Raw genomic sequence first — 44302 nt, 5'->3', positions numbered from 1 at the left:
AAAGGAGCGTTTTTTCGCCGAGACAAACTTGCTTACAGTGAAATAGGCAAGTTGGACAAGGCTGCTGAGGTGCTAAAAAATGCCGGATTCATCATCATTGGCCATTAAATGACATCATCCCGTTATTCACCAAAGCGGAGCTATTGAGACTTTTTCCCGTATTGACCGGGAACAAGTCGGCTCGAAAGCCTGAACTGACTGAAATACTCATCAACCATAACCCCAGCTTTAGTGACTTCGGCCAAGATATTTTGCAGATTTGCCACCAGCAGCATCTCGACACATTTCTGCTACTGTTTTTTGGCAACCGGCATCAAGATCTCAGCCAATTTGTCCTTTCCGATCTTGGGCTGCATCAATTTGAGTCCTACGCGATTGATAGGCAAACCCGCCTTTTTAGCAAGCGCTATCAAATCCAGCAATGGCTGGAGCTAGCAGATCTCAGTGATCGCTACTGGCAAGCGAAAGAAATGAAAGATCACACTACGATCACGGAGCTTGCTACAGCAATACCTCCGGCTTTCAGTTGGTCCCCGCTAGAGCGAAAGCGCCAGCAATTGATCAATCACATTGCCCGAGACCTTGAGCGATTCTCCAGCCAGGACAAACATCAGCTCAATACAGCGCTCACCCTATTCCGCCATAGCCTGATCCCCCCATCGCGCGAACGACAGGTTCGTATTCTCGACAAACAAGAGAAATACGATGATGCCTACCAACTCGCCCTTGAAATGAAAGCCTCCCCTTACACGGAAGAAGAAGCGGATGTGGCCAGCACACTGGAAAGAAAACTGTGTAGCAAATTATCTCTCAAGATTGAAAAGCCAATCAAACCGGTATTCAATGAACAGCACCTGGTTTTACCCCACCAGGACATAAATGTTGAAGAGTCTGTCGTTAACTATTACCGTGAGCAGGGCTGGCAGAGTTATTTCCTTGAGAATAGCCTGATATGCAGCTTATTTGGCCTCGCGTTCTGGGACATCATCTACTCGCCAGTAACAGGTGCTTTTTTAAACCCTTATCAGCGTTCGCCGAGAGATATGTTCCAGCCCGAATTTTACGAACAAAGAAAACAACTCATCGACGACAGGCTAACCGATATTGAGTCCGGTAACTGGCGCAACTGGCTAGCGGTATTCAACGAAAAAATACCGTTGAGCAATGATTGGGTTAACTGGAATCTGATCAACCCAGAAATTATCACGCTGAGCATAAAATGTATTCCACCAACAGTACTTTGTCGGCTGTTTAGGCGAATTCTATTTGACCCTCGCAATAACCGCTCGGGTTTTCCCGATGTGATTGTTTTCAAAGATAATCAATACAAGTGGGTAGAAGTTAAAGGCCCGGGAGACAAGCTGCAAAGCAACCAAATTCGCTGGCTGAAGGTATTTCAAGAACTGAAAGTCCCTGCCGTCGTTACTTATGTAACATGGGAAAAATAATATCCCCAAGTAATTTCAATATACTTGGGGATATAGGTCAACAAGGGCGGAGATGCAGCCACCCTTGTCATCACATCAATTACAACAAAAGATCACTGACGTCTTTACAACGGGAGTCATTCATTGTGTCATCCCAGCTATCAATACTATTAAAACCACCGCTATTGATCATTACCGCATTATCACGACTTGTCACCATTTCAGTACCGGTAAATGTGTCGGCCTTAAACCACTGCCGTGACATAGAGTCCATCAATGCTCGGTCGGCTTTCGTGGTATAAACCTTTTGCGAGGCAATATCCACAGCCTTATTGAAGACAAACGGCAATTCAGCCGCATGGCAAGCTTTGCCCGAGCCATCCTTGTTAAGACAACTTAACGACGTCAACGGTGATACACTCAGCGGCCAGAAGTTGAAGCTCGGCGCATAATCGAAGTGATACATTGTCGTTAAATTCGAGCCATTATTATTATCGGCCTGGTTTTGTACTACTTTACGAGACGCACAGGTAAAGAGCATGTCATTGGCAAGCATCCTGAACTTCGCAACATTATTGCTGGAGCCTTCCAAAGTACTATCGTCTTCCGGCTGATAATTTTCCATGCCGAGTAGTTTCTGAGCCTTGAGTACTCCGTTGAAGCCATAAAAGGCACGAACAGACAGGTCATACATATTGTTGTTTCTGACTAGGTCAGGAATTGCCGGGTGATCAATAACGTATTTACCATCATTGTCTTCAATGTTGACAAACAGCAAGGCTTCCAGCATCGAAGTAAAGATATTCGATTCGTCAGTATTAAAGCCGATGACGGTAGGAACCGAAAATTGGGTATCAACCGGCTGCTCCGTCAAATGGTAACCTTCAACGACAACATTCCCCCAAATATTTTTCTTTTGCTCAATATATGGCGCAAATGGCAGCATGCCTGATGTGGCCGGTGCGAACTTCAGCAAGGAATCAAGCAATACAGCCCCTGACTTGGCGTATGCCTGAACATCTTTTATCTGCTCTAAAGAAAGCTGCTCTAACGTCTTCCCCTCAAATTTAGGCTCATCAGCAACATATTGTCTCAGAGTCTGTTGCAGTTTTTCTGCTGAATCATAGTTCTTATACGCCAGGCCATACGGGTTGCTCTGCATGATTGCGCGCTGATAATATTTCCCAGCCACACTTGCCTCTGGCTTAGGCGTTTCTTGCTGCAAAATACCAATCGACATTGCACCGGCACTTTCACCGAATACGGTGACATCGGCAGGGTTACCGCCAAAATCGGCGATATTCTCGTTAACCCACTCCAGCGCTTTTTTCTGATCGCCGATACCGTAGTTTCCGCCTTTGTCATCATTTGTCCATAAACTACCTAGCAGACCCACCCGGTAGTTAATCGAAACTGAAATAAAGCGGTTATTATCTTCTGCGCCCTGGGAAACGATCGTATCACCGTGGTTTACCAACGTTGATCCCGCGCCCGTTTCAAACGAACCGCCGTGGATAAACACATAAACCGGCAAATTTTCACCAGCCTCGATACCTTGAGGGCGCCAGATATTCAGGAACAAACAATCCTCGGATTGCTGCCCCGCCTTTTCCCCTAACTGTGGACAAATTGCGCCGAACTCAGTCGCATCAATACTGCCAGCAAGCGCCTGCATCTCACTATGTTCAAAACGCTCGCTTGTCGCATACTGAATACCTTTAAAGGATTCGACGCTCTCGCCAGATTCAACCTTACCGGTCACTGTTGCACCGTTTTTAGCGGTCACTGTTACGTATTCAACTTTCTCTATTTTTTTATCATCAATTGCACTGTCTTCATTACAGGCAGTTAAAGATAGGGCGATAGCCACCGCTATGAATTTTTGTTTTTTTATTTTCATTATAAATATCTTTAATATGCTTCTTGTTTAACCGAATAGAATTATCAATCTAATAGTCTAATTATTTAAACTAAACTAATTCAGCGGGAGTGATGTTCGTTTTCGAAAAAATTATAACTAATTCAGATATAAAATAAATGTTATTCAATCTGGTCGGACGTTGTTAAAAAGTAGAAAAAACCACAGTAAACTATTAAATTTATCGCCAAGACGAATACCCAATTAAGGTTAAATATGAAAAAAAAATGCTTAAACTTCAAACCTGAACAATTTGCTCGCGACAATAACAAAAAAAGAACAACCACCTGAAAATACAGCAACTTACAACAAGCAAAATCAAACGTAACAATAAAACAATCTACATTAACAATAGATTACCACCGAATCATAAAACATAGTTGTTATATACTTCACTCAGTATATAATATATCAGCAATCATATTGACTCAAAACTTAGGACAATTAGAATACTCACTCTAACATTTGAATTATGTAATACATGTTTCATTGCTTTTTTTATTAAAGAATCTTTAACCATAAATATAACCAATCACCGTAACCCTTAATAAACATAAATCTCCACTCTTATTCTCATTGTTTATTACCTTCCAACTGGTCTGATTTGTTTAAATAAACACAACACCTAAACTCTCGACAAATTAATGACATCCGTCATTTCTATCCACAGTTAAAAATTAAAATAAGTCTAATTATGTTCAAGAAGCGTCTATTATCTTGTGCTGTTCTCTCAGCCATTGCATTTTCGTCTGCTCCTTCACTGGCAGCAGGTTTTCAATTAAATAGCCAATCTGCAACCGGCCTTGGTCGCGCTTTCGCAGGCGATGCGGTCATTGCCGATAATGCCTCCGTCGCCGCCCGAAACCCGGCGGCAATGGCTCTGTTCAAAGAAGCCAACCTCTCATTGGGCTTTAACTACATCGCGACTGACGTCAGTATTAAAGAAGGCACCTATAACCAACCTAGCCTCATAACTAATGGCAGTGAAGTTCTGGGTCTTGAATCAAACCAGTATGACATTTCTGGTACAGATGACATTGGTGGTAATTCCTTTGTACCAAACCTGCATTTAGTGGTGCCTATCAATGACCAGTGGGCATGGGGGATTTCCGCCTATTCAAACTTTGGAACCGCAACCGAATTTGAAGATGACTTTGCAGCCTCTATTTTTGGCGGTAAAACCAGTGTAAAAAGCATGAACTTAGGTACCAGCCTCTCATATCGCCTGAACGAAAGCCTCAGTGTCGGTGCCGGACTTGATATAATTTATGGTGTGGGAGATTTAAAGCGCGATTTTGATGCAGAAGCCTGTCTCGCTATCGGTGGTAAAAAAGCCCTATGTAGTGATATCAAAGAAAATGTTATTGACGTTGAAGCCTCTGGTTTTGCCCTGGGCTGGAATGCGGGTGTTGTCTATGAGGTCAATGAAAATCATCGCTTCGGCTTAAGCTATCGTTTCAGCCCCACCGTCGAGGCTAAAGGCGATGTTAAAGCAGGGACCAATGAAGCTGATTCCATGGATCTGCCACTGCCCGATATGGCTGAATTCTCGGGTTACCACCGCCTAACAGACAAATTTGCGGCTCACTATAGCCTGCAGTGGGTTGAGTGGAGTGCCTTCGATACACTGCACATAGCGGGGCTAGACAAAGAATATCAATGGAAGGATGCAGGTCACATTTCTATTGGTGGTACCTACTACCTGAACAATGATTGGACCCTACGTGCTGGTTACATGTATGACATCTCTGCAACGGATGAACTGAAGTCGATATCTATTCCGGACTCAGACCGTCACTGGTTCTCTACCGGTTTTACCTATCATTTAAATGATAAGGAAAACATCGACTTTGGCTTCACTTACTTGATGGGCGAAGACGTTACATTTGACGAAAACCTTAACGACGCTCTACCGGTTCCATCCATTACAGGAGCGACCACCCGGGCAGATGCAATCCTTGTAGGTCTTCAGTACAGCCGATCTTTTTAACGCCTAAAATTAATCCCCCTAGTTTCCGAAGCCCTCACACGAGGGCTTTGATATTTTCGACGTCCCCCTAATACCAAGGGCTGCGTTTGACTTATTTTGTTAAATAAGTAGGTAATAAGAACCACTGGTTACTGCAAATTTTTCCTTACCTTATACAATTATTCCTACACAATGATCTAAACACTCACTCATCCAGATTGGTATTAAATAGACACTTTCAGGACTACGCTTTTCTTGTTTTAATTCCCGTTTCTTACTTGTTCAAATCAGCGTCTTAGGTCTAAGATTTAATCTATAAATTTCACTATTAAACCATGAATCACCGTTCAAACATCTAGTCGATTGGACACCTGTGAGTTCATGAGCTGCGATAGATAAATCATCATGATAGTCGGTGACCGATCATGAGAAATACAAGAAAGATACTAAAAATTCGTTATGGGCAAAAAACCGGGGCTATCACCGCGTTTATCAATGCCGACAACATCAGTGAACTTGATCCTTTTGTACTTTGGGATCATTTCGAAGCCAAAGAAGTCCTCCGAACAACCGGGCTCGACTATCATGGCCATTCCGGGGTGGATGCTGTTAGTTATCCAGTAACAGGAAAGTTGCGGCATATTGACTCATCAGGCAACCGCGTCACGTTGGCAAGCGGCGATCTCCACATCATGACATCAGGCAACGGAATCATTCACAAAGATACCATGACGCCACAAGATGGCCGGGTCGAGTCATTTAGTTTATGGACGGCTCTTCCTGCTGGTGAGACTGAAATGGCCGAAGCCTCAAGTATCAACATCTCGTCAGCCCAGATCCCATTAGTAGAAGAGCCCGACTCTACCACCAAAATCCTCATTGGAAGTTACAAAGATTCGATCAGTCCTATTCAATATAGTATTGCCGTTACGTACCTCGATATTATGATCTCGCCTTATGGCATTTGGCAATTTGAACCAGACAATAACCAAACCACCGGATTCATTTATGTCCGATCCGGCAACATCTATATCAGCGGCAATCAACTTCATCCCCATCAAATGGGGACGTTACATTCTTCATCTCTTCCGCTAGAGATCAAAACTGGCAGTATTGGCGCTCGATTTTTTGTTACTTTGGGTGAACCCTTGCATCAGCCTTTAATTTCATCGGGCAACTCTATCCATTCCTCAGCAGCTAACTTGGTATTGGGTGAGGAACGAATTAAGCAACTGATGGCAAACCGAAGGAGATAAAAACTAACTGGGTTTCATCTCTCACTGTGGATAGGTTTGTCGTCCTATACAATAACGTCATCCGATAGGATGACGTTATTAAAAGTTGACTATACCTATCTTGATAGGAGGTAAATCGGTACGGTATTAGCTACGGTTCGTACACTTAAAAGTGCCGTTTGAATTGAACCACAACGTTTGCTTTTTTTTGCGACCAATCAACATCGGGCCATCATCGAAAAACAAAAAGTTCTTCCAATTGCGTTTGAATACACCCCATTTTGTCTCAATGACATTGTATTTTTCGTAACAGAAAAAGACCGTGGTGTTATCTTCCCAATCAATAAAATCAGCCATCTCTGGTGGTAGGTCAATATCATCACTATCCCAGGCTTGCTGCCAGTCTATCGATTCAGACCAAATCTTCTGATCATGTGCCCAATCACCTTTTTCAAAGTGATCAGCATCCGGGCTATGAGCGCTAATATGCTCACGCCAGATTTGCGCTGAACGCGCCTGAGTAAAAGGTTTTATCTGTTCTAAATCGGCTGCCTCGACAGGCATAGATGCGTGGGTAAAAATCCACTTTCGGGAATAGCTATCTAACTCTACGTAGTTCATTCGTCGACCTAACAAAACATTGACGAGGCAATGTACCTCAGTCAATTATTTAGTTCCAGTCTTCGAGTACTTTTCATTACGAAATTAAAGCGAGAAGAAGATATGCAAACCAGTAGGAACCGGAACAATACGTGCTAGCGCCACATTATCCACCGGTCCCTTTCATTGTATAGCCAAGTTACTTATTTACATCCCAGTAGTTGCTCACCCAACCTCCTACCTGATCATCATAGTGACAACCGCTGAACTGCCTTTCAACTGCGGGCAACTTCTGACTTCGCTCCTCTAGTAACTGAGAGATATGACAGGCCATCGGATCCCCTTGCTCCACCAAACGCCTTCTCGTGGCGACTTCTTTAATGATCTGTAATCGATATGCCGAGTTCATTTTTTTCATCTCACCAACCTCTCTCAGTTAAACCAAAATAAAAAATAGGAGCGCGACTGCAAATCGTCAAATTAACGACATCAAACGGTCACATTTCTTCGCTATGGCGAAGCATCAAAAATCCTATATATTCAGAACTTTAACAATTACGCGTTGGGCGGGAATGGTACAAGTAGATCTGTATTGGTAATAACTCCTTGAAAGGAATTACATTTATTTGAAAAAAAAAATTAATATTTTTTATCAGAAAAATCAAAAATTGCACAGCCACAAACTACATAGACTCGCAAGGCTTCATGTTTCAGGGAGGGGAATGTGGTTAACATACTCAATTCAAAGGCGCTAAAAATACTCAATAGGTTGGATATAATTTGGGGGCTTATAGCAGTTTTACAATCATAACGGCACTTTTCCTCGTGAGTGTAATACAATCTTCCCATTGCAACATCACAATAAGAACAGGTAAGTATGTATAACCTAGCCACTAACCTAGAACGCAATGCCATCTTCCGAGGCAACAATACCGCTATCATTTTTCATGATCAGACAATCAATTACCAACAATTGAATGTCATGGTCAACCAAGTCGCAAACCAGTTAGTGAAGCTCGGAATTAAACCTGATGATAAAGTCGCAATTTCATGTCCGAACACACCAGCATTTATTATTGGTTATTACGCGATTCAAAAAGTAGGGGCGATCACCGTACCATTGAATATCATGCTAAAGGGACCAGAAGTTGCCTATCACCTTGATGACTCTGACGCTGTGGCCCTAATCAGCTTCCAAGGCAACAGCACACTACCATCCGGGCAATACTGCTACGAAGGTTATACTCAGGCGGAGAGCTGTAAACACTTTATCCTCATCGAATCGGAGGGTGAAGAAACTCCTATCCCGCAACAAGCCCACCGTTTTAATCAATGGCTGCAATCAGAGGACACGGAATTTAGTACCGTTTACCGTCGTGCCGAAGATACCTGCGTGATCCTCTACACTTCAGGCACCACAGGACGGGCAAAAGGTGCCGAGCTGAGCCAGAGCAACATGCTATGTAATGCCCAAGCCTGCCAGACCCTGACAAACCAGACAGGAACAGACGTTAGCATGGCAATCCTGCCGCTATTTCATACCTTTGGCCAATCGCTGATCATGAATACATCCATACTGGCAGGTAGTGCACTGGTTCTGATCCCCCGGTTTGTTCCTAAAACGGTCATGCAGCAAATGCACCAGCATAAAGTCACCCATATCGCTGGGGTACCGACAATGTTTATCGGCCTGCTTGCCTTTGCCGAGAAACATGGCGGTGACTATATCAAAGACATTGCCGAGACCCTAAAAGTCGCAATTTCTGGTGGAGCCTCGATGCCAGTTGAAATTCTGAAGCAGTTCGAAGCGAAACTGAATGTCCCGGTTATTGAAGGCTATGGCCTTTCAGAGTCTTCTCCGGTTGCCGCCTTCAACCACCTGGAGTACGAACGCAAGCCCGGCAGTATCGGGCAGCCTCTGCCCGGTGTGACCATGAAGGTTGTTGATGACCAAGGCAACGAAGTTCCGCAAGGTAAAGAAGGCGAACTGCTGATCCGTGGCCATAATGTCATGAAAGGTTATTATAAAAAGCCCGAAGAAACCGCTAAAACCGTCGTTGATGGCTGGCTACATACCGGTGATATCGTCAGAATGGATGAAGATCACTATGTCTATGTTGTCGATCGCCTTAAAGAGGTCATTATTCGTGGCGGTTACAATATCTATCCACGAGATATAGAAGAAACCTTCATGACCCATCCGGATGTGCACTTCGTGGCAGTTATCGGCGTACCGCATAAAACCTACGGCGAAGAAGTGAAGGCCTTCATTGTTCTCAAAGAAGGCGCCAAGACCAACAACAAAACCTTTATCGCATGGGGACGGGAGCGTCTTGCAGACTACAAATACCCTCGCCAGGTCGAGGTTGTCGAGAGCCTGCCAATGACAGCTACGGGTAAAATCCTCAAACGATTACTGAAGTAACAACCGCGATATTCCATCAACGATGCAGGCTGCTTGCAGTCTGCATATACCTTCCTGACAACATATCTTCTCACCACTTCCGAAGACCGGCGACTTTTTTGCGCAATTTGACTCTCACTGCTAACGTTTTATTGATGGAGCATGTCGGTGATACGGAGTTCAGGTGAAAAGAATATTCGCAGTAATGTTACTTTGGCTCTGTAGTTTACTGTCTTCATGGGCAGTACAAAGTGCGCCACAACCAATATTCCACCAATGTAACAAGGTATTTACTTATGACTTGTATTGGAGCGACCTCAAAATTGGGCACTTTACCCGTACATTAAAATGGCAAAACAATCGTGTCGATATCCACTCCTATAGCAAAGTAGATTTAATGGTAACCAAAACCAAGCTCAAGCAAGACAGCAAGGTCTATTGGTCTGAGCAGCAAAATTCGTTTTTAACTCACTCCTTTAAGCGCAAGATTACTGGCCTGATGGCAGGAAGTACCCTTGCAACATTCAGTTACGACGGGCGCCAATCTGTATTGCGTAGTAATGGCTCTACAGACAGATTCAGTAGCCACGACTTACCGTTGCTCGACGGCGATGCTGTGGGCAGCCAATTGCGATTAAATCTGATTGAAGGCAAAAAAAAATTCGAATTCAAACTGCAGGATACCGATGAGGTAAACCATTATCACTTTGAAGTAAAACGTGATGAGACCATACAGACACACTTTGGCCGCGTGAAAGCAATCAGAGTCGAACAAACCCGTAAAAATGACCGTAAGTTAGTGATGTGGTTCGCCCCAGATGTTGACTACCAACTCGTGAAGGCAACCTATAAACGAAAGCTCATAAACTTAAAAGCGATACTTATCCGCAAGAAAATTCAGTGTCCGCCAGATGCCTTGCAGACCGCTAAAAAGCGATAACAACCTTACGAAGCCTCATGATTACTTCATCATTACCTTACCACCGATGATTTTAAAAGCGGGAGCACCCCTTACCAACGTATCTCTGGCAAACACAGCCTGGCAGTTAGGGCAGATACATGGATGCAGGGTATAATCCTTGCTGATCCGTTCTTTAAAGCATTTCACCAGAGCGCCCTTGCCCCCTTTGCGATATTTGAACAATTGCGTTTTACAACCGGAACAAAACACATCAACAGTTTTGGTCGGTCCTTTCTTATTTGGTTTTGCCATTTTTAACTTAGCTGGAATAACGGGAATTAAATCGAATTACGAACATTGGCGACCAAGCGATCAATTTGCTTCAGGTATTCATCTGGTACCCCTGCAAGATTGCCATATTTTGGCTGATGGCGGTCGTTTTCAAACGGATAATGCCAGCCCTGAGTGGTTTCAACAAATGTTTCGGTAAATTGCCGGGAAATCGACAGGCAACCGGCCAAAACAGTATCAACATAGGTCTGCATAATTGGTTGCACCTCACAAGGAGGCTCAGGATCCGTCTTCACGTATACCCATACCGGATCCGTTAGCAATCCCCCGCCAGTAGCAGAAATAGTCGCGGGATCCAACTCGATTCGACGGTACCCCCTCTCTCGTCGGTCGAAATCTATAAGAGAGTCATGATTAATTTTGACCAATACCCCATTACAACTTCCCTCACCAGCGACAGCAACTAAAGGGGCTATCTTGTAACGACCATCTACCTTTCCCCAATGACGCAGTAAACCATTCGCAACAGCGGGGATGGCAGCGCCTGTTTGCCCCGTCAATTTCCGAGAATGACCATTAATTAAGCTGCCATAGCCAAAGATATACATACGTAACCTCCGCTAAAAGGGTAGTGCAAAAAAACGGGAAAAAAGTTGCCACTCCTGCTGCAATGTATCTAAATCTCCAGGCGAAAATCGCACCATACTTCCCGGCGCGGCTTGAGCCAGTTTCGGCATGTCAACCCGGGCAATACAGCCCAGTTTGGGGTATCCGCCCAGTGTCTGGCGATCATTGAGTAATATAATAGGCTGACCATTGGGTGGAATTTGAATAGCGCCGTATGCAATCCCCTCAGAAATAATCCCTTCAGCTTCTCCAGCTATCGGCGGTCCTTCCAAACGACATCCCATACGATCAGTTTGCTGAGAGATTTTATACTCACCCTGATAGAAATTCTGTTTTACTTTATCCGAAAAGCTTATGCTCTGATAGGACTCAATTACCCGCAACTGTACCGGGCTGGCATAGTCAGGAATAAACCGAATAGGGGTAAACTGAGATTCAAAATCGGATGCTACCGTTTCGTCAACTGAATGTCTGAGATCCAACCTATCCCCCGACAGCAAAGCGCGGCCAGACTCTATCCCACCGATACTATTTCGTACCACTGTTGAGCTGCTTCCTAGCGTAGTGGGCACGTCGAGTCCGCCTTTTACGGCCAGATAAGCACGCAATCCTGCTCTGGGATAGGCCAACTTTAATACCTGCCCGTCCCGCCATTGAAAGCTTCGCCAGGGAACGACAGGCTCACCATCCAGTGTAGCCGCCATATCCGCTCCGGTAATTGCGCAGATCAAATCACCACGAGCTTTAAAACTGGCCTGCCCTAACGTGATTTCCAACTGCGGGCAGCCCATCTCATTACCTAGCAGATAATTGGCCCAACAGTAGGCATGAATATCAACGGCTCCGCCCTGACTTAGCCCCTGATCACCGACGCCTAGCCGACCAACATCCTGGACTAACGTTAGCATGCCGGGGCGTATCACTTCCAATGCGGCCAAATCACGCCTCCTTGATGCAAAAATTCATCTCTCGAGATCGGTTGAAACTTCACCCGGTCACCAACTTCAAACGGTGTCATCGGCTGCTGCTGTGGAGAAAACAGTGACTGCGGACAGTTACCAATGATCTGCCAACCTCCCGGTGAATCCGCTGGGTAAACGGCGGTCTGTTCATTGGCAATCCCAACACTGCCAGCGGGGATCTTCAACCGGGGCTCTGCCCGTCTTGGCGTCGCGATTAGTGAATCGACGGAGGCCAGAAAGGCAAAGCCCGGCGCAAATCCAATCGCACACACGGTATAAATTGCCTTACTATGAGCTTCAGCCACCTGGTTAAAGGACAAGCCATGCTGACTGGCAACAATCGGTAAATCCGGCCCAACCTCATGATGGTAAAAGACCGGCAATGTGATCAACTTACCGACTCGAGAGGACGGCTCTGAACCTGACTGTTGCATAGCATCAGCGTACTGCATGATGGCAGTATGCAGAGTGTGGTAGGTCATTAAACAGGGATGATATTGAATAAAGAGAGAGGTGTAAGACGGGATCACTTCTACCAACGACTGGGAGAAATGCTCCTTTAAGTATTGAGATAAGTGCCCTATCCGAGGTGCCAACTGCGTATCTATCTGCTCACCCAAATACACGATCAGACACGTTTCCGAAACTGGTTCAACACGTATCATGGGTTCAATACCTTATGCAAGGCAGCGATGGTAGCAATAGATTGCTCATTATCACCGTGAACACACACGGTATCAGCCTTCAAGAAAAGCGTTTCGCCAGAAATCGTAGTGACCCTTCCCTGTGCCAGTTCAACCACCTGCTGTTTAATACGTTCCGTATTGTAGTAAACGGCTCCCGGTTGGCTTCGCGGGACCAGCAAACCTGCTTCACTGTATGCACGGTCCGCAAAGGCTTCCAACAACAGCTGAACCTTATAATATTGCGCAATTTCCTGGTAATTAGCATTATCCGATTTAGCCAAAATCATCAGCTTGAGATCAATTTGCTGATTTCGGTTCAGGCCCGCAACAGCTTTGATGATAGCTTCAAAGATCGCCTCGTCCGCCATCATGTCGTTATACAATGCTCCATGCGGTTTGATATAGCTAATGCGGCTCCCCTGCAACTGGCAAATCGCATTTAATGCACCAGCCTGATAAGCCACCAGCTGGGCAATCGACGTCAGTGAATGAGGAACGCTGCGACGACCAAAGCCCACCTTATCGTCATAGCCGGGATGAGCCCCAATTTCGACATGATGAGAAATCGCCCACGCAACAGTTTGGGCCATGATATCTGGATCAGAGGCATGGAAACCGCAGGCAATATTCGCCATATCAATCCACGGCATCACCGCCTGATCATTACCCATTTGCCAGGCACCAAAACTCTCACCCATATCACAATTCAATTTCATCGCGAGTCCTTGCACCTGAAATAGTTTGGTTAATTTAACCTTATACACAAACTAACTAGCGATCAATTTCGCAGAAGTAGTCATGTTAACTTTCAGGGCTCACTTATCCCCTCCACCTTCAGCAAATCACTACCGAATAAATAATGAGCAGCAAAACCATCCCCTGCAGGGATAAATCTCGCCATTCCTGTCATCAACAGCCAAATCTATTACCCAACTCTTAACCTTTCTTGATCTGTGCACTTAATTTAATATCAAAAATGAATACAATAAGCCGGCTTTATTGAGTCAATTAAAGTGTTAGGTATATCCACACGTAATTAAAAGAAGAAAATATGAAAAAAGTAGTTTGTTTAATTCCATTACTTCTTGCGTCGACGAGTTCTTTCGCTGCAGCACAAGATGTCAGAGGCTTTTATGTTGGTTTAGGTGTTGGTAGCACCAGCTTCGAGGATGATGGCTGGAACGGCGAAGTATACGATACATCATTTGATGAAAAGGATAACAGCTTCAAGATTTTTTCTGGTTATCAATTTAACAGAATCATTGGTATTGAGGCGTCTTACACTACCTACGGAGAGATTGATAGCCAGGCAGACAATTATCAAATAGACCCAACCTCATTCTCGGTATCTGCCAATGTCGGTTATACCTTCAGCAACGGCCTTCGTCCGTTTGCTCTGGCTGGCCTGTCGGCGGTTGATTTAAGCCAGTCAGAAGAAAGGTTGGATGGCGATAGCGGTGGTGCTATCCATTATGGCCTTGGCCTTGATTATGCGCCTGCAATGTTAAATGGATTCAGCATGCGCCTGGCTTATGAGGGTGATCTGTTTGGTATCGAGGAAAAGATCTCCTCTTATACAGTTCGTAGCTATGATGTTACTGTAGGTTCGTTCTATCTGGGCGCTTCATACAAATTCTAACTGTCTTTGCCATTCTGTATTAAAAACAAAATAAGGCTGTCATCAGATAGCCTTTTTCGTTGTTATCGTATAGGTACAACGAAAAAAGGCTTACCTTTCGGTAAGCCTTTTAATGAGATGGTGCCCCGGGCCGGACTTGAACCGGCACAACGCGAACGTCGAGGGATTTTAAATCCCTTGTGTCTACCAATTCCACCACCAGGGCACGCAATTCTTGATTGCGATGCGCTTAACTGATTTAAGTTAGACACCATCTAGATACTGAACACTAATTAAAATCCAATATCGCAAAATTTGGAGCGACACACGAGGTTCGAACTCGTGACCTCAACCTTGGCAAGGTTGCGCTCTACCAGCTGAGCTAGTGTCGCAAATTGAGGTATGATGGAGGCGCGTCCCGGAGTCGAACCGAGGTCCACGGATTTGCAATCCGCTGCATAGCCACTCTGCCAACGCGCCAGCTACCTTCATACTCACCATCAACTGGGTCTCCCCGTTGCGGTATGGGATGCATTCTACGGATTGCGCTTCATGAGTCAACAGCAAAATAGTAGATTTTATTTTGTTTGATTGAATTATGCACAACAGCCTTGTTTTTATGGATTTACTGCTTGCGAATTGACCACTTTAGGCTAGCGTCCTACTTATTCTGAATCAATCCAACATTCATAAGTCACTAATTAGACGTCAATTTGGCTTCATGTATATTTAAAGCGCTGTAAATATCTCGTTCTCATTCCTGAGATACAAACAATGTTGTAATTATTCAACTAAACATATAAAGGCAAACCCAGATCACACTTCGAATTTTCACTGCTCCAGCAGCGCCAATACAGCATCTATCTCTAGGGCTGCTGTAAAGAGTTAAAATTAACTATTTACCAGCTCAACCGCTTCACGCACCAAGCGACCAATCTCATCCCAGTCACCAGCTTCAATCAACTTGGGTGCCACCATCCAGGTACCACCGCAGCAATGGACACGCTCAATCGCCAAGTAATCACAAACATTGGCTTTGCCAATTCCCCCCGTCGGCATCACCGCGATATCAACATAGGGGGCCAACAAAGACTTAATCATATTAATGCCACCAGAGGCTTCAGCCGGGAAGAATTTCAAAAAGGTCAGCCCGAGCTCCAGAGCCTGTTCAATCTGGCTGGGGTTATTAATCCCCGGCACCATCGGAATAGCCAGTTTCTGACAATAACGAACGGTATTGGGATTCAGACCGGGAGCAACAACAAACTCCGCTCCCGCTTCTTTGGCACGATCCACCTGATCAGCATTCAGTACCGTACCCGCGCCAATACACATCTCTGGGTACGCTTCACGCATCAATCGGATCGCTTCGGCTGCTGCCTCGGTACGGAAAGTGACTTCGGCAACCGGTAGTCCATTCTCCACCAGCGTCTTTGCCAACGGCACTGCCTGCTCAATACTGTTGATTTGAATAACCGGAATAACTTTGAATGCTTTTAATTTATCGATCAATTGCTGAGACATTAGCTCTTGTTCCCTTTGTTCTAATTTACATTAACTCTTTCATTGCCTCTGGCGGAATAATCGCCCCGGGATACTGAATAACAATCGAGGCCAAATGATGGCCAAGCTCGGCCGCCGTTGCTGCCGAGCCTCCGCTTAACCGTCCAGCCAGATATCCTGCCGCAAAAGAATCTCCTGCCGCGCAGGTATCTATCACTTTGTCGACCTGATTAGCTGCAATATAAAATGTATCTGTTTCAGGTGACTGGAGATCGGTAGCCACTTTGCAAGGTTCACTCCCCCGCAAAATCACAACTTCATGACAACCAAAACGCTGACAGCGCTCAGTAATGTCAGTATTACCCCACACTTTGCGATCATCATTTTCAGTGATCAGCGCGATATCAACAAAAGGCAAAACTTGTGAATACCAATACTGAGCCTGTTTTGATGTCCATAACTGCGGGCGGAAATTATTGTTAAACAAAACCTTGCCGCCATTGCATATATGCTTATCAAGCAAGGTGATCAGCACCGCTTTGGCCTCTTCCGCCAAAATGGCCAGGCTTATCCCGCTGATGTACAAGGCATCGAAACGGTGCTCGTCAATTGCTTGTTCAAGCGGCGATGACAGCGCCGAAAAATAAAACTTTGCCGCGCTATCATTACGCCAGTAATGAAAATGACGCTCGCCACTGGGTTCTGTTTCGACCAGATACAAACCTGGAAGCTTATTCGTCACTTTACGTACCAGCGAAGTGTCGATGCACTCAGCCTGCCATGACTCCATCATATCAAGGCTAATGTTATCGACCCCTAATGCCGTTGCATAACTGACAGCAAGATCACGGGAAATGCCTAATCGAGAAAGATACAGGGCAGTATTTAAGGTATCGCCGCCAAAGGTTCTCTGTAATGGCTGTCCACTCAGCTCAACCATACACTCACCAAAAAAAGCAATTTTCACGCTGCCACCTTCACTTTGCTCGATCTGTATTTAAAGAGTAATGGATGATGCAAAGCTTACTGCACGACAAAGGCCTGCATTTTTACAACTTTCAGAGAAATATTTTGCAATTGCAGACATCGTATTGATTGATGGTTCTTCGCTATATTGCTTTGCGACAAAGTAACCAAGGCAGTCGCACTATCGAGAACATCTAGATGGCGCAATGCCTATGCACTCCGACGCCTATAGCTCATTCAGATAACAATGTGTTACAACGTAACCCATTACCATTGAACATATAAACCCCAATCTCTAACTAGCCCTCATATAACTCAAGAGGAAGCCCGTCAGGATCCTGGAAGAAAGTGTATTTTCTTCCGGTAAATTCATCTACCCGAATTGGCTCAACGTCAACGCGGTGACTCTCAAGGTACGCTGTAAATGCTTCGACTGAATCGACAGTAAAAGCCAAATGTCTTAACCCTCTGGCCTCTGGAAAGCTAGGCCTTGCTGGCGGAGAGGGAAAAGAAAACAGCTCAACCTGACAGCCATCAGGTAGTCGCAAATCCAGCTTGTAAGAATTTCGGGCTTGTCGATAATTTTCGGCAATCACCGACAAGCCAAGAATATTCACATAAAAGTGTTTTGACTTGGTATAGTCGGCACAAATAATAGCCGCATGGTGGATCCCTTTAAGCATAACGCTCCCGTTTGTATCCTATTTTATTACAGCCTCAATAAGGTAGCTCGTCAGGATCAACGCCAACATAGTCGGGTTCGATATCCTGTTCAAACTGTACCGCTTTAATTGTTTGCTCTCCTTGCTTATAGGCTTTGCAAACCCGGTGCATCCCATCCATTACCCGTCCCTCACGGCACAAAATAATCGGATATGATAAGTCTGCACTATCTATCAGAACAGCATGCTCAAGGATATTCTTACAGGTCGGGGAGGCGCCGCCCAAGTCATACCAGAACGATTCATCAAGTTCGCTGATTTTTCCGAGTGGATAGTCTTTAACAACCAACGGCTTGGCAAGCGTAATTAACCGAAAAACGTCCCAGGCAATAAGCCCCTTCTTAGATTGGCGAAAATGATATTGTTGACGCATGCTCCCTCCTTGAGGCGCAATGGAACATTCAACATTATCATATTGTTATATAAGTAAAAGGGAAGCACATCGTACTCCCCCTTCTTTTATCCATGACAACAAGAATTATCAGGCCAGCTTAACCGCCATCGGTATGACCAAGCTCAGGTTGAGCAAACGTGTTGGTTTCAGGTTGAAGCGATTTCCCTTTTTTCGTGCCAGGCATCATCTCGAAATCAGGGGTAAAATTCGCTAGCATCGACTTCAGTTGATCGAGAGGCTTTCTGTCACCGTCAAGCTTTGCTTTGCCATTTTTTATTTGCTCGTCCAGGGTAACGCCCCCCATCATCACCGGTTCAAGATCTGAGCGGTTAATCGTGATCGTCAGATCTGCTGAATCAGCAACAAAACCTTTTATATTAGTAAGCGTTGCATTACTTAATTCGACGGCATATTTTTCATCGTTGTCGGGTGTGATCAGATTAATGACGAAATTAATGCCGTCAGCCTGTTCGCTTTCAAGCCGAATAGCCAGAAAATCTAACCACAAGTCCGTCGACATCGCCTTAATCATATCCGGCCCCGAGGTTTTAGGAGAGGCGCCCGTCGGGATCCCCTGGCGCAACTCGTACGCTGCGGCGAGAAAGCTGTTACGCACGCTTGGGCTCTCTTGCTGATAGCCAATCTGTTCGAAAGCATCAGCAAGCAAATCCTTGGCTTTCTGGTTATCGGGCTCCCCGTATACCAGTTTATTCAAGATCTCAGACGCCATCAGGTATTCACCCTTCTCATACAGCTCCTGCCCTTTGCTGATGATCTTGTCGGCTCCCCCCATCATTTCAACATATAAGGGGCCTGAATCACGAGGTGACAGTGGGATCAGCGTTGCCGGATTGCCATCCCAGTAACCTAAATAGCGATTAACGACTGCACGGCTATTATGCTGTTCAGAACCATGATAGCTGTGCGCTGACCATTGCTGCTGAAGGCTTTTAGGCGGCTTGTACTCATTGTGGATCTCATTGATTGTCACTCCCTGATTGGCCAGATGCAGCACCTCATTGTTGAGGTTGGCATAGATATCCCGCTGCGAACGCATAATTTCCTGGATACGTTCATTGCCCCATCGTGGCCAACTGTGTGAAGCAAACATCACCTCAGCCTCTTGACCAAACATGTACAGTGCTTTGTTGATCTGCTTTGACCATTCCAGCGCATCACGGATCAGCGCGCCACGCAGGGTATAAATATTATGTACCGTCCCGGTTATGTTCTCGGCAGCCCAAAAAGTTTTGAGATCAGGGAAATAGGTATTCATCTCAGCTGGTGCCTCGGTTCCGGGGGTGTTTTGAAAGATCATTTTCACCCCATCGACAGTCATCTCTTCAATGTCTTCTTTGATGGTAACCGTGGGTGGTAGCAGGCCAGTCGTTCCTGCTGCGGTATTCTTACCTATCGACTGATCAACATGACCAAAAGGACTGCGCGGCAATAACACACCATATTGGAAGAACAACCTTCGGTTCATCGCGTTACCGGCATACACGTTCTCAGAAACAGCATGGGTCATGAAACCATCAGGGGCAATTATTTGCACTTTACCAGCCTTTAACGCTTCTTCGTCAACGACGCCACGGACTCCACCAAAATGATCGGCATGAGAATGTGAATAGATCACCGCGACAACAGGCCTCTCACCCAATTTTTCATTGGCTAGCTTGAGCGCGGCAGCTGCCGTTTCCTTGGCAGTCAGCGGATCAATGATGATCCAACCGGTATCCCCTTTAATAAAACTAATATTGGCGAGATCAAATCCACGTACCTGATAAATTTTATCGGGAACCACTTCATACAGGCCATAGGCCATATTGAGTATTGCCTGACGCTGAAGCGATGGGTGGATACTGTCGAACGTTTTATCCTCCAGCAGCCATTCGTAACTCGCCATATCCCAGGCAATATTTCCGGCTTCGGCTTTTATTTGTTTATAGTCAGGAGCCACTATAAATCCCTTTTTAGCCTCATCAAAATCACGTGTATCCGAAAATGGAAGGGCCTCTTTTAGTTGCTGCTGAGATTTAATGGTAAATTCTGATGGTAGCTTTCCTTTAGGATCAAAATGCTTTCCTTCTGCAGCACCGGGATCGGCAAGTACACCGCCACCTCCAGCAGCCAACACAGCCCCATTAACCCCGAGTATGGCGATAGATACAATTACGGGAAGTAATTTATTCTTATTCATTTATTCACCTTTTCGAAAGAAATCCGTACTCACAGCAGCGCAAATACTTCATGCCGCTCAATTCATTGTAGAATCGAATCAAAAAGCCAACTGAATAATCTTTCACCGCCGTTTATTTCGCCTAATACACCAGGCAAGACTGGCGCTCGATTGCAGAAATTTAACCCAATGAGATGAATATCATTAAAAGAAATCACCAAAAAACTATTTACATGCCGTTTTATTACTTATATGGTGACTGTGTTGCCCGAATAATTAACTAGGTTATCTATGCTATTTCATACAGCCCAACAATCTGTGACTTCCCTGAAAGTTCAGGGCCAGGCTGTATTGCGTGCAACCAACATTATTATCGCCATTATTCTAGTAATTATTAACTAGGCTGGCGGTTATTTCCCCGTCAGCCAGGCTGACGGAGGATATAGTTTTCCCTTCTTATTTTTCCACCAGCCTTACTGACGGTCCTAATATATACACAACAGGACATGTCCAGTGAAAACACATGATTTACTTGCCATAGGCTTAATGACATTCGCCCTTTTTCTCGGCGCCGGAAACTTAATCTTTCCCCCCTCTCTCGGGCTTGAAGCCGGTACAAACCTTTTCCCGGCGATGGTTGGTTTTTTAGTTACTGCTGTTGGCTTACCCGCTTTAACTCTAATCGTTTTAGGACGAATAAGCAGTACGCAAAACCTGACCAAACCATTGCCAAGCTGGTTAGCTCGCTCTTTCTGGATCGCTCTTTTTACCGCTATAGGCCCGGCATTTGGCATGCCGAGAGCGGTAACGGTTGCCTACGAGATGGGGATCAAACCCTTTGTGACCACAGATCACCTGCTACTGTTTTCCGTCCTGTTCTCAGCATTTACATTAATGCTCGCGTTTAAGCCGGGTCGCTTAGTCGATTGCATTGGCAAAGTAATGACACCACTGCTTATCTTAATGTTACTGGCCCTTACTCTAGCAGCTATAATCTCACCACTGGACACGCCGTTGGCACCTACTGCTGATTATCAGCATGGTGCTGTCACACAGGGGTTGATCCAAGGCTACATGACCATGGATGCAATCGCAGCCGTCGGGTTTGGCTGGGTTATCATCCAAACTATCAATGCCAAAGGAGTAACTGCTCCCAAAGCCGTCGCCAATACTGCATTCAAAGTGGCCATGATTTACGCGGTTTTGATGGCTGGCTGTTATATGGCCATGGGGTATGTCGGTGCAACTTCAGCTTCTGTCGCTACCAACGCGACAAATGGTGGTGAGATTTTAGCTCGCTATGTCGCTGGAGAATTTGGCGTGTATGGACAATGGTTACTGGCAGCAATCATCATTATGGCTTGCCTGACAACAACGGTTGGCCTTACCAACGCGTGTGCTGAATACTATAAACAAACTTTCAATGCCTCTTTTTCTGTCACAGCCACGATTGTCGTCCTTCTGACAGGCATCATTGCAAACTTTGGCCTCGAGCAAATCCTGGCCGTCAGCCTGCCTGCAATTTTGGTTCTGTGTCCGGTAGCCATTGCCTTGGTACTGGCTGCGCTAGCCTTTCCTGCCAAGCCAGACGTTTCATTCACTTATATTGCAGTTCTAATGACAGCAATGGTATTCGGCGGGCTCGACGCTCTGACTATTTTAGGAAAAATGCCAGAAAGCCTTGATATGAAGCTAACTCAGTTGCTACCGCTGTACAGTGCACATGCAAGTTGGTTCCTGCCTTGCCTGACTGTGTTGTTTTTCAGCCGTATGTTGGCCGTAAGCAGAAAACCTTTAATTCAACTCAGCAATTAATCAAACGTTGATTTAAGAAGGACAATAGAGCAACGTCTTAGAGTATAACGGTAGGGTATTATAAACGCCCTACCCACTTAATTTATGCCGAAGCTCTTTTGGGCATTTTATCAACTCGTTCCAGTGCCATTTCATAGAGCGCCTTAGCCCGCTTCACTTCCTCGAGGCTGGGGCGGGTGTCATTTCTATACACCCAATCGCAGGATGCAATAACCCCTTTAATTTCAGATGCAGTCAAAAACGATGGTGTTGCCAAAGCCGTTAATTCAAGGATCAAGAAACATAACTTATAATGAAAAGGCACCATATGAAATGCACGGTAGGCATCCTCAATCGCACCTGTTGCTTGATTATTATTCCGTTTTTCAAAAGCTTGCTCAACAAGCTCTCCGCCCTCTTTCAAGCGCTGGTTGATTTCCGTATGGCAGGCTTCGAGCAACTTGACCTGACTTTGCACCAATACATCGTCGTCGGCCTTGCCGCATAGCTCCCTCGCAATTTGCATTGTGTGCTCATATTGTTCGGGCATCCCGCAAAAACCATATAACCTGGCAACATTCAAGACAGTGTAATAGTCATCGATTGGCTGTTCCTGCAAGTTTATTTTACTAACGATAGTAAAACAGTCTTCTATCTCGCCATGCAGACAAGCCAAAATAGCGACGCCAACCATTGCGCTAATCTCACTCTCATAACGCTCCTGATCGGATTCACCATACGTTTTCTGCTCATAAATGTTATGTCTTGCTTCATTCACCAGTTCGGAGTACTCGGTATTATCCTCGGTATAAATACTGGCAAGCATAAGTGACACAGAAATATTTGCACTTATGCCGGAACTATAGCGACAGGTTCCGGTTACTTTGTCAGTATATCGCTGGTAGCCAATCGCAGCTTTTTTATGCTGTTTAACTACTGCATAAAGATTGGCGATAATGAGTTCGCGTAATGGATTAGCCGAATTCACTTTGTGGAGCAGGTTAAATTGCTCCAACGCTTCGGGAACTCGGTCGCTAGCTATCAAGCAACCTGCCAAATGTTTTCTGGCTATTGGCTGTTTAGGGTATTTAGCTAGTATTTCCTGAAACACCGCTTCGGCTTTTTTTAGCTCACCTAATCCTTTAAGAGCCTGTCCAAAACCAATTTGTGGCCATAGATGGTCATAATTTTTACAAGCTTCCGCATAAAATAATCTTGCTTCTTTATGTCGTTCGGCACGTAATAAACAGTCACCGTTAATTCTGTCGATGTAACCTTTATACATGGGGTAAGATTGTCGATACCGATGGCAGAGATCAATCGCCGTATCATACTCTTTGTTATCAACTGCCAGTAATAAAGCATACAGAGCTGATTTTCGCTCTAGCACCATCTCGATCCGTTCGATAAATACAATGGCGGAGAAAGGTTTTATTAAGTAATCGTCCGGTTCTAATTCTATGAAGTGAGTAACCACCTGCTGGGAATTATCACCGGTTACACAGAGAAAAACACCGTCACTGGAGAGAAGTTTACGCTGCTTGACTTCGTCAAAAATTAGACCACCATCAATATGATGGCGCATATTATAGTCGCAGATAACAACATCATAATTATGCTGAGCCAGAAGACGAATAGCTTTAAGGCTATCCATAGTACTATCAATACTGTCATTCGATACGCCAGATGTATTAAGCATCGAGCGCATGATCGAGATCGCGGTATTCGAGTCATCAATCAATAAATATTTCTTTCCTGTTATCACCTTGGCAGCCCTCCCTGGCGACTGAGAAAATCAGATGATACCTTTCACCATCAATATGAAGCAGCACTCATACCTCAATCATAGTTTAAATCTACAAACTTCAAAAACAAATAGTGCAATGCATTTCATAACTAATATTCCTATTTGTAGCACCAATCGATACAAGGAATATATGCCAACGATCACATAGCGAGGATATATAGAAATAATAATAGGTAGGAATAGTGGGAAATGCCGCATTAAATCAACTTATCGGCATAAAGTGAATGCTTGTATATAATATGGCCGAATAAATAGCTACTCGACCTATTATTCTTAGTGCTTAATTTATGTGATGCAACTATTATCGCTGCACTTTCATCACATTATTTTTCTTGTCGACGAATAGAGTAAATCGCAATAGCAGCAAATATAACCAAAAGCAGTACTGGTCCGCCCCAGAGAAAATAAGTTTTGGGCTCAAACTTGGGTTTATACAAAACAAAGTCACCAAAGCGGCTCGTCATATACTCAATCACTTCGGCATCGGTTTTTCCGCTGTCGACCATTTGATAAACCTTTAGCCTTAAATCCTTGGCCACCGGCGAATTCGACTCTATTAAGTTCTGATTCTGGCATTGCGGGCAACGTAAGTTTCTCGATAATGCTATCGCCCGTTCCTGATCGGCAACAAAGCGAAATTGAAAAGTTTCGACCGACTCCACCACCCCAGTATCAGCAGCTAAAAATACCTGCCCTGACAGGTTTTGCGCCGCAGCACTTACACCAACCAAGCACATCATTAGGAGACCAAGAAACCAATACACACACTTCTTAGCAAAGCAAACAGGACTCATAACGTCACACTCGATAACTGATTAATTACAGGAACAAATTCTTGCTGCCAAATTTGGGGAGTCAGTGTTCCGACATAACGCTGACGAATCACACCATTCTGGTCGATCAGGTAGCTTTCCGGAGTACCATACACACCTAAATCCAATGCTAAGCTCCCTTTAGGGTCGAAAATCACCTTCTGATAAGGGTTCCCCGAAGCAGCCAGTTCATTTAAGGCAGACTGTCGATCATCTCGATAATTCAAGCCAACAATCTTTACCTGATCCTGCTTGGCCAATTCCATCAAGAATGCATGTTCCGATTTACAAATCCCACACCATGAAGCCCAGACATTAAGTAATTGAAGCTGTCCGGTTAGAGAGACCTCTGTGAGGGTCAACGATTCCTGTTGTAGACTTGCCAGGCTAAACTCTGGTACTGACCGTTCTTGAAGCGGTGATACCGTAGAGTTATTTTGCTCCCCCATCGCCATCACAATGATCCCGCCCAAAAGCAGCACAAAAAATAAGGGAAGAAAACGGGTCAATTTCATGATTTTCTCCGTGGCTATTTCCAAATCATAATGGTGGCTGGTGATTGCAGTTTACTTTCTCTTCTCTGCGCAACCCGCACCTTATATCGCGATATCAGCGCCATGGTGCCACCTAGCATCATCATAATGCTACCAATCCATAACCAACGTACATATGGCTTATATTGAATTCGAACAGCATAGTCAGTCCGGTCCAGTTTTTCCGCCAACGTAATATAAATATCACCATTCCAGTACCACTTGATGCCAGGCTCGCTCATATTCATAGTACGAACCGTATAATGGCGACGCTGAGGTTGAATCATCGCCTCGAACCTATCAGCTTTGCTGACTTCGATATTGGCTTGTTCCGCGGTATAGTTAGGGCCGATAATTAATTCGGTTTCTCGATAGGTAAATTCATATTCGCCTAAGGTGAGTACATCTCCGGGCCCCATCTTATTACTGACCTCAACAGAATAGTGGCTTACCAATGCAGCACCAATAATTGTGACCGCCACACCACAATGAGCAACGACCATGGCTAGCGATTTCAAAGAGGTACCAACTAATCGTTTTCCTTTTGAGACGGTATATCTCATATAAAATGCTTGAAGAGCAGTGAGCGACACCCACAAAGCCGTAATAAACGATAGACAAATTGTCACGTTGATCCCACGCTCAAACAGTACGGACAGTGCAACACCAAGCACAATAGATACGGATACCGGAGCCAGTGAACGAGTGATCAGCTCATCAGTAGTCGCTCGACGCCAGCGAATAAGCACACCCAGTCCCATAAACATAAATAACACAAAGCTCATTGGAACAAACAATGCGTTGAAATACGGTGCACCAACCGAAATATTGCCTAGCCCCAGAACCTGGAAAATCATGGGATAAAACGTCCCAAGCAAGACAGTGAGCGTGGCGACAGCAAATAAGCTATTACCCGCCAAAAAAGTGGCTTCTTTTGAATTAAAGCCGAACTTAGCAGGCAGGCTAAACCTGCCGCCGTTTACTGCAAACAAGGTCAACGAAATAATCAACAAGGCACCGAGTATCGCGAGTAAGGTTACTCCTCGGGTAGGATCAACCGCAAAAGCGTGAACCGATGTCAGCACTCCCGAACGGACGATAAAAGTACCCAACAAACTGAGTGAAAACGTAAAGATAGCCAGAAGCAGCGTCCAGCTGGTAAGAGCCTTGCGCTGTTCAGTAATGATCAACGAGTGCATTAATGCCGTCCCTGTTAACCACGGCATCAACGAGGCATTTTCTACCGGGTCCCAAAACCACCAGCCACCCCAGCCAAGTTCATAATAAGCCCACCAAGAACCCAGCGCGATCCCACCAGTCAGAAATACCCAGGCACTCACTGCCCATGGTCGACTCCATTGCGTCCAGGGTATTGAGGTATCTCTGCTTGTCAGTACAGCAACGGCAAATGCAAAGCTCACAGCAAAGCCGACATAACCCAGATACAGCATCGGAGGATGGAAAATCAGGCCAACATCCTGCAGCATCGGATTCAAGTCACGCCCTTCTACAGGCACCGGAAACTGACGTAAAAACGGATTCGAGACAAGCAGGAGAAACAAACTGAATACTGCCGTCAGAATTGCCAGAGTCACCAGCACTCTGGCAATAAAGCGTTCGTCACGATCACGGCAGCAATAAGCGACGGCTGCAGCCCACCCCGAAAGGGAAAAAAGCCAAAAAAGAAATGACCCTTCATGTCCCCCCCATACTGCAGCCAATTTAAAAAACAGTGGTAACTGAGAATTGGAATGGTGGGCAATATACGCCACCGAGAAATCATCAACGGCAAAGCTGTAACCCAACAAACCGATTGCAGCCGTAATAAAAAGAAAGGCGCCATAACTTAGCGGCCATGCATAGCGGATAAGGTATGAGTCCTTCTGTAGTAATCCGACTACTGGAACAATTCCGCCCAATAGTGCAAAAGCAAATCCCAGTATTAATGCATAGTGTCCAACTTCAGGGATCATTGAATTTCCTTAAAACTTTGTCCTGTTATCATCTTGCTGTAACCCATAAATTGCAGCCTTGCCCTCGATCAATTAGGTGTAATAATTATGCAGTTAGCTATATAGCCAACCCACCTTTTGCCAAAATAAATCGTCACAGCGTTTGCTGTGACGATTTATTTACCGTAAGTACGCGTTGTTAAACGGTAGTCATTTGTCCGGCATACAAAATGAAGGTACGTAGCATTAACACACCAATTAGACTGAGCGTCGTTACCAGCATAATATACGCTTTGTTATGTCTAACCCCTTCAGGACTAATAGCATTAAGTCCAAGCGGGACCAACATTCCGGCGCCAATCACACCATACCAGAACCAAGACGCCCAAAAACCGCCGCCAATTGCTGCCATTGCTGCCGCCTGGCTTTGACTACCGCCAAAGAACAGGCCAGTGAAAAATGCGCACAATACAAACAACTCGAACATCACAACTGGACGTTCAAACTTATGGATCCAGCTCACGCTTGGGCTATGTACTGACTCTTTGAAGACAATGACACCAAACAACAGGCAGGCTGCCGCACCGGATGACAAGCTAGAGAACAAGAACAAAATTGGCAGAATAGGGTTATTCAGTAACGGGAACGTCTGTAACGCTGACAGAAGGAAACCAGTATAAGCCGCCAACAGTAATGCAAGGAACCCAAGAAACAGTTCCAGGCTATTCTCGAACCGAGTTATCACGCCTATGACCTTACCGACAATCGGCAAACGACCGTTCAGCAGGTTCAGTAGCTCATCTTTGTAGATCACTGCAATCCAGGCAAACAGTACCACCATATAGATCTGGAACAGCATAACCCCCATCGACATCACAGATGTCGGGTTATAGAAGATCATAATCTTCCAAAACGACAGCGGTTTTGTCAGGTGGAAAATCAAGATCGTTAGGCCCGCGATAATACCAAACGGTGCCAAAATGGCTGTTGCCTTTATGATCCCATTAACACTAGGATGCCCTTGGATCACCTTACGTTTCAGGTAAATCGCAATCATTACTGCACCGGCAGACATCCCTGCCAAGAACAAGTAAACCGCAATGATCCAATCCCAGACTAGTGAATCAAAATAAAAGGCATCGGCAAATGTAGTACTCATCCTTTTATCTCCCCTTTTCCATGTGGCACTTTATACAACTTCGGCTGGGTACCTAGCTCGACTTTCGAGCGATAAACAGTCTTATTCTCGAGCAGCTGAGAGACCTTGCTGTTCGGATCATTCAGATCCCCAAATGTCAGCGCCTTAGTTGGGCACGACTCTACACAGGCCGGCTCTTTGCCTTCTTTCAGGTTGGTTTTACGGCAGAAGTCACATTTGTCTGCTGCTTTGGTTACCGGGTTGAAGAAGCGAACCTGATAAGGGCAAGCCGCCAGGCAGTAACCACAGCCAACACACTTGAATGCATCAACATCGACAATACCGGTTTCAGGATCTTTAAATGCAGCCCCTGTCGGACACACATAGGTACAAGGTGCGTTATCACAGTGCTGACAAGAGATACGGCTAAACTGATAGTCAACATTCGGATACTCACCCTGAGGCTCGCTCCGGACTATTTCTAGTCGCGATACCCCTTCAGGTACTTTGTTCACTTCACGGCAAGCATCCGTACAAGCCGTACAGCCGATACACAAAGTTTCATCATGTACCATGCCATAACGTTTAGGCCCGTCCTCCATGGTCGCGGCAATTGATTTACGCCCCAGCAGATTATTGCCAGCAACGCCGGTAGTGAAAATAACGGCGCCTGCACCGGCTAAGAAATTTCGTCTTGAACACGTCATACCATCATCTCCTACTTCGCTTTCGTCTGGTCTGAGTGACAGTCGACACACATCTTAATCTTCGACTTCCTTTCGATACCTTTCATCGGATCATCAGCAGGATGAATGGTGTGGCATGATGCACAAGAAAGATCGAGCGCATGGACATCATGAGTCCAGTTCACTTCACGCAAATCTTTGGGTTCATGGCAGTTCACACAAGTTTCATTCTGCTGCGCTATCCAGGCAGGATCGGCAGCGAGCTTTTCGGTACCCGCCACCGTCTGTGCCGCCGCAAACTTAGTTACCTGCGGTGCTCCATCACGGTGATCCTTACCTACTTTGCTATGACAGTCGGTACATGTAACATCACGGTTTGTTTGTGCATGGATCACATCGCCATGCGCCCCTTTTAACGTGTCTTTTTCATCTTTATGGCACTGCGTACAAGCGTAATCGCGATCCCTGATAAATTTGACAACATGTTGACCTGACTCTTGAGTAATAACAGAAGGATTCGCTGTTGTGGCTCCTTCAGCTTTTGAGTCTGCGGCAACATTCATTGAGAAACCAAAAATACAGATGGCTACAAAAAATGTAATCACCGTATTCATGGCTACTTTATAATTGCCCATTTTTCACCTTTTTATCTTCCATAATTGCCACCCTTTATAGAGGGTAACAATCGGTGCTTATGTTTATTTGCATATCATAGAGCTGCTATTTATTACTTTTGGCACAAAGCCAAAAATAATAACCATTTTCAATTGAAATCCATTCTTATTTACTTGATTTATTAGCCACAACGCTTAACATTTACATTTAATAATATTTTTAAATATGAAAAATTGAGTCAGATAACAATTACCCCTTAAGTAGCATCATAAATGAACATTTCATGACTGAGATCAATATTTAAAATATATATAAGTAGTTGATTTACCGAGGAATAACACATGAAAAAACTCATAATCACACTACCGATGTAAATACCCCTTTAGGGTTAATTAGGGTTATTTTATAACTAGCCCGCGATTTTAACATCTCGACTTTGATCCAAAGCAACAAACCAAGCAGTTATATTAATACACGTTCATTTTTTGATATCATTTGTAAGAACTCCTTTTCTTAATTACTCGATAAGCCGCATTCACAACGCTTGGCTCTATTAATAATTAGAATACTGGAGTAACAAATCGTGAGTATGAAATGGACGAGAAATACTGCCGCGCTAGCAGCTTTGTTGTCTGCGTTATGCCTAACTGCTAATGCGAACGCGGCTTCTGCTGATACAGAAGCAACTCGGATTGAGCCACGCAACGAACAGTTTGCCAAGGCCCATGCCGAACAATACAAAACTTGGAAAGCAACCGAAGAAAGCGAAGAAATTGATGACGCGCTGGCAGGCGACCCGAATATGGTGATCCTGTGGGCAGGTTATGGCTTTGCCAAAGACTATAATAAAGCCCGCGGCCACTTCTATGCTGTCACCGATGTACGTCAGACTCTTCGTACCGGCGGTCCTAAAGACGAGAAATCTGGCCCAATGCCGATGGCTTGCTGGAGCTGTAAAAGCCCCGACGTCGCACGTGTAATTGACGATCGCGGCGAAGACGGCTATTTCGAAGGTAAATGGGCTCGACTTGGCGCTGAAATCAATAATGCGATTGGGTGCTCTGACTGTCACAACACAGGCAGCAAAGAGTTTGCCGAAGGCAAGCCAGCACTTACTCTGACGCGCCCTTACGTTGAGCGTGCAATGGAAGCCATTGATATGAAGTTTGAAGACCAGTCTCGCTTCGATCAACAAGCTCAAGTCTGCGGTCAGTGTCACGTGGAATATTACTTTACCGGCCCAACTAAAGCCGTTAAGTTCCCATGGGATAAAGGCACCGGTGTAGATGAAATGGAAGTCTACTATGATGAAATCGGCTTTAAGGACTGGACTCATAAAGTCTCCAAGGCTCCGATGCTAAAAGCCCAGCACCCTGGTTACGAAACTTGGCGTGAAGGTATTCACGGTAAAAACAACGTAACCTGTATCGACTGCCACATGCCTAAAGTACAAAACGAAGATGGCAAAGTATTTACCGATCATAAAGTCGGCAACCCATTTGACCGCTTCGAAGACACTTGTGCGCAGTGTCATACCCAAGACAAGCAAACCATGCAGGATATGGTTGAAGCACGTAAAGCTAGTGTCCAAGAAATGAAACTGCGTGCTGAAAAACAAATTGTGGCCGCTCACTTTGAAGCCAAAGCAGCTTGGGATGCAGGTGCAACTGAAGAAGAAATGAAACCAATTTTGATGGATATCCGCCACGCACAATGGCGCTGGGATTATGCGATTGCCTCGCACGGTGTTCATATGCACGCACCTGAAGTGGCATTGCGTATTCTAGGTACGGCACTAGACAAGGCAACAGATGCGCGTACCAAGGTTGTTCGCCTGCTGGCAACAAAAGGTATTACAGATGAAATTCAGATCCCTGATATTTCTACCAAAGCAAAAGCACAACAAGCGCTAGGTATGGACATGGAAATGATGGAAGCTGAAAAAGAAGACTTCCTGAATACTGTTGTTCCGAAATGGGATAAGCAAGCCAAAAACCGCGAAGCCTCTTACTAAGAGCTTTTCAACGATTAGTTTAACCAACTAAACAAAGTCCTCTTCTACATTAGGAGAGGACTTTTCTTTTCCTGCAACTCACGTCTCACTGAAGTTCACGTACTTCGTTTAGCCCCCTACACCTCCTTCTGAACATATTGAAAGAAACTATACCCAAGTTACTTAGGTATAAGAGCCTGCAAGGTGAAACAGAAAGTGGTTCCATCCTCACCGTTATCGGTAAAGTACAAATAGTCCGCCCTAACGCTCTAGTAAAGAATGACAAGTGAAATGGATGATACAAACTGACAAAAACAACGGATTTGTACACAGGTGCGAAGTTACATGAAAGTACACTTTCTCCCCTTGTTTCCAAGGGAAGAAATCAAAGAAGAATAATGAGCGATGGAGAAATCGAAAAGAAAGGCTTACAACAGTTGCTTCGCACGATTGATCGCTGTGATCAGTTCGACTCGATTAAGGTCAGGGTGCTCGCTGTCCAATGCCTGCTGCCAGACATCAATGGCTTTTTGATAACGAGCATTGAGAAAGTAATCAGATGCCAGCAACATTAATGCCGGAAGGTTATCTTCATCCAACGCCAGAGCCTGGCTCAGCAAGTGCTCAGATTCAGAGTTTAAACGCTGACCGTCGCGATAATAGAGCGCAGTCGCCTGAGCTGAAAAGATATTTGCTTGTGGTTCATCAGCCAAACGGGCCGAATAACTAAACGCCAACGCGGCATTTTCATACTCACTAGTGTACATATAGGCATTGCCAAGCGCATACCACAGTTCACCATTTTGTTTATCACTACGTAGCTGATTCTGAATTTCTACAATGCGTTTTTGGTTCAATTCTTGAGCAGACAGTGCAGCTAACTCCACAGCTTCCGCTTCAACCTCAACACGCTGCTTCGATTGAAAATCAGGCTCACCAAGAAATAGATATGCACCTGCAGAGATAGCAGCAATTATCAGCCCCAACAGAGCAGAGGTACGATTCCTCTTTTGAACCCCATTGCGGGTATCAAACCGCCAAAGAATACAAAAACCAACCACCAGCAATACAAAAAAAGCAATCCCTAATTCCAACACAAACACCTGCATTATCGTCCTTAAACCAAGCATCTATTTTACCTGTTTAAGAGGACATCTGTAACTTATTACAAATATTTTTATCTGTACTTTAACCAAGATCAAAACTCTAAACTTCAAATAAACCCATTAAATAAATGATAAGCTAAATATATTAATTCATTTCTAACAAGCACCCTTAGCGTTTATAAATTCATTATCAAACTCTAAAACAGGTAAAAATTATTATTGGGGTCATTATGGATAAATCACCCTCCCCCACATATAACCACCAACAAATAAACGACAGTAATATTAAGCCTTGAATTATCAACAATAACAACTTAATCTATACCTTCATAAAGTTAAAGTTACTGAGTCGTGACATGAAAGTTAGAAAGCTCATTTTTGATATTAGTAAAAAAAGCACCTTTGATAAAAACAATATCATAATGCCCAAAAAAAGCCTCTTTCGCAGGTTCAGAGTTGCAGGCAATCCCATCGAAATTGAACCTAACTGCATGTTCGAAGCCAAGAAAAACTTATGGTCAATGGGGGCGTTTTCTTACTCAAGCTCTAGTTTACCGCTCACTTGCAAAGTGGGTCGGTATTGCTCAATAGCTACTGGTGTCAAGGCTCTGGGCGTACAACATCCTATTGAACGGTTTACAACATCATCCATTACCTACGATAAAAAAATATTTGGTTTAAAAGCTTTACCATACCAAACCCAAAACATTCCAGCTCGCGATACCATAACAATCATGAATGATGTCTGGATCGGTGCAGATGCTGTATTAAAACCAGGTATAACCATTTCCAATGGGGCCATCATTGCTGCTAATGCGGTAGTGACCAAAGATGTACCACCTTATGCGATTGTCGGTGGTATTCCAGCTAAAGTTATTAAATATCGTTTCCCTGAAGAAGTTATCAGTGAATTGCTGGATCTAGCATGGTGGGATTATTCATGCTTGGATTTTAAGGACTTGGATATGTCTTCTGATATAAATGTTTTCATTGAATATATGAAACATATGATCCAATCAAAACAAATAGAGAAGTACACTCCAACACCCGTGGTTATTTGATTTTTAAAAAGTAAAAACATTTATCACTTAATAAAATATGCCTGTACTTATACAGGCATATTTTTATTATTGAGCTGACTACTATGAAACCATATCAATATATTTACAACTCGAAATCACCAAATTCCTCAGTGTCGACCTGACGCTCAAGGAACGCAACCAAGTCATCGTGACCACCGATATATTGGCCATCCAGAATGATTTGCGGCACAGTACGAACAGTCTGGCCCGCCTTCTCCTCGATAAACTCAACCATGGTAGTCTTCTCAAGATCAGTACCCAACACTAACGTAGTATATTCAGTACCGCGTTCATCAAGGATCGCCTTCGCTTTTACGCAAAATGGGCATCGAAGTTGAGTGATAACTAGGTTCTGGTAGCTCGCAAGCTGCTCAATGGTCATGTCAGACATAAAATTCCATTATTCTATTCAGGTTCAATTCCCCGCTAAGATAATGGAAAGCCGCCCTTGATTACAAGTTTCTTGGCTTACGGCTGAGAAAACTATCAGCAAATCACCCCATTCTGACCGGTATACGTCGACGACCAAATGTCTTTTCTATTGCTGCAAATCGCCCTGCGATCTGATAGCCACAGTGTTGACAAACACCTTGTTCTGTTAGTGCAGAATCACCAATATGGTACCAATTACGTGACAGCACTTTGTTCTTGCAACTTGGGCAATAGGTACTATCTCCGGCTTCATCAAAAATGTTACCCACGTACGCATAGTTCAAACCATTTTTTATCGCTATCTCTCTTGCGCGCTTCACGGTCTCCGGTGGGGTACACTGCTTGTTAAGCATTTTGAAGTCAGGATGGAAGGCACTGAAATGAATGGGGATATCTGGACCAAGATTGTCATATACCCAGCGGGTGAGCTCATCTAACTCAGCATTACTGTCATTCTCATCCGGGATCAACAAGGTGGTAATTTCAAACCAGACATCGGTTTCATGGCGTAAATACAACAAAGTATCGAGCACTGGGGCCAAGTGGCCACTACAAATTTTATGATAAAACCGCTCGGTGAAAGCCTTCAGATCGACATTCGCCGCATCCATATAACGATAAAATTCTACCCGGGGTTCATCACAGATATAGCCTGCCGTCACTGCCACACTGTTGATCCCTAGTTCATGACAAGCCTGCGCGGCATCAACGGCATATTCCATGAAGATCACCGGATCATTGTAGGTAAAAGCAATGCTATCACACCCGTACCGCTTAGCTGCGAGTGCGATCTGGTCAGGCATTGCCGTTTCTCCCAGCGTATCAATTTCGCGAGATTTACTGATCCCCCAGTTCTGGCAAAACTTGCAGCTTAAATTACAGCCTGCCGTCCCAAAAGACAGCACTGAACTACCAGGATAAAAGTGATTAAGCGGTTTTTTCTCTATCGGATCAATACAGAAACCACTCGAACGACCATAGCTGGTCAGGACAATCTCACCGCCATGAGCCTGCCTGACAAAACAAGCTCCACGCTTTCCGTCCCGTAATCGGCAATGACGAGGGCACAAATCGCAAATAACCCTCCCATCTTCAAGTCGATGCCAGTACTCAGTTTTATACATGCTTGGAGGCTGTTGCATCTAAATCACTCACCGTTAATTTTGTTCCTATAATAAATATAGTCCTGTCAGAAATAACCGCGTGATTTCTATGAGTATTCGTAATCCGGCTGTAGCGGGGAGTTTTTATGATAAATCCCCAGAATCTCTGAAATGTCAGCTTGATAGCTGGCTTGGTTCAGAGCCAAAAATCGAGGATTATATCCGTGCACTAATTGTGCCCCATGCTGGCTATATTTATTCAGGCAAGGTTGCCGCCCAGGCATTTCGTTATCTGAAATCTCAGGCAGATAGGATCCACAAGGTCATTCTTATTGGTCCCAGCCACCGCTTTTACTTTACTGGCTGTGCGTTGCCGTCCGCAGATTTTTTCTCCACACCACTTGGGAAAATTCCGATTGATACAGAAAGTATTGATAAATTTAAAAATATAGATGATATTGAAGTATCAGATCAGGTACATGCCTTCGAACATTGCCTCGAAGTTCAGCTGCCTTTTCTGCAAACCTGTTTAGACCAATTTACCTTGTTACCGATACTAACCAGTAATGTGTCACCCGTTACCGTAGCCAATCTTATTGATTCGCTATGGCAAGATGAAAATACCCTGTTAGTGATCAGCAGTGATCTCAGCCACTACCACCCTTACACCGAAGCGCAAAAGATAGATAGAAATACCTGCACACTAATCGAGAGCTATGAGCCCTCACTATCACCAGAACAAGCATGCGGCTCAACGGGTATCAATACATTACTTTTACTTGCTAAACAACGGGGTTATCAACTAAAACGTGTGGAATTAAAAAACTCCGGAGACACTGCCGGAGATAAGGAGAGAGTTGTTGGATATGTCAGTTACCTCATTTCAGAACCTAAATAAAGGGGAGCTCACCCAGCTATTAGACATTGCGCGGGAAGCGATTCGTGGCCATTTTTCAAACGATTTACCCCAGCCCCCCCAACTTGACCTGTATGGCAAAAAACTACTAAGGCCAGGCGCCAGTTTCGTCACTTTAGAAGTTAATGGCCAACTACAAGGCTGCCTTGGTTCTACGTCAGCCAATGCACCATTAGTTCTTGATGTTCATAACAAAGCCCGAGCCAGTGCTTATCAAGACCGACGCTTCATGCCGCTGACAGAAGATCAACTCGATCACCTGACGATCGAGGTTTCTGTCTTATCTGAACCCGAACCACTTCTTGTGGGTTCAGAACAAGAACTCATCGACTACCTGACAGAAAATAAAGTCGGGGTCATACTTTCTGATCACCACAATCAAGCACTGTTTCTCCCTCAAGTCTGGGAGCAGCTTAAAGCCCCCAAAGACTTTATCCGCCATTTAAAATTGAAGGCAGGCTGGAATGCGGTGTATTGGTCTGAAAGCATGGAGGTAAAAACATTTACAGTGACAAGTATCAAAGGTAAGTATTTTTGATAGAAAGCGATACCTGAGCAAAGAAAGAGCTAAAAGTATATCTCGGCACAAGGCGAGTTTTATCCCTCGCCTTTGCCTTTGCCTTTGCCTTTGCCTTTGCCTTTGGAGTTACTGTGCCGTCAAACCATAAGGAAGGGAGCTGAAGATTTCAGGCTGACGCTCAACCGTCGGAACCTCATGGGGACCACGCCAGTCCAACAGCATTATAGTCAGCACATTACGGTGCTCACCATCAAGCAACTCGGTTTCGCCATTAACCGAAGGCACCATGCCAGCCTTGCGATCAATTGACTCCTGAATAGCTTTCCGGGTTTTCGCTACAACAGGGTCACTCTCCAACCCAGCCAACAAAAAATTGATACCGACTTCCGCAATCACGTCTTCTTTTGAACGTAATAGGATCGTATCGATATTTTTGCGGTAATAATCATAAATCCACTGATATTCCCGTTCTTTAATCGGATGTTGGTAGTATTCAGAAGCAGCAAAAATAATATGTGTCAGGCCATAAATTTTATTCATGAACTGCTGATCAGTAAGATCGGCGTCTTTCTTGTCCGGGTAGGTCGCCTTAAACGCGGCTATAAACTCATCAACCACATCCTGCTCACCCAACTGACGTAGCCAATAAACCTGGTTAGCCAATTGCGCTGCCCACGCTCGAATCATTTCCGGATCGGTTGCGTACTCAGCAAAATCGTAGCGACGGATCACCTGCCTCAATTTTTCATCTTCTCGGTGCTTAAGGCCATATTCATTAGCCCTTGCCATTGAGCCAAGCAAATCAACCCCTAGATACAAATACTCGGGTTGTGATTGAGTCACGGCGTAGCGTAGCTTTCCGCGTACATCATCTTTTTTTCCGTAGTTCTGAATTCGTATATCTGAGTAAGCTTTGATTTGATCCGGGGTATAAACCTCGGTAGCGAATTTGTTTAATCGACTGGCAACCCGCGCCATATCTGACCATATCGCAGCCCCATATTTCGCATCTTGAGTTTGACGGTACATACGAAGTCCATAATGACCCATTTTAAACGCTGGTAAGGTATATAGATTGGTTTCGTAAGTCTGGCGGATAAGAGCTGCGTCTTGCTGATAAGAAGGACTGGCTGCAGACAGATCAACAGTAACCAGATCCGTTTCCGCATAGGCCGCCCCCACAAACAGGGAGAAAACTAAAGGTAAGCAGGCATTCAATAACTTCATATATCACTCCATAACGATGGGCTGATTATCCCTTATGTATGCACAAAAACGCTACCAGATAACGCTACACATCAGGTCAGAATTAGGTCAATTATCAATATATTGCGCCATTACAAAATGGTCCGAAAGGTTAAGTTAATTCTGGCTTGCTTTGGGCGCTGAGTTTTCGGTACGGAGTGTGACCAAAACTGTTGGGTCATGCCCGCCATTATCAGTAATGAGCCTGACTTTAGGTTGAATTCGATCTTTTGTTTGCGGAGAAGATGCTTGAGAACAAAACGTCGCTCTTCGCCCAGGCTAACCGAAGCGATAACGGGGTGAGCGCCAAGCTCGGGTTCATTGTCCTGGTGCCACCCCATATAATCCCTGCCATCACGGTAGAGGTTAGCCAGCACCGAATTAAAGGAAGTCTTACTCACCTGCTCGCAGGCTGATTTGATCGCCAGTAACGTGGGCGTCCATGGTTCAGGGGTCATTGTCAGTCCCGAATAGGTGTAGACCGCTTCGCCACACCATGCCTGTAACCGGGGCTGAAGGACATCACGGCCAAACATCCGAATCGTTTCCTGCCGCCAGTCAAGCTCGGCCAACAGCTGGTGGAAATAACACTGAGACTCACGGGAAGAAATAAAATCCGGCGCCCAAAAAAGCTTGCCATCCGGAATTTCCAGCCACTCTCCTGTTCCCCCAACTGCGGCAGTCGAGATAAAGAGTTCGAGGTTATCCATCCCCTATTACTCTCGTTAGTTTAATTTCGGATCAGTTCTGGGTCAGTGCCGTTGGTCAATTGGTAACCAATCTTGGTGCCCCGGACCAATATAGTCAGCACTCGGTCTGATAATCCTATTATGCTCCCTTTGCTCAAAGACATGCGCTGACCACCCGGTCACCCTGCTCATCACAAAAATAGGGGTAAACAACTTTGTGGGAATATTCATAAAATGATATGCCGCGGCATGGAAAAAATCAGCATTGGCAAACAACGATTTTTCTCTCTTCATCACCGCTTCAACACGATCGGATATGTCGTATAACACCGCATCATCGGCACCTTGAGATAACTTTTCTGCCCATGTCTTAATAATTATATTTCGAGGATCAGACTCCCGATAAATAGCATGACCGAAACCCATAATCTTCTCTTTATTTGCCAGCATCTCCATAATACCGGCTTCAGCTTCGTCCGGTGTCTGCCAGCGTTCGATCATATCCATCGCCTTCTCATTGGCCCCACCATGCAATGGCCCCCGAAGGGTCCCAATCGCGGCGGTGATACAAGAGTAGAGATCCGTCAGGGTTGAAGCACACACCCGAGCAGTAAACGTAGATGCATTAAACTCATGCTCGGCATAGAGGATCAACGAGCAGTGCATCACCTGCTTGTGTAATTCGGACGGTGTTTCACCTGTTACCATCTTAAGGAAATAACCACCGATACTGTCCTGATCACAATAGGTTTCAATTCGAACCCCATGATGGCTATAGCGATACCAATAGCAGATAATTGCGGGCAACAGAGCTAACAGACGATCCGCCTTGTCATATTCTTCAACGAAGTCATGCTCCTGCTCTAAATTCCCCAGCATCGAACACCCCGTACGCAGCACATCCATTGGATGAGCATCAGCCGGGATCTGTTCCAGTACCGTTTTCAATGCCAACGGCAAGCCTCGATAAGAAATCAGCTTGGTCTTATAGGCGGCCAACTCCGCTTTTGTTGGTAACTTGCCTTTTAGCAATAAGTAGGCGACTTCTTCAAATTCCGCATATTTTGCTAAATCGGAAATATCATACCCCCGGTAAGTCAGCCCTGTACCTGTTTTACCAACGGTACACAATGACGTCGAACCCGCGCTCTGGCCTCGTAAGCCTTCTCCCCCCAGTGCTTTATCTTTACCCGTCATCACTAACTCCCTACAGTTAATTACTATGCACTAAACATAGGCCAAATTATTCGACTGAACCAATGGATAGTCGATTCAGCACCGAATCTACAATTAAGCTTTCAGTGCAATATCAACCCATACCAAGCGATGATCAGAACCGGCCTGAGGTCGACATCGTCCTTTTTCGTCAGTGATGAGACTTCGCAGTGGATCTTTTTTGTCTGGCCAGAAAACACCGGTTTGCAATATATCTAGATTCGCCGACGGCAGCACATAATCCAACCGAAGACCCGATATATGCGTCCACTCCGTCGCCCGGCCCTGGCGTTGCTGCCAAGGAAGATGAAAGCGTCCACCAAAACTTTTAGGGGTCATCCGACCGGCACTCGCCGAACGATTGATTTTTGGGTGTAACAGAAGATTACGAATAGCTGACTTCATACCATCGCCATCGGTCATATCTGCATTCAGATCCCCCATTACCACAAAGCGGTCATTGAGAGCGAGTCCCCCCCGCAGGCCATCATCCGCTCTAAGGTGACTGGCATTATCAATAATCTCTGTTAGCAGTCGTAACTCATCATGATTACGGCGTGCATTACGTTTTTCAGCGCCATCAAAGACTGGTGGAGTCGGATGACAGCACAGAAGATGAATAAGCTGATCACCAATCTCAACAGGCACGACGACATGATTTTTCGATGACAGTCGCACCACCTGCTTAGCTTGCTGACTGTAATAATTTTCGGGCATACAGTGATTGGGGAAATCCCGCCACAACAACTGTTGCCAACTTCGAACCTGTGATTCTCGAACAGGATAACGAGACAGGATGACAAAGCCAAAATGACCATGATGTTCGCCAAAGCCAAGACCATCTGCCGGCAAGGTCAGCTCGCCATCTCCGTCGAGATCATACTCGCTCATTAGGCCAGTATTAGTTGGTGGGCAGTATCTGTACGGATATGAGATGGGTTGTTGCTGATGCTGGGGGCTTGCCAGATAATGGCGGCAAAAATTCTCAACACTGCCATCATCGCCCCCCTCTCCAGGATGATCAAACTCGCACAACATCAATACATCGGGACGAACATGCTGAATGATAGCCGCCAGGCGAGAAAAACGCTCATTACCCGGGGCCGAAGTTTGCTGAAAAATCTGCCCTGGAACAGGCGAAGACATAGAAACGTTGAACACCGCAACTCGCAGCGAGTAAGGCAAAGGGGGTGTCGAGAATTCAGAACAGGATTCAGGTAGTGTTTCCGTAAACAATGAAAGTCACTCAACATCAAAACAGGGAAACCGAGGATTCTAATAGCAATGGCTTGATTGCACTATTAAATCCCCCGCTTTATTCCTGATATTTGTAATGATGTCCAAAATCAGTCGTATATAGCTATAACACCTAATTACGTATAGGGGGATATCTCCCCCACCAACTGAGTGATTGCCAACCTGATTTGCTGCGCATCATGCATGGCGCGATGCTTTACCGGCCCGAGCTCCTCCAACGCCAACTGAAAGCGGGCCCGCTCGATACCATTTTCCTGCATCAGCCAATGACCGATTTCTGTCAACATAAAAGAAGGACGCATATGCGCGGCATGATAAAGCCTGCCGAGCCAAAATAAATCCCATTGGCTATCACAAAATACATACTCAAATCGTCCCAAAACAGCATTAAGGTGATGGCACACCTCAACAACCTGCACTCCCTTGAGTTGCAACTCCTGACGGGATATCTGATGAATTTCATGCTCGGCATAGTCATCCCAGTACTGCCAAACATCACTTGCGGTAAGAGGGTTAATCAATAAACTGTTGCCACTGCCATCTGGTAAAGAGTATCCCACTTCAATCGGATATGACTGATCAGATAAACCAGATGCTTCAAAATCCAAAGTTGCCCACATTGCACTCTCCCTGATGCTTATTTGATATTCTTCATGATCCAGTACGGCGACTCCCTGTCGAAATTACGCTAGATCACGAAAGTTGAATTTTATTGCAGCTAAGTTTACCTCTTATTTGGTATTAGCAGATGTAAACGAACTACACAATAAATGTAGCTTGTATCTACTCTTTGAGGGTAAAAATGTCGCCCTAGCTCACTATTGATACAATTATGATGTAGTGCCATTGAGTAATCTTTGATAGGTCTGAACGTCATCGGCAGAAAAGCAAACAAAGTAAACAAGGTCGATACTCTTAACATTTTTCAGTACGTCATTGACCGTGGCGATGGCAAGTTCCGCGGCTCTCTGTTTTGGGAAATGATAAACACCCGTACTAATACAGGGAAAAGCAACACTCTTCGCTCCTGCCTGCCAAGCCAATGTTAGAGCATTGCGATAACAGCTAGCCAATAGCTCATCCTCATGATGGTTTCCCCCATGCCAAACAGGCCCCACCGTATGGATAATATATTTTGCCGACAACCGGTATCCTTTGGTTACCTTTGCTTCACCTGTTTTACAGCCGCCAAGAGTACGGCACTCCGCAAGCAGTTCAGGCCCGGCCGCACAGTGAATTGCCCCATCAACACCTCCGCCACCCAGCAACGAATTATTTGCTGCGTTGACGATAGCATCCACATCGAGCGTTGTTATATCCGCTTGGATTACAGTTAACTTAGCCATTATTTTTCCGCCTCAACATCATGACGTCATGCTTAATTTCATTTAGGATCAAAACAAATAGGCTCACTCAAAAAACACCATGACTCCAATTATAGGTTTTGCTGGCTACAGCGGCTCAGGGAAAACGACACTGCTGGAACAACTGATTCCTCTACTCAAGCAACAAGGCTTGCGGATCGGCCTGCTCAAACACAGCCACCACAGCATAGACCCTGATACACCGGGAAAAGACAGCTACCGACTGCGCCACGCAGGCTGTGCACAAACGCTAATGGCAACCAAAGAAAGGCACATGCTCTACTTTGAATATCCAGAGCCTGAGCGTGAAGAACCCGAACTTCACGCCTGCCTGCGCCAGTTCGATCATAGCCAGCTGGATTTGGTATTAGTAGAAGGGTTTCGTGACGAGGCATTTACCAAGATTGAAATTCACCGGCCAAGCTATGGCAAACCGCTGCTGTATCCTAATGACCCGAATATTATTGCTTTTGTTACCGACGGCGACTGCCCGCAAGGGTGTGAGCTTCCCCAACTCGATCTCAACAAACCGGAAGATGTCGCGAAGTTTATTGGTGATTGGTTACAAAGGAAACAGAGCTAACTAATTATAAAAACAGAAAAGCGAGAGTTAACAAACTCTCGCTTTTGTTTTGGGTCCTGGGTCCTGGGTCCTGGGTCCTGGGTCCTGGGTCCTGCAGGTGTTACGAATCTTGAAGCTAGGTCAAGCTCTTGTTCTTCCCTAGGGCCTGATTTTCCTAGAACCTAGAGCGCTCTTCCCGCACCTATCGTTAAATTGCCCAGCCACCGGCATAGAATGCCACTAGCACAACCGCAATAATTACCGTACCAGCATTCAGACGTTTCCATTCACCGGAAATAACACGGCCAATGACCAACGAGCTAAAGCCAAGCATAATACCGGTCACAATATTACCGGTAAGAACAATAAATACGGCACATACCAAGCCCGACAGAGCATCAACCGAATCTGCCATATCCAGCTTGCTGACATTGCTCAGCATCAATAGACCGACATACATCAACGCCGGCGCTGTTGCGTAAGCAGGTACTAGGTAGCTGATTGGAGACAGGAACAATAACAGCAAGAACAAACCACCGACCACTGTTGCAGTCAAGCCGGTCTTACCACCAGCAGCGGTACCTGCCGCTGATTCGATATATACCGCAGCCGGCGCACCGCCGACGAAGCCAGCAAAGATGCTACTCACGGAGTCGGCAGTTAAGGCTTTACCGCCGTTAATGATCTGGCCGTCTTTATCCAGCAAGTTTGCCTGTCCGGCAACCGCACGAATAGTACCTGTCGCATCAAAAATCGCGGTCATGACCAGCGCCAATACGCTTGGGATAATAATAGGATTTAACGCCCCCATGATATCCAGGCTACCCAGCAGCGATTCACCTTCTGCACCGAAAGACGGCATAGCAAACAGCCCCTGATAGGTCACGTTAGGGTCAAAAATCAGACCAAAAATCGAAATCGCCACAATTACCAGCAAAATACCACCCGGAACGCGGCGCTTCTCCAAGCCAAAGATTGCCGCTAGGCCAATCATAGACATCAGAACCGGCAGAGAGGTAAATTCACCCAGCGTCACTGGCAAACCAGCATGTGGGTTTTTCACTACCAAGTTGACACCA

43 protein-coding genes and 3 tRNA genes (1 of these 46 running past the window's edge) are annotated in these 44302 nt (G+C 45.2%); 13 read left to right on the top strand and 33 right to left on the bottom strand.

All coding sequences use genetic code 11. The features are described from left to right. A partial coding sequence (locus MD588_RS26160) for a hypothetical protein (protein WP_407676603.1) occupies window positions 1-108 on the top strand: 108 nt, incomplete at its 5' end. A gap of 35 nt (window positions 109-143) precedes the next feature. Further along, a complete protein-coding gene (locus MD588_RS20800; RefSeq protein ID WP_265699612.1) occupies window positions 144-1448 on the top strand; it encodes a VRR-NUC domain-containing protein in 1305 nt (434 codons plus the stop codon). Window positions 1449-1527: 79 nt separating this feature from the next. On the opposite strand, the gene MD588_RS20795 is transcribed toward MD588_RS20800, so the two are convergent. Then, window positions 1528-3327: a carboxylesterase family protein gene (locus MD588_RS20795; protein WP_265699610.1), complete on the bottom strand. Its 1800-nt coding sequence runs from the start codon at window positions 3325-3327 to the stop codon at window positions 1528-1530. 712 nt (window positions 3328-4039) lie between these two features. Between MD588_RS20795 and MD588_RS20790 the strand changes: the two genes are divergently transcribed. Both MD588_RS20790 and MD588_RS20785 read left to right on the top strand, forming a co-directional pair. Beyond that, on the top strand, window positions 4040-5335 hold the full coding sequence (locus MD588_RS20790; RefSeq protein ID WP_265699609.1) for an outer membrane protein transport protein: 1296 nt from the start codon (window positions 4040-4042) through the stop codon (window positions 5333-5335). Between the two features lie 404 nt (window positions 5336-5739). Further along, window positions 5740-6570 carry a pirin family protein gene (locus MD588_RS20785; protein ID WP_265699608.1) on the top strand — a complete coding sequence of 277 codons (831 nt, stop codon included), beginning with the start codon at window positions 5740-5742 and terminating at the stop codon, window positions 6568-6570. A gap of 126 nt (window positions 6571-6696) precedes the next feature. On the opposite strand, the gene MD588_RS20780 is transcribed toward MD588_RS20785, so the two are convergent. Then, window positions 6697-7170, bottom strand: coding sequence for a DUF2947 domain-containing protein (locus MD588_RS20780; RefSeq protein ID WP_265699607.1), 474 nt, complete (start codon window positions 7168-7170; stop codon window positions 6697-6699). Window positions 7171-7348: 178 nt separating this feature from the next. Next, entirely contained in the window at window positions 7349-7567 is a 219-nt protein-coding gene (locus tag MD588_RS20775; protein WP_265699606.1) for a hypothetical protein, read from the bottom strand. A gap of 459 nt (window positions 7568-8026) precedes the next feature. Between MD588_RS20775 and MD588_RS20770 the strand changes: the two genes are divergently transcribed. Together MD588_RS20770 and MD588_RS20765 are read left to right on the top strand one after the other, a co-directional pair. Beyond that, entirely contained in the window at window positions 8027-9574 is a 1548-nt protein-coding gene (locus MD588_RS20770; protein WP_265699605.1) for a long-chain-fatty-acid--CoA ligase, read from the top strand. 163 nt (window positions 9575-9737) lie between these two features. Next, complete coding sequence (locus tag MD588_RS20765) at window positions 9738-10493, top strand: DUF3108 domain-containing protein (protein WP_265699604.1); 756 nt, start codon at window positions 9738-9740, stop codon at window positions 10491-10493. Window positions 10494-10514: 21 nt separating this feature from the next. On the opposite strand, the gene MD588_RS20760 is transcribed toward MD588_RS20765, so the two are convergent. The 5 genes from MD588_RS20760 to MD588_RS20740 are packed head-to-tail and all read right to left on the bottom strand — an operon-like array spanning window position 10515 to window position 13736. After that, complete coding sequence (locus MD588_RS20760; RefSeq protein ID WP_265699603.1) at window positions 10515-10766, bottom strand: hypothetical protein; 252 nt, start codon at window positions 10764-10766, stop codon at window positions 10515-10517. Window positions 10767-10792: 26 nt separating this feature from the next. Beyond that, the gene (locus MD588_RS20755; RefSeq protein WP_265699602.1) at window positions 10793-11353 is read right to left on the bottom strand and encodes a gamma-glutamylcyclotransferase family protein; all 561 of its coding nucleotides are present in this window, start codon (window positions 11351-11353) and stop codon (window positions 10793-10795) included. A gap of 12 nt (window positions 11354-11365) precedes the next feature. Next, a complete protein-coding gene (locus tag MD588_RS20750) occupies window positions 11366-12310 on the bottom strand; it encodes a 5-oxoprolinase subunit C family protein (protein ID WP_265699601.1) in 945 nt (314 codons plus the stop codon). Further along, window positions 12292-12999: a 5-oxoprolinase subunit PxpB gene (gene pxpB / locus MD588_RS20745; RefSeq protein WP_265699600.1), complete on the bottom strand. Its 708-nt coding sequence runs from the start codon at window positions 12997-12999 to the stop codon at window positions 12292-12294. The genes MD588_RS20750 and pxpB overlap by 19 nt, the downstream gene beginning before the upstream one ends. Next, entirely contained in the window at window positions 12996-13736 is a 741-nt protein-coding gene (locus MD588_RS20740) for a 5-oxoprolinase subunit PxpA (protein WP_265699599.1), read from the bottom strand. Before MD588_RS20740 ends, pxpB begins: the two co-directional genes overlap by 4 nt. Before the next feature lie 335 nt (window positions 13737-14071). Here MD588_RS20740 and MD588_RS20735 point away from each other — a divergent pair, with 335 nt between their 5' ends. Beyond that, on the top strand, window positions 14072-14659 hold the full coding sequence (locus MD588_RS20735; RefSeq protein WP_265699598.1) for a porin family protein: 588 nt from the start codon (window positions 14072-14074) through the stop codon (window positions 14657-14659). Between the two features lie 118 nt (window positions 14660-14777). Here the strand turns inward: MD588_RS20735 and MD588_RS20730 are convergent. The 8 genes from MD588_RS20730 to MD588_RS20695 form a co-directional block, all read right to left on the bottom strand. Further along, a tRNA-Leu gene (locus MD588_RS20730) sits at window positions 14778-14864 on the bottom strand. A gap of 90 nt (window positions 14865-14954) precedes the next feature. Further along, window positions 14955-15030, bottom strand: a tRNA-Gly gene (locus tag MD588_RS20725). Window positions 15031-15044: 14 nt separating this feature from the next. Then, window positions 15045-15118 (bottom strand) — tRNA-Cys (locus MD588_RS20720). A 411-nt stretch (window positions 15119-15529) separates the two neighbouring features. Further along, on the bottom strand, window positions 15530-16162 hold the full coding sequence (locus MD588_RS20715; RefSeq protein WP_265699597.1) for a bifunctional 4-hydroxy-2-oxoglutarate aldolase/2-dehydro-3-deoxy-phosphogluconate aldolase: 633 nt from the start codon (window positions 16160-16162) through the stop codon (window positions 15530-15532). Between the two features lie 25 nt (window positions 16163-16187). Beyond that, window positions 16188-17081, bottom strand: coding sequence for a sugar kinase (locus MD588_RS20710; RefSeq protein ID WP_407676602.1), 894 nt, complete (start codon window positions 17079-17081; stop codon window positions 16188-16190). 325 nt (window positions 17082-17406) lie between these two features. Next, window positions 17407-17790, bottom strand: coding sequence for an SMU1112c/YaeR family gloxylase I-like metalloprotein (gene gloA2 / locus MD588_RS20705; protein WP_265699595.1), 384 nt, complete (start codon window positions 17788-17790; stop codon window positions 17407-17409). 34 nt (window positions 17791-17824) lie between these two features. Next, the gene (locus MD588_RS20700; RefSeq protein ID WP_265699594.1) at window positions 17825-18202 is read right to left on the bottom strand and encodes a hypothetical protein; all 378 of its coding nucleotides are present in this window, start codon (window positions 18200-18202) and stop codon (window positions 17825-17827) included. A gap of 118 nt (window positions 18203-18320) precedes the next feature. Beyond that, window positions 18321-20423 (bottom strand): alkyl/aryl-sulfatase, encoded by a 2103-nt coding sequence (locus tag MD588_RS20695; RefSeq protein ID WP_265699593.1) that lies wholly within the window; start codon window positions 20421-20423, stop codon window positions 18321-18323. 492 nt (window positions 20424-20915) lie between these two features. On the opposite strand from MD588_RS20695, the gene brnQ reads away from it, so the two are divergent. Then, window positions 20916-22217: a branched-chain amino acid transport system II carrier protein gene (gene brnQ, locus MD588_RS20690; RefSeq protein ID WP_265699592.1), complete on the top strand. Its 1302-nt coding sequence runs from the start codon at window positions 20916-20918 to the stop codon at window positions 22215-22217. 82 nt (window positions 22218-22299) lie between these two features. Here the strand turns inward: brnQ and MD588_RS20685 are convergent, their stop codons facing one another. The 7 genes from MD588_RS20685 to nrfB form a co-directional block, all read right to left on the bottom strand. Further along, the gene (locus MD588_RS20685) at window positions 22300-23961 is read right to left on the bottom strand and encodes a tetratricopeptide repeat-containing response regulator (protein ID WP_265699591.1); all 1662 of its coding nucleotides are present in this window, start codon (window positions 23959-23961) and stop codon (window positions 22300-22302) included. 365 nt (window positions 23962-24326) lie between these two features. Then, a complete protein-coding gene (gene nrfF, locus MD588_RS20680) occupies window positions 24327-24740 on the bottom strand; it encodes a heme lyase NrfEFG subunit NrfF (protein ID WP_265699615.1) in 414 nt (137 codons plus the stop codon). A 53-nt stretch (window positions 24741-24793) separates the two neighbouring features. After that, window positions 24794-25330, bottom strand: coding sequence for a DsbE family thiol:disulfide interchange protein (locus MD588_RS20675; RefSeq protein ID WP_265699590.1), 537 nt, complete (start codon window positions 25328-25330; stop codon window positions 24794-24796). A 14-nt stretch (window positions 25331-25344) separates the two neighbouring features. Beyond that, window positions 25345-27321, bottom strand: coding sequence for a heme lyase CcmF/NrfE family subunit (locus MD588_RS20670; RefSeq protein WP_265699589.1), 1977 nt, complete (start codon window positions 27319-27321; stop codon window positions 25345-25347). A gap of 178 nt (window positions 27322-27499) precedes the next feature. Beyond that, window positions 27500-28459: a cytochrome c nitrite reductase subunit NrfD gene (gene nrfD, locus MD588_RS20665; protein WP_265699588.1), complete on the bottom strand. Its 960-nt coding sequence runs from the start codon at window positions 28457-28459 to the stop codon at window positions 27500-27502. Next, on the bottom strand, window positions 28456-29145 hold the full coding sequence (gene nrfC / locus MD588_RS20660) for a cytochrome c nitrite reductase Fe-S protein (RefSeq protein ID WP_265699587.1): 690 nt from the start codon (window positions 29143-29145) through the stop codon (window positions 28456-28458). Before nrfC ends, nrfD begins: the two co-directional genes overlap by 4 nt. Window positions 29146-29156: 11 nt before the next feature. After that, window positions 29157-29759 carry a cytochrome c nitrite reductase pentaheme subunit gene (gene nrfB, locus MD588_RS20655; protein ID WP_265699586.1) on the bottom strand — a complete coding sequence of 201 codons (603 nt, stop codon included), beginning with the start codon at window positions 29757-29759 and terminating at the stop codon, window positions 29157-29159. Between the two features lie 563 nt (window positions 29760-30322). Here nrfB and nrfA point away from each other — a divergent pair. Further along, entirely contained in the window at window positions 30323-31753 is a 1431-nt protein-coding gene (gene nrfA / locus MD588_RS20650; protein WP_265699584.1) for an ammonia-forming nitrite reductase cytochrome c552 subunit, read from the top strand. Between the two features lie 407 nt (window positions 31754-32160). Here the strand turns inward: nrfA and MD588_RS20645 are convergent, their stop codons facing one another. Then, window positions 32161-32862 (bottom strand): TPR domain-containing protein, encoded by a 702-nt coding sequence (locus MD588_RS20645; protein ID WP_265699583.1) that lies wholly within the window; start codon window positions 32860-32862, stop codon window positions 32161-32163. A 332-nt stretch (window positions 32863-33194) separates the two neighbouring features. Between MD588_RS20645 and MD588_RS26075 the strand changes: the two genes are divergently transcribed. Continuing rightward, window positions 33195-33899 (top strand): CatB-related O-acetyltransferase, encoded by a 705-nt coding sequence (locus tag MD588_RS26075; protein ID WP_322784264.1) that lies wholly within the window; start codon window positions 33195-33197, stop codon window positions 33897-33899. Between the two features lie 103 nt (window positions 33900-34002). On the opposite strand, the gene MD588_RS20635 is transcribed toward MD588_RS26075, so the two are convergent. Together MD588_RS20635 and amrS are read right to left on the bottom strand one after the other, a co-directional pair. After that, window positions 34003-34311 (bottom strand): glutaredoxin, encoded by a 309-nt coding sequence (locus tag MD588_RS20635; RefSeq protein ID WP_265699582.1) that lies wholly within the window; start codon window positions 34309-34311, stop codon window positions 34003-34005. A gap of 103 nt (window positions 34312-34414) precedes the next feature. Then, on the bottom strand, window positions 34415-35494 hold the full coding sequence (gene amrS / locus MD588_RS20630) for an AmmeMemoRadiSam system radical SAM enzyme (RefSeq protein WP_265699581.1): 1080 nt from the start codon (window positions 35492-35494) through the stop codon (window positions 34415-34417). Between the two features lie 70 nt (window positions 35495-35564). On the opposite strand from amrS, the gene amrB reads away from it, so the two are divergent. Together amrB and amrA are read left to right on the top strand one after the other, a co-directional pair. After that, window positions 35565-36353 (top strand): AmmeMemoRadiSam system protein B, encoded by a 789-nt coding sequence (gene amrB, locus MD588_RS20625; protein ID WP_265699580.1) that lies wholly within the window; start codon window positions 35565-35567, stop codon window positions 36351-36353. Further along, window positions 36322-36909, top strand: coding sequence for an AmmeMemoRadiSam system protein A (amrA, locus tag MD588_RS20620; protein ID WP_265699579.1), 588 nt, complete (start codon window positions 36322-36324; stop codon window positions 36907-36909). The genes amrB and amrA overlap by 32 nt, the downstream gene beginning before the upstream one ends. A 108-nt stretch (window positions 36910-37017) precedes the next feature. Here amrA and MD588_RS20615 read toward each other — a convergent pair whose 3' ends face one another. From MD588_RS20615 to MD588_RS20590, 6 genes are all read right to left on the bottom strand, one after another. Then, a complete protein-coding gene (locus MD588_RS20615; RefSeq protein ID WP_265699578.1) occupies window positions 37018-38118 on the bottom strand; it encodes a DUF3541 domain-containing protein in 1101 nt (366 codons plus the stop codon). A gap of 110 nt (window positions 38119-38228) precedes the next feature. Then, window positions 38229-38846 (bottom strand): alpha-ketoglutarate-dependent dioxygenase AlkB family protein, encoded by a 618-nt coding sequence (locus MD588_RS20610; RefSeq protein WP_265699576.1) that lies wholly within the window; start codon window positions 38844-38846, stop codon window positions 38229-38231. A gap of 42 nt (window positions 38847-38888) precedes the next feature. After that, the gene (gene prpC / locus MD588_RS20605) at window positions 38889-40022 is read right to left on the bottom strand and encodes a bifunctional 2-methylcitrate synthase/citrate synthase (RefSeq protein WP_265699575.1); all 1134 of its coding nucleotides are present in this window, start codon (window positions 40020-40022) and stop codon (window positions 38889-38891) included. Window positions 40023-40115: 93 nt separating this feature from the next. After that, window positions 40116-41186 (bottom strand): endonuclease/exonuclease/phosphatase family protein, encoded by a 1071-nt coding sequence (locus MD588_RS20600; protein WP_265699614.1) that lies wholly within the window; start codon window positions 41184-41186, stop codon window positions 40116-40118. A gap of 227 nt (window positions 41187-41413) precedes the next feature. Next, complete coding sequence (locus MD588_RS20595; protein ID WP_265699574.1) at window positions 41414-41917, bottom strand: hypothetical protein; 504 nt, start codon at window positions 41915-41917, stop codon at window positions 41414-41416. Between the two features lie 210 nt (window positions 41918-42127). Beyond that, window positions 42128-42643 (bottom strand): O-acetyl-ADP-ribose deacetylase, encoded by a 516-nt coding sequence (locus MD588_RS20590; protein WP_265699573.1) that lies wholly within the window; start codon window positions 42641-42643, stop codon window positions 42128-42130. A 79-nt stretch (window positions 42644-42722) separates the two neighbouring features. On the opposite strand from MD588_RS20590, the gene mobB reads away from it, so the two are divergent. After that, window positions 42723-43244 (top strand): molybdopterin-guanine dinucleotide biosynthesis protein B, encoded by a 522-nt coding sequence (mobB, locus tag MD588_RS20585; protein ID WP_265699572.1) that lies wholly within the window; start codon window positions 42723-42725, stop codon window positions 43242-43244. A gap of 187 nt (window positions 43245-43431) precedes the next feature. Here mobB and MD588_RS20580 read toward each other — a convergent pair whose 3' ends face one another. After that, window positions 43432-44302, bottom strand: partial view of an NCS2 family permease gene (locus MD588_RS20580; RefSeq protein WP_265699570.1) — the 3' portion only. Its footprint extends 509 nt past the window's final position; 871 of the gene's 1380 nt are visible here — the last part of the coding sequence; its start codon lies off the right edge, out of view — the gene reads right to left on this strand; it ends in the stop codon at window positions 43432-43434.

Source organism: Photobacterium obscurum, from assembly GCF_026191635.1.
GTDB lineage: Bacteria > Pseudomonadota > Gammaproteobacteria > Enterobacterales > Vibrionaceae > Photobacterium > Photobacterium obscurum.
This window is presented reverse-complemented; position numbering and strand designations above follow the sequence as displayed.

Coding starts and splice junctions, on each gene's coding strand:
- MD588_RS20795 (WP_265699610.1), bottom strand. CDS start 3,327: ATGAAAATAAAAAAACAAAAATTCATAGCGGTGGCTATCGCCCTATCT.
- MD588_RS20790 (WP_265699609.1), top strand. CDS start 4,040: ATGTTCAAGAAGCGTCTATTATCTTGTGCTGTTCTCTCAGCCATTGCA.
- MD588_RS20785 (WP_265699608.1), top strand. CDS start 5,740: ATGAGAAATACAAGAAAGATACTAAAAATTCGTTATGGGCAAAAAACC.
- MD588_RS20780 (WP_265699607.1), bottom strand. CDS start 7,170: ATGAACTACGTAGAGTTAGATAGCTATTCCCGAAAGTGGATTTTTACC.
- MD588_RS20775 (WP_265699606.1), bottom strand. CDS start 7,567: ATGAAAAAAATGAACTCGGCATATCGATTACAGATCATTAAAGAAGTC.
- MD588_RS20770 (WP_265699605.1), top strand. CDS start 8,027: ATGTATAACCTAGCCACTAACCTAGAACGCAATGCCATCTTCCGAGGC.
- MD588_RS20760 (WP_265699603.1), bottom strand. CDS start 10,766: ATGGCAAAACCAAATAAGAAAGGACCGACCAAAACTGTTGATGTGTTT.
- MD588_RS20755 (WP_265699602.1), bottom strand. CDS start 11,353: ATGTATATCTTTGGCTATGGCAGCTTAATTAATGGTCATTCTCGGAAA.
- pxpB (WP_265699600.1), bottom strand. CDS start 12,999: ATGATACGTGTTGAACCAGTTTCGGAAACGTGTCTGATCGTGTATTTG.
- MD588_RS20740 (WP_265699599.1), bottom strand. CDS start 13,736: ATGAAATTGAATTGTGATATGGGTGAGAGTTTTGGTGCCTGGCAAATG.
- MD588_RS20735 (WP_265699598.1), top strand. CDS start 14,072: ATGAAAAAAGTAGTTTGTTTAATTCCATTACTTCTTGCGTCGACGAGT.
- MD588_RS20715 (WP_265699597.1), bottom strand. CDS start 16,162: ATGTCTCAGCAATTGATCGATAAATTAAAAGCATTCAAAGTTATTCCG.
- MD588_RS20710 (WP_407676602.1), bottom strand. CDS start 17,081: ATGGTTGAGCTGAGTGGACAGCCATTACAGAGAACCTTTGGCGGCGAT.
- gloA2 (WP_265699595.1), bottom strand. CDS start 17,790: ATGCTTAAAGGGATCCACCATGCGGCTATTATTTGTGCCGACTATACC.
- MD588_RS20700 (WP_265699594.1), bottom strand. CDS start 18,202: ATGCGTCAACAATATCATTTTCGCCAATCTAAGAAGGGGCTTATTGCC.
- MD588_RS20695 (WP_265699593.1), bottom strand. CDS start 20,423: ATGAATAAGAATAAATTACTTCCCGTAATTGTATCTATCGCCATACTC.
- nrfF (WP_265699615.1), bottom strand. CDS start 24,740: ATGTGCTTGGTTGGTGTAAGTGCTGCGGCGCAAAACCTGTCAGGGCAG.
- MD588_RS20675 (WP_265699590.1), bottom strand. CDS start 25,330: ATGAAATTGACCCGTTTTCTTCCCTTATTTTTTGTGCTGCTTTTGGGC.
- MD588_RS20670 (WP_265699589.1), bottom strand. CDS start 27,321: ATGATCCCTGAAGTTGGACACTATGCATTAATACTGGGATTTGCTTTT.
- nrfD (WP_265699588.1), bottom strand. CDS start 28,459: ATGAGTACTACATTTGCCGATGCCTTTTATTTTGATTCACTAGTCTGG.
- nrfC (WP_265699587.1), bottom strand. CDS start 29,145: ATGACGTGTTCAAGACGAAATTTCTTAGCCGGTGCAGGCGCCGTTATT.
- nrfB (WP_265699586.1), bottom strand. CDS start 29,759: ATGGGCAATTATAAAGTAGCCATGAATACGGTGATTACATTTTTTGTA.
- MD588_RS20645 (WP_265699583.1), bottom strand. CDS start 32,862: ATGCTTGGTTTAAGGACGATAATGCAGGTGTTTGTGTTGGAATTAGGG.
- MD588_RS26075 (WP_322784264.1), top strand. CDS start 33,195: ATGAAAGTTAGAAAGCTCATTTTTGATATTAGTAAAAAAAGCACCTTT.
- MD588_RS20635 (WP_265699582.1), bottom strand. CDS start 34,311: ATGTCTGACATGACCATTGAGCAGCTTGCGAGCTACCAGAACCTAGTT.
- amrS (WP_265699581.1), bottom strand. CDS start 35,494: ATGCAACAGCCTCCAAGCATGTATAAAACTGAGTACTGGCATCGACTT.
- amrB (WP_265699580.1), top strand. CDS start 35,565: ATGAGTATTCGTAATCCGGCTGTAGCGGGGAGTTTTTATGATAAATCC.
- amrA (WP_265699579.1), top strand. CDS start 36,322: ATGTCAGTTACCTCATTTCAGAACCTAAATAAAGGGGAGCTCACCCAG.
- MD588_RS20615 (WP_265699578.1), bottom strand. CDS start 38,118: ATGAAGTTATTGAATGCCTGCTTACCTTTAGTTTTCTCCCTGTTTGTG.
- MD588_RS20610 (WP_265699576.1), bottom strand. CDS start 38,846: ATGGATAACCTCGAACTCTTTATCTCGACTGCCGCAGTTGGGGGAACA.
- prpC (WP_265699575.1), bottom strand. CDS start 40,022: ATGACGGGTAAAGATAAAGCACTGGGGGGAGAAGGCTTACGAGGCCAG.
- MD588_RS20600 (WP_265699614.1), bottom strand. CDS start 41,186: ATGTCTTCGCCTGTTCCAGGGCAGATTTTTCAGCAAACTTCGGCCCCG.
- MD588_RS20595 (WP_265699574.1), bottom strand. CDS start 41,917: ATGTGGGCAACTTTGGATTTTGAAGCATCTGGTTTATCTGATCAGTCA.
- MD588_RS20590 (WP_265699573.1), bottom strand. CDS start 42,643: ATGGCTAAGTTAACTGTAATCCAAGCGGATATAACAACGCTCGATGTG.
- mobB (WP_265699572.1), top strand. CDS start 42,723: ATGACTCCAATTATAGGTTTTGCTGGCTACAGCGGCTCAGGGAAAACG.